The sequence below is a fragment of the Trabulsiella guamensis ATCC 49490 genome (assembly GCF_000734965.1).
GTDB lineage: Bacteria > Pseudomonadota > Gammaproteobacteria > Enterobacterales > Enterobacteriaceae > Trabulsiella > Trabulsiella guamensis.
Genome location: NZ_JMTB01000042.1, coordinates 1 through 57,671 on the forward strand (window position 1 = coordinate 1; position 57,671 = coordinate 57,671).

Below are 57,671 nucleotides of genomic sequence, written 5' to 3' on the forward strand. Positions count from 1 at the left end.
CACCGCCATATTTAAAGAAGAGCTCGCATGCAAATGCGGGCTTTTTTTCGCATGTAGCGCCGTACCAGGGGGATGAGAACGCCCGACCGGAGTACAACCGTCCCCCTCCGTCATTTTTTTGTCATAACTCACTCACCCTGTTGTCAGAACCCTCTCGCTACACTCACTCCCACATTCAGAGTCAATTCCTGTGAGGAGAAATGAGCATGAAACTGAAAAACAGCGCAGTTATGGGCATCATCGCCGCAGCCCTGATGATGACCGGTGTCAGTCACGCCGTCCAGGCTGCCCCGGTGAAGAATATCGTCCTGGTGCATGGTGCCTTTGTGGATGGATCAGGGTGGAAACCGGTCTATGATATTTTGCGTCGTGATGGCTATAAGGTCACGTTGGTGCAGGAGCCGTTAACCTCATTTGCTGACGATGTCACGGCAACCCGGAGGATCCTGAACCGCCAGGATGGCCCGGTTATTCTGGTCGGTCATAGCTATGGCGGCGCGATTATTACCCAGGCCGGTAATGATCCCAAAGTGACCGGGCTGGTTTATATCGCCGCCCACGCGCTGGATGCCGGGGAGAACCGGGCAGAAATCAGTAAAAAATATCCCAACACGGCCCATCCTTTTATTAAAACATCGGATGGCTACGTTATGCTTGATCCACAGTACTTCCCGGGTGATTTTGCTGCCGACCTGCCGAATGAGCTGGCGCAGTTCCAGGCGCAGGCGCAAATCCCCACGTCGCCCACTTCACTTGCGGCGGTGGTGACCGAAGCGGCATGGAGAACCAAACCCAGCTGGTATATGGTGGCCAGGTCGGACAAAATTATTAATCCCGATCTGCAGCGTATGTACGCTAAACGCGCTAAAAGCCATACCGTGGAAGTCGACGGCAGCCATTCCGTTTATCAGTCTCATCCTAAAGAAGTCGCCACGCTGATTGAGCAAGCGGCTAACATCGCGCAGAACTGAGTTACCGCTGCTGCGCTGGGAAGCACGTCCAGGAGCCATCGTGAAAATACTGGTGATAGAAGACGAACCCAAGGCGCGTGAATACATGCGCAGCGGCCTGACCGAATCCGGTTACGTGGTTGATGTCGCGGCAGATGGTCAGGAAGGGCTGTTTATGGCCCAGGAATACTATTACGACCTCATCCTGTTAGATGTGATGATGCCTCAGATGAATGGCTGGGAGGTGATGGCTCAGCTGGATAAGCAGCTGGATACGCCGGTCATTTTCCTTACGGCCAAAGGCACCTTAGAGGACAAAATCAAAGGGCTGGAGCTTGGCGCGGATGACTATCTGGTCAAACCCTTCTCCTTTGCGGAACTGCTGGCCCGTATCCGTACCGCGCTGCGCCGTGGTGGGCAGGCAAAGCGGGAAGAGCAACTGGAAGTGGGCGATCTGCGTCTGAATATTAGTACGCGCCGGGTGGAACGCGCAGGTGTCCGTCTGGATCTGACCAACAAAGAGTTCAACTTATTACAGCTGTTTATGCAGAACCCCGGTCAGGTGCTGACCCGGACGCTTATCGCCTCGCGCGTCTGGGATATGAATTTTGACAGCGATACAAACGTGGTGGATGTGGCCGTCCGCCGCCTGAGGCAAAAAGTGGATGCGCCCTTCGCCTTTCCGCTGATCCATACCGTGCACGGCGTGGGTTATTGCTGTGAGGAAAAGCGATGAGAAATCTGGCCATCAGTACCCGTTTATCGCTGATGATGGGGACCGCGGTTCTGGTGGTGCTGATTGGCGTGGGAACGGCCCTTTATCAGTCGCTTTGCCAGCAACTGAGCATTCGTGACGACACCGCGTTACTCAACCGCCTGGATCAAATCCGCACGCTGGTGCTTGATGAAGATGTCCAGCAGATGATCCGCAAAAAGCCACATCTGTTTACTAACATGCTGGGTAATACAGAATCGCTACTGGTGCTGCGTTTTCCCGGGCAACCGCCACTGATCGAGGTGAATCCCGGTCAGCGTCCATTGCCGGAGCATGTGCCGGTGGTTGCCAGCCGACCGCTCAACCTGGCCGATGTACATCATCAGCCAGCGCAAAATGGCGTGCCCTTTATTTCAGCCGCCGCGCTGGCGATAACCGGTAATCCTCCCCGTCAGCTCGAAATTATTACCGGCAGGCTGATGACCGAGCGCTCACAAATCCAGGCGAACTACCTGCGCCAGATTGCGCTAATCACGCTGTGCGCCGCACTGGTGGTGGTGATACTGAGCGCCTTATTAGCCCGACGCAGCCTGCGGCCATTGCAACGCCTGGCCAGGGAAACGTCGGCCATTGACGTGCGCCATCTGGGGCGTCGCATCGCCCTGCACAACACGCCCTCTGAACTGCAGCCACTGATCAAAGCCTTTAATCAAATGCTGGACAGGCTGGAAAACAGCTTTCAACAGCTCAGCCAGGTCAGTGCGGATATGGCCCACGATCTTCGCACGCCGATCGGCAATCTGATGGGGCAAACAGAGATCGCGCTGACGCAAAAACGTACCGAAGCCTATTACACCGCGCTGCTTGGCTCCAACTTTGAAGAGCTGGTGCGTCTGTCGACGATGATCGACAAAATGTTGTTTCTTGCCCGCGCAGAAAATGCCAGCCAGGCGATTAACAAAATCCCGCTGTCGCTGGCGGAGGTGCTGCATCCGCTGGCGGATTATTTTGAAGGTCTGGCAGAAGAGCGGCAGGTCACCCTGCGCTTTTCGCTCGCCGGAAACGTCATAGCCGATGCCGACCTGCTACAGCGAGCCGTCGCCAATCTGTTAGCTAACGCCATCCGCTATGCGGACAGCCATAGCGAAGTCCTCATTGAGGCGCGCCAGCAACCTGATGGCGTGCTGATTTGCGTGACCAACCACGGCGATGCAATTCCGGCGGAGCAACAGGAAAGGTTGTTTGATCGCTTCTGGCGAGCCGACAGCGCGCGACATGCCTCTAAAAACAGCAGCGGACTGGGGTTGTCTATTGTTCGCAGTATTATGCAATTGCATCAGGGAAGCTGTGGCGTGAAATGTGAACAGCGCCAGACGACATTCTGGCTGCGCTTTCCGCATTAGCGATTCAAAAACAAAGCCCGGTTTCCCGGGCCTTGAGTGCGTAACAGAACCGTCGTTTAGCTATAGGCATTCAGTGTACGCTGGCACAGTGCAGAGCGTACGCAATCGTCTTTCGTGAAACGAACAATGCCTATCATTTCATCTTCCTCGAAACGTGCGAGCGCATCGCTTAACCCTGACTGGACGCCAGAGGGCAAATCACACTGGGTGATGTCACCGTTCACGATAACCGTCACGTTCTCCCCGAGGCGCGTTAAAAACATCTTCATTTGCGCTGCGGTGACATTCTGGGCCTCATCAAGGATCACCACCGCATTTTCAAAGGTACGTCCACGCATATAGGCGAACGGCGCGATTTCCACCTTACCAATCTCTGGTCGCAGGCAGTATTGCATGAAGGATGCTCCCAGCCGTTTTACGAGCACGTCGTAAACCGGGCGGAAATAAGGGGCAAACTTCTCGGATATATCTCCGGGTAAGAAGCCGAGATCTTCGTCAGCTTGCAGGACCGGACGGGTAACAATGATCCTGTCCACATCCTTATGTATCAGGGCCTCCGCCGCTTTCGCCGCGCTGATCCAGGTTTTACCGCACCCGGCCTCACCGGTTGCGAAGATCAGCTGCTTATTCTCGATAGCATTCAGGTAGTGCACCTGAGCGTCATTGCGTGCTTCAACGGGAGAAGTATCACGGCCTTCCCGCGCCATGCCAATTGATTCCACGCCACTCATCTGCACAAGCGAGGTGACCGATTCTTCTTCACGTTGCTTATGGCTACGTGAATCTCGTCTCAGCACACGTTTTGCTTCACGACGAGCTTTGATCACTGCTTTTTGTCTTCCCATGGATAGCACCTTGCGTTGTTGGTATTCATCACACGCGCCTTGAACGGCACGACTATGCGTACGAACGATTGAGGTTTGGCTTCCTTGTAAGCCATTGCTTGCTGCTGGAAAAAGTGTAGACGCACGATGCCATGCACCCTGCGCCACACCGGTGAATGCGTTTGTTGTCGAAAATGGGGAAAATTCAGGGGTGAAGAAGTCGCTGCCGGAGGCTGGGGCTCCGTGCTGGGTATTGCGGGTTGTTTTTCTGCTTTGTCCAGTACAGGACGCTACCATTAGCGATCTCCATCGTGAGACTACATCACTGCCGGGAACTACCGCTTATGTCAATAAGTACACCATATATTATCAATAGTGCAACATATTTTTTACCTGAACATAACTTTCAACGTCCCGAACAGTTCGGGAAAGTATCTGGCATTTATATTACAGAAATATATCAATACTTTGGAATCAGAAAAAATATCGAATTATTGATAAGTGAATTATGCGCACAGAAAACAATAAGCGTCAAAAGGATTTGTTGTCGAGGTAAAAATGAGACCTGCCCTTGCGGGCAGGTTATTATTCAGGCACTTAGCAGTGTCTGCCCCAGATAGTGTTGCTTATCTTTCGCCGCTGGCAGTACAAAGAAAAAGCCACCGCCAATCGGTTTGATGTACTCTTCCAGCGCTTCGCCATTGAGTCTTTTCTGCACTGTCAGGAAACCTTTTTCCAAATCGTGCTGATAACAGACAAAAAGCAGTCCCATATCGAGCTGACCAGAAGGGGTTGCGCCAAGGGAATAACTGTAGCCCCGGCGCATCATCAGGCTGGACTGGGTTTCCGGCGTGCGCGGATTCGCCAGACGGATATGGCTGTCGAGGGCAATCACATCGCCGTTCGGATCACGGCTGTAATCCGGTACGTCATGCTCATGCTGCATTCCCAGCGGCGCCCCACTCTGCTTGTCGCGTCCGAAAATCGTCTGCTGCTCTTTCAGCGGCGTACGATCCCAGAACTCGACGTGGAACTGAATAATACGCACAGCCTGGTAAGAGCCGCCCACCGCCCATGCGGGCTCGTCCTGATCGGCTGTTACCCAGACAACGTTGTCCATCAACGGCGCATCGCTGCTGTCGGGATTCGCGGTACCATCCTTAAAGCCCAGCAGGTTCACCGGTGTCTCTTTGCCTTTGCTGCGTGCGGCATGGTCGGAGATAAACCCTTCCCGCTTCCATCGCACACTGAGCAGATCCGGCGTGTGCTTGATGATATCGCGCAGGGCGTGAATCACTGTATCCTGGGTGTTGGCACAGATCTGCAATAACAGGTCACCGTGGCACAGCGAGGCATCCAGTGAATCATTCGGAAAGCGCGTCATCTTTTGCAGTTTTTTCGGTGCTTTCCCGGCCAGGCCGAAACGCTCATCAAACAGGGAATGGCCCACGGAGACGGTCATCGTCAGGTTATCCGGGGCGATGTACGGCCCGAGGATGCCGGAGTCCATCGGCGGAAGGCGCGGGTTGGGCGTCTCCGGCGCCGGGCCGCCTGCGGTCAGGAAAGCAATGCGCTGCGTCAGCAGGCGAAACAGCCGCTCAAGTTCAGCCTTGTCACCTGCCAGCACATCAAACGCTACCAGCATCATCGATGCCTGCTGCGGCGTCAGAATGCCTGACTGGTGGAGGCCATAGAACGGCTGCGTTTCCATGCGCGCATCCGGCGATGCGGTGCCGGGCGCGCTCTGCGGTTTTGCCGCATGAGCGACCGGACATCCGCCGCTGAATGCCAGCGCGCCTCCCAGCACGCCGATACCTTTGAGTAAACGGCGACGTGACGGTTCGTTTACGTCGTCATGTTTTTGTTGTGCCATGATGCTTAGTCCAGCCCCAGGATCCCGCGCAGCTGTGCAAGGTCTTCCGCCAGGGTAGTGATCGGCCCTTTCAGCGCGTTGCGGTCAGCACTGGTCAGTTTGTCGTAAGTTTCGTAACCGTCTTTGGTGCGATACTTCGCCAGGATCGCATCCACTTTTTTGAAGTTGGCATCAACTTTCGCCAGCAGCGCGTTGTTCTCTTTCTGAAGTTGCGGACGCAGCAGGTCGACAATTTTCTGCGCGCCATCAATATTGGCCTGGAAGTCCCACAGGTCAGTGTGGCTGTAGCGATCTTCTTCGCCGCTGATTTTGCTGGCTGCCACTTCTTCAATCAGCCCGGCCGCGCCGCCCACCACTTTTGATGGCAGGAACGCCAGTTCGCTGATGCGTTTTTGCAGTTCAAGCACGTCAGTGTTCAACTGGGTCGCGTACTGCTCCATCCCTTTGGTGGTGTTGTCGCCAAACAGCGCTTTTTCGAGGCGGTGGAAGCCGGTGAATTTCGGGTCGTCCGCTTTCTGTTCATAGTCGTCTTCACGAGCATCGATGCTGCCGTCGAGGTCAGAGAACAGCTCGGCGATGGGTTCAATACGCTCGTAGTGCTGGCGAGTCGGTGCGTACAGTGCTTTCGCTTTTTCGATGTCGCCGGCTTTCACGGCATCGGTAAAGGCTTTAGTGCCTTTAACCAGTTCCGCGGTTTCAGCGGTGACGTAGGTTTTATAGTGGGTGATCGCTTCACCGAGGCTGAGCACAGCATTCGCTTTGGCCGCGTCCGCCGCTGTCGCTTCGCCTTTGACAATCAGCTTGCCTTTCGGGTTGGTCAGCAGGCCGCAGGTCATGTCATATTCACCCGGCTGCAGGTTGGCGGTCATCTTCTGGGTGAATCCCGGCGCGATGTTTTCACGCTCTTCCACCACCATCACGCCTTTGAGGATTTCCCACTCCAGCGCTTTCTGACTGTGGTTCTGGATGATGAACTGCGTTTTACCGGCATTGACGGTGATGCTCATCGGCTCACACTGTTTGTCATTGACGGTCACTTTTACCTGCGGAATATCCGCAGCCTGAGCAGCAAAAACAGAAGCGAACAGCGCAGCAATACCCACTTGCAGCGCACTACGGCGGAAGTTAGTTGTCATGACCTATCCCTTTCAATAAGTATGTTGTAACTAAATAGTGTAATGCGTCGAATGACATCAGGGTGCTGTACGGGACGCTGTCGTACCGGCACGCGGCGGCAGTGCGAACAGCACCAGCGCCGGAATCAGATAAATAAAGTAAACCGCCACTTCGCTGACACTCGGCGCTTCCTGGTAGCCGAAAATACCTTCCATCAGCGTTCCCGTCAGGGAATGCGTGGAGAGCACATTGCTGAAATCAAACGCCACTTGCTGGAAGTTGTTCCACAGCCCGGCTTCATGAAAAGCGCGGATCGCCCCTGCCGCCAGCCCTGCCGCTACCAGTAAGATAAACAGGCTGGTCCATTTGAAGAACGCGCCAAGGTTAAGCCGGATGCCGCCCCAATAAAGCAGAAAGCCGAGCACTACTGCCGTCGCCAGCCCAAGCACCGCGCCCAGCGGCGGCCAGATGCCGACATCCTGCTGAAACGCCGCCAGCAGGAAGAACACCGACTCCAGCCCTTCACGCGCAACGGCGAAGAAAACCATCAGGATCAACGCCCAGCCGTGGTGATTGCTGCGCTGGAGCGCGTTATCTACAGCCTGTTCCAGTTGTTGCTTTACGTTGCGTGAGACTTTACGCATCCAGAACACCATCCATGTCAGGATGACGACCGCGACCAGCGCCACCAGCCCTTCAAACAGTTCCTGCTCTTTTTGCGGGAACTCGCCGGTGGTTTCGTTAATAAAGACGCCTAAACCGAGACACAGCGCCGCGGCGAGAAACACGCCAATCCACATTACGCCAATCCAGCGACCGCGTTGGGTGCGCTTCAGATAACTGGCGATCAGGCTGACAATAAGCGCCGCCTCAAGTCCTTCACGTAACATAATGAGAAATGGAACAAACATGCCGACATCCTTAAATGTGAATCACGGTCAGTTGGTGCAAAGAAAAGTAAATCTTAGTGATTGCGATTATCATTACGGCGCAAATAAACACAAGCAAAATGTCACGAGAATAATGACAGGATGTAAAAATTGAGCGGGGAATGGATTCAGGGAGAGGCGTTCCTGAGTCCGAAAAGCGGACTCAGGAACGTTTTCAGCGGGTTATTCCGCCTGTAAACGTGACGGTGGCGCCGAGTGGTAATGCGCATCCGCTTCAGCAAAACGCTGTTGCATAGCGGCAGACGGTGCTTTACCCAGCAGGCTGAAAATCACGATGCCGAGGCTACCGAAGATGAAACCAGGGATAATCTCGTACAGATCCAGCCAGCCGAACTGTTTCCAGACGATGACGGTCACCGCACCGATGATCATCCCGGCCAGCGCCCCGTTGCGGGTCATGCGCGACCACATCACCGAGAACAGCACTACCGGGCCAAACGCGGCGCCGAAGCCCGCCCAGGCATAACTCACCAGCCCCAGCACGCGGTTTTCCGGGTTCGAGGCAAGCGCGATGGCCACCAGCGCAACCACCAGCACCATGATGCGCCCTACCCATACCAGTTCTGTCTGGCTCGCGCCTTTACGCAGGAATGCTTTGTAGAGATCTTCTGTGATGGCGCTGGAGCAGACCAGCAGCTGGCAGCTCAGGGTGGACATCACCGCCGCCAGAATCGCCGACAGCAGAATACCGGCAATCCACGGGTTGAACAGGATTTGCGCCAGCTCAATGAACACGCGCTCGGCGTTCTGATTTACCGCACCCGCCAGCGACGGGTTATTGTTGAAGTAGGCGATGCCGAAGAAACCGACGGCCACCGCCCCTGCCAGACACAAGATCATCCAGGTCATACTGATACGGCGGGCATGCACGATGCTGTGGTGTGAGTCAGCCGCCATGAAGCGCGCCAGAATGTGCGGCTGCCCGAAATAGCCCAGACCCCAGCCCATCAACGAGATGATGGCGACGAAGTTCAGCCCTTTCAGCATGTCGACGTTTTCAATGCTTTTTTGTTTGATCACTTCCAGCGAATCGCCGAAACCGCCGACGGTCAGAATAACGATGACCGGGGTCAGGATCAGCGCGAAAATCATCAGGCTGGCCTGCACGGTGTCGGTCCAGCTGACGGCGAGGAAGCCGCCGATGAAGGTATAAATAATGGTGGCTGCGGCACCAGCCCACAGTGCGGTTTCATAGCTCAGCCCGAAAGTACTTTCGAACAGACGCGCACCAGCGACAATCCCGGAAGCGCAGTAGATAGTGAAGAACAGCAAAATGACCAGCGCAGAAATAATACGCAGTATGCGGCTGGTATCTTCAAAGCGGCCAGTGAAGTAATCCGGCAACGTCAGGGCATTGTTGTTCACTTCGGTGTGGACGCGCAGGCGGCCAGCCACCAGTTTCCAGTTGATCCATGCCCCGACCGTAAGGCCGATGGCAATCCAGCTTTCGGAGATCCCGGAGATAAAAATCGCCCCCGGCAGGCCCATCAGCAGCCAGCCACTCATGTCAGACGCCCCGGCGGACAACGCCGTCACAAACGGACCCAGACTGCGGCCACCAAGAATATAGTCATCAAAGTTTTTCGTGGAGCGCCACGCAATAAACCCGATTAAGATCATGCCAAAGATATAGACGCAAAACGTCACCAGCATCGGTGTACTAATAGCCATGAAACCTCTCCAGAACTCTTTTTTATTCGCCGTTATATTCCATCACCGGAACGGGGTGATGATTCTGTGACTGCCAGGGGGACAGTATCCTGACCGAAGCTTTAAAATTTCACAAACGATTTAACACATCATTTACAACGAATGCACCCTGCTCCCTGAGCTAAATTCTCACAGGTTGCACTCGCTCACACTTCTGGCGGTTGCACCTTTTATTTTTGTTAAGCAACGCATAGAAACGTTTTGCGTTTTATTACTTCCATTTTTAATTTTACGTTTTCCATTAACAATTCATTCATTTTTAAGCTTGCTACTCAGGTCACAATTAACAAGGTTGCACAAAGTTGCAACATGATAGATATTTCTGCGTAACCAAATAAAAGTACACAAAGAACAAACACAGGAGTGAACGGCAATGGGCACCACCACCATGGGGGTTAAGCTTGACGACGCCACCCGCGAACGCATCAAAGCGGCCGCAACCCGAATTGATCGCACACCGCACTGGTTAATTAAGCAGGCGATTTTTAACTATCTCGAACGACTGGATAATGACGATGCGCTGCCGGAGCTGCCCGCACTGCTTTCCGGCGCCGCCAACGAAAGCGATGAAGCCACAGCACCCGTCGATGAAGCCCATCAGCCGTTCCTTGAATTTGCCGAACAAATTCTGCCGCAGTCTGTCACCAGGGCGAATATTACCGCCGCATACCGTCGTGCCGAAACCGATGCGGTACCGATGCTGCTTGAACAGGCGCGTCTGCCACAGAACGTGGCGGAACAGGCGCACAAGCTGGCGTATCAACTGGCAGAAAAACTGCGCAACCAGAAAACCGCCAGTGGTCGCGCCGGTATGGTGCAGAGTCTGTTGCAGGAATTTTCGCTTTCCTCTCAGGAAGGCGTGGCGCTGATGTGCCTTGCCGAAGCGCTGCTGCGAATTCCGGACAAAGCCACCCGCGATGCGTTAATCCGCGACAAAATCAGCAATGGCAACTGGCAGTCGCACATTGGCCGCAGCCCGTCACTGTTCGTTAACGCCGCCACCTGGGGGCTGCTGTTTACCGGTAAACTGGTGTCAACACATAACGAAGCCAGCCTGTCGCGCTCGCTGAACCGCATCATTGGTAAGAGCGGCGAACCGCTGATCCGTAAAGGTGTGGATATGGCGATGCGCCTGATGGGCGAGCAGTTCGTCACCGGGGAAACCATCGCCGAAGCGCTGGCCAATGCCCGTAAACTGGAAGAGAAGGGTTTCCGTTACTCTTACGATATGCTGGGTGAAGCGGCGCTGACCGCCGCAGACGCGCAGGCGTATATGGTCTCTTATCAGCAGGCCATTCATGCCATTGGCAAAGCGTCTAACGGGCGCGGCATTTATGAAGGTCCGGGCATTTCCATCAAACTGTCTGCCCTGCACCCGCGCTACAGTCGTGCGCAGTACAATCGCGTGATGGACGAACTCTATCCACGCCTGAAGTCATTAACCCTGCTCGCGCGCCAGTATGACATCGGCATTAACATTGATGCCGAAGAAGCCGACCGCCTGGAAATCTCCCTCGATCTGCTGGAAAAACTCTGCTTCGAGCCGGAACTGGCTGGCTGGAACGGCATTGGTTTCGTCATTCAGGCGTACCAGAAACGCTGCCCGTTCGTGATTGATTACCTGGTTGATCTCGCCACACGCAGCCGTCGCCGCCTGATGATCCGTCTGGTGAAAGGCGCTTACTGGGACAGCGAAATCAAACGCGCGCAGATGGAAGGGCTGGAAGGATATCCGGTCTACACCCGCAAGGTGTACACCGATGTTTCCTATATTGCCTGTGCGAAAAAACTGCTTAGCGTGCCAAATCTGATTTACCCGCAGTTCGCCACCCACAACGCCCATACGCTGGCGGCGATTTACCAGCTCGCAGGACAGAACTACTATCCGGGCCAGTATGAATTCCAGTGCCTGCATGGCATGGGGGAACCGCTGTACGAGCAGGTGGTCGGGAAAGTGGCGGAAGGCAAACTGAATCGTCCGTGCCGCATCTATGCCCCGGTGGGCACCCATGAGACGCTGCTGGCGTATCTGGTGCGCCGCTTGCTGGAAAATGGTGCCAACACCTCGTTTGTGAACCGCATCGCTGATAACACCCTGCCGCTGGATGAGCTGGTGGCCGATCCGGTAGAGGCCGTTGAAAAACTGGCGGCCCAGGAAGGCCAGCCAGGTCTGCCACATCCGAAAATTCCGCTGCCGCGCGATTTATACGGTAAAGGCCGCGCTAACTCGGCAGGGCTGGATCTGGCGAACGAACACCGTCTCGCCTCTCTTTCCTCGTCATTACTGAACAGCGCGTTGCAGAAGTGGCAGGCGCTGCCGATGCTGGAACAACCGGTTGACGAAGGTGAGCTTGTGCCAGTGATTAACCCGGCGGAGCCAAAAGACCTGGTGGGTTATGTGCGTGAAGCCAGTGAAAGCGAAGTGGAACAAGCGCTTAACAGCGCGGTGAGCAACGCGCCGATTTGGTTCGCAACGCCGCCGGAAGAACGTGCTGCCATCCTCGAACGTGCGGCGGTACTGATGGAAGGCCAGATGCAACAACTGATGGGCATTCTGGTACGCGAAGCCGGGAAAACCTTCAGCAACGCGATTGCCGAAGTGCGTGAAGCGGTGGATTTCCTTCACTATTATGCCGGACAGGTGCGACACGATTTTGATAATGAAACCCATCGCCCGTTAGGCCCGGTGGTGTGCATCAGTCCGTGGAACTTCCCGCTGGCGATCTTCACCGGTCAGATTGCGGCTGCCCTGGCGGCAGGCAACAGCGTGTTGGCGAAACCCGCGGAACAGACGCCGCTTATCGCCGCCCAGGGCGTGGCTATTCTGCGCGAAGCTGGCGTTCCGGCGGGTGTGATCCAGTTGCTGCCAGGTCGCGGTGAAACCGTCGGGGCACAACTGACTGCCGACAATCGCGTGCGCGGTGTGATGTTTACCGGATCCACTGAAGTCGCCACACTCTTGCAGCGCAATATCGCCAGCCGCCTCGACGCACAAGGTCGTCCGACGCCGCTTATCGCTGAAACCGGCGGCCTGAACGCGATGATTGTGGACTCGTCCGCCCTGACCGAACAGGTAGTGATCGACGTGCTGGCCTCAGCGTTCGACAGCGCCGGTCAGCGTTGCTCTGCCCTGCGCGTACTGTGTCTGCAGGAAGAAGTCGCCGACCACACGCTGACCATGCTACGTGGTGCGATGGCGGAGTGCCGGATGGGTAACCCTGGTCGCCTGACCACCGACATCGGACCGGTTATTGATGCGGAAGCCAAAGCCAACATCGAACAACATATTCAGACCCTGCGCGCCAAAGGCCGTAATGTCTTCCAGGCTGCCTTTGATAACAGCGAAGATGCCCGTGAATGGACCAGCGGCACTTTCGTGCCGCCTACGCTGATTGAACTCGACAGCTTTGATGAACTGAAAAAAGAGGTCTTTGGCCCGGTATTACACGTCGTGCGCTATCGCCGTAACGAGCTGGATCAGTTGCTGGCGCAAATCAACGCTGCGGGTTATGGCCTGACGCTTGGCGTACATACCCGTATTGACGAGACCATCGCGCAGGTCACCGGCAATGCGCACGTCGGCAACCTGTACGTCAACCGCAACATGGTTGGCGCGGTGGTTGGCGTACAGCCGTTTGGCGGCGAAGGGTTGTCAGGCACCGGGCCAAAAGCAGGCGGTCCGCTTTATCTGTACCGCCTGCTATCAAGCCGCCCGGAAACAGCGTTGGCGAAAACTCTCGCCCGTCAGGATGCGGAATATGCGGTCGATACCCAGCTGAAAACCCTGCTGGAAAAACCGCTGATGGTGCTGACGCAATGGGCAGAGAACCGTCCATCGCTGCATGCGCTCTGCCAGCAGTACGGCGAACTGGCGCAGGCCGGAACGCAGCGTCTGCTGCCGGGGCCGACGGGTGAACGCAACACCCTCACCTTCGTACCGCGGGAATGCGTGCTGTGCGTGGCGGATAACGATGATGATGCACTGGTACAGTTAGCCGCGGTGACAGCGGTCGGCAGCGAAGTACTGTGGCCGGACGCGCCGCTGCAACGTGCGCTGGTGAAACAGTTACCGAAAGCCGTTGCCGAGCGTATTCGTTTCGCAAAGCCTGACGTGCTGATGGCGCAGCGTTTTGACGCGGTGATTTATCACGGTGATTCTGACCAGTTGCGTGAACTGTGCGAACAGGTCGCGGCGCGTGATGGCGCGATTGTCTCGGTACAGGGGTTTGCTCGCGGTGAAACCAATCTCTTGCTGGAGCGTTTGTATCATGAACGTTCATTAAGTATTAATACCGCCGCCGCAGGCGGAAATGCCAGCCTGATGACTATTGGTTAAGCAATAATTTGCCCGGCAACGAATGTGTTGCCGGGTACCTTCCAGATGCGATATTCTCGTCATCCGCTTTCATTTGAATGGTTCTACCCCCGAAACGAGAATTTATCTTATATCAGGAAATGCTCAAGTTCTGATTTCGTATAATTTCTCGCATTTCAGCCATGTCGCATATCCCCTGTGAATACGGGCACTTTTAAGTATTTCCCTAGGAATTTATTTCTTAAATCACCTATTTAATACGATTTCCTTATATTACGTATTGAAAGTCGAAACATGTCTGAAGTAAATTTAAGCAATAACTGCCGGTAGTAATAAAAATGCAGAGAAATTAGCTTGTTACATTAAATGGACCTTTTTTAATCTATTGTTAATCGCCCGTCATGCTGAAACTGATAGTAATTCCTGGATTCGTTTCCACTGCGATTAGCATGAATTATTAATACACCAGTCTCCTGCTGGAAAAGGATGTTGCTTTCACTACTCATATTTTTGGGTTGCGCCCAAAATTCATTTTTCTGCCGGTAACGACGTATGCTTTGGATAATCGACGATAACATCGAGTTTATACCCGAAAAAAACAAACTGGCTTCGCTGTCAAGACCGGAACTGTCGGTGCTGTTAACCCGACCAGCCAGCCGTTGTCTTGTGTTGCTGCTGGAGGCGGCGCACAGCGTGGTATTGCACCAAACCTTTTTCGAAAAAGTGTGGCCTGACGAACTGGTGCAGGTGCCGACCAATACCCTCTACCAGAACATTTCTATTGTCCGTCGCGGACTGCGTACTGTTGGGGAAACCGATAAAACCATTCTCGCTACGGTGTCACGCCGGGGCTTTCAGATTGAGAGCAATGTGAAGGTGGTGCGCATCAGTGCAGAGGAATATCACAACACCTCGCAGGTGGAAGCGATTTATGAACCGTCGACGGGGGCGGCCTCACCGGCTTCAGATACGCAGCGCATTGTTAAATCATTAACGAAGCCCCGTCGTCGGATCTGCGTTCTGCGCGATAACAAATGGCCGGCATTGCATATGGCCGTGGCCTTTTTGCTTGGCGCACTGGTCGTCTACAGCGCCACTTTTGTGAATGCTGATGACTCACTGTTCGAGGATTACACCCTGTTCGAAACCAGTAATGGCTGTCACTTCTATTCCACGGAGGATGCAATCGACGACAACAGCCCATACCAGAAAGATAAAGCCACCATTATCAAAACGGGGCTGGACTGCCAGAAATACCCATGGGTGTATTTCCCTTCATCCAATGCATTGCCTGCGCTGACGGCGCTGATCTGCCAAAAACCATATGATGACGCAACCGACTCGGGTTGTGTTTCTCTCTATTTTCGAGGGGTAACTCGTGACTAGAACACAGACAACTGTGGGTTGTCTCATTCTTCTGGTATTAGGAGGGGCTCTCTCCTACCACTTCACATTTCAGGTCGATAAGATTTACAAGCCGGAGCGCTGTTCTGCGCCGGTGCGAGTCTATTCCGGCGACGTGCGCGCGAATCTGATGCTCGATTTTATGTATTCATCCAAAGCCCATTCGGGTGTGGTGTCGGTCAGCGGGACCTACAGCGAGAATAATAAAGTGGTGGGGACAGTACGTCGCGAAGTCGCCTATACCTGGACCGAAAATAAAAACGAGGTGCGCCTGCACTCAGTGAGCGTCAACAAAATGTCAAATGATGAGACGTTACCGGACTCAGTGATGGACGATATCCTGCCGGATTTTTACGTCTATCCTGATAAAAACATTACCTATTCTATCCTCCCGCAGGCGCAAAAAGGGTTCCTGTTCACGGTTGGGCAACGACCGATTTTCTTCTGCGCGCATTGATACACAGAACAGGTATACTACGTTTCATTATGCAATCGGGAGATGATAATGAAACGTATACTGATTATGTTTAGCGCGCTGGCCTTCAGCGCCAGTGCGCCGGCCGATGAATGCGCCAGCGCAGGCACGCAGGCAGAACTGAACAACTGCACCGCCGCGCAGTATCAGGCCGCCGATAAAAAACTCAACGAAACGTATCAGAATGCGCTTAAGCGTGCGGTACCGACGCAGCGCGAACTGCTGAAAAAGGCGCAAAACGCGTGGATTACCCTGCGCGATGCCGACTGTGCGTTTATGAGCTCCGGCTCCACCGGCGGCAGCGTCCAACCGATGGTCGAGAACCAGTGCATGGTGGACAAAACTGTTGAGCGTGAAGCGTTTCTCGCCTCGTTGTTACAGTGTGAAGAAGGTGACCTGAGCTGCCCGCTGCCGCCGGGGAATTAACGTACACGGATCCCTTCGATAATCATCCGTTGCACGTTTTCTACAGTACGCTGAAAGAACGCCTCGTCTTTCAGCGTACTGCCAGTGACCGCCTCCACCTGAGTGGCGAAATCAGCGTAGTGCTGGGTGGATGCCCAGATCATAAAAATCAGATGGTGCGGGTCGACGGGGGCCAGCTTGCCGTTCGCAATCCACCCGGCGATGATCGCCGACTTGTCATCTATTAACGTTTTCAGATCTCCAGTCAGTTCGCCCATCAACAGCGGCGCCCCCTGCAACATCTCCAGGCAGAATAATCTGGAGGCTTCCGGGTAATCACGGGAGACTTCGAGCTTGAGACGGATGTACTCTTTGATAGCCACCAGCGGCGTAAAATCTTCGTGAAACGCGCGCAGCGGCGCCAGCCAGATATCAAGAATTTGCCGCAGTACGGCAACATACAGGGCTTCTTTGGAAGGAAAATAGTAAAGAAGATTGGATTTGGAAACGCCGGCCTGTTCCGCCACCTGTTCCAGCCGGGTACCGTGTATGCCGTATTGCGAGAAGGTGTTCAGCGCCGCATTAAGAATGGCCTGTTTTTTTGCACTCACCGCCTGTGAACGCTTACCGTTTTTTTTTGCTGCGCGCTGCGCCATGCGCCCTCTCCTTTTGTTAAGCGCGGACAGGATAACAAAGGCAGGGCACAAATAAAAACCGCCGGGGAAATCCCGGCGGTTGAGGACTAACAGCAACTCAGCAATTATTTGCCGCCGTGGCTGTTTTTGCCCCCTTTTTTGCCTGCTTCAGAGGCACGCTGCGGGTCATTTTTAAAATTACCGCCGCTGTGCTGACCACCTTTACGACCTGCTTCTGATGCTCTGTCACGGTCTTCGGCAAAATTGCCTGATCCACCACGATGGTTTGCCATAACTAACCTCCGGTTATGTGAAAACATTAGACATCATACTGCATTCAGTAAAAGAGAATTCTTTCACCTGCGACGAAGAGAAGTATTCCCTCGCCGTGGAACTAATCTTAGTAAACCTGCCCCAGAGAGCCAGCCAACCGAAATATTCTGCAACAGGATCCACGACTTTCCGGTGAGTTTCCCGTCTCGTGATCGATAAGCGTTTCTTATCACTACCAAAAGCGGAATGGCGGAAAATGTATCAAATTACAACAAAGCTAAATTTCACATTTTTGTTATGAATCAAAGAAGTGGTTGTGATAGTTGCACTCTCAGCCACACGATTTATCTTTAAAGGAGGGCAGCCACAGGCTGTTAACTATGAAAATCGAGGAGTGAAGCAAATGGCAAAGATTTTGGTGCTTTATTATTCCATGTACGGACACATTGAGACCATGGCGAAAGCGGTGGCCGAAGGGGCAAACAAGGTTGATGGTGTAGAAGTAGTGGTAAAACGCGTCCCGGAAACCATGCCTGCCGAGGTTTTCGAAAAAGCCGGTGGTAAAGCGCAAAACGCACCCGTTGCCACGCCACAGGAACTGGCTGACTATGACGCCATCATCTTCGGCACGCCAACGCGCTTTGGCAACATGTCGGGGCAGATGCGCACCTTCCTCGACCAGACCGGCGGACTATGGGCTTCCGGCGCGCTGTACGGCAAACTCGCCAGTGTCTTTAGCTCAACGGGTACTGGCGGCGGCCAGGAGCAGACCATCACCTCCACCTGGACGACCCTCGCCCATCACGGCATGGTCATTGTGCCGATTGGCTACGCCGCACAGGAGCTGTTTGATATCTCCCAGGTACGCGGCGGCACACCTTACGGCGCGACTACCATTGCCGGTGGTGACGGCTCACGCCAGCCAAGTCAGGAAGAACTTTCCATTGCACGCTATCAGGGTGAGTACGTCGCCGGACTGGCGAAGAAACTGCACGGCTAACGCTAACCTTCAACCGAATTCAACAGGAGGAGAAATATGCCGAGTAATGAAGCAAAGGCACATCACGTAGGCGAATGGGCAAGTTTGCGAAACACTTCTCCCGAAATTGCCGAAGCCATTTTTGAAGCCGCGAAGTATGACGAAAAGCTGGCGGAGAAAATCTGGGAAGAAGGCAGCGATGAAGTATTGATCCGCGCGTTTGAGAAAACCGATAAAGACTCGCTCTTCTGGGGCGAACAAACCATCGAACGTAAAAACGTCTGATTACCACCCAACCACCCCCGCCACTGGCGGGGGTTTTTTATCACCTTTACTTACTAAAGCTCCTCACCGATGAAGGGCTCAATCGTTATTTAACGGCCTGCTCCATCACCTGCTGGAATTTATCCATCGGACAGAAACCGTTAGCATCAACCGGACAACCATTCAGTGCCAGCGTAACGCGCTGCGGCGGGTTTTCCAGGGTTAACGGCTCAGTATTACGCAGTTGTTCGGTGCTCTGATAAACATATTCGATTTTCATCAGGTCGCGGTTGGCTTTATCGTCATGCCAGCGCTGGAAAACGATTTTGCCGCCGATGGGTGTGCGCTCATACTGGTTCGGCAACTGATAAGGCTTGAAATCCAGCGCGCGGATGAGCGACGCAATGTTGGAGTCGTGCCCCGCCAGCAGGGTGATTTTCGGCGCGTTCGCCACGTCGCTCACCAGTATTTTATCTATATACTTCACCAGCGGCGCCGAGACATTACGCGCTACTTCCGGAGAGGTGAAGAGGCTGTCCTGATAGCCATTTTTCAGCTTCGACAGTACACGCCACTGTTGGTCGGTTTTGATTTTTCCCCAGGCCACTTGATCCAGCGGGAAACCTTCATAGTATTGCAGCGTGAAGGCATCCACTAACGAGTTGCCCACTTTCAGCGGACCGTCAACGCCGGGCTCTTTTTCATAACTGGCGCTGAAAGTATCTTTCGCATCAATGAGTGAACAGACCTTTTTTTCCTTACAGGAGGGTGAATTCTGGTAATCGGCTATCTGTGCCAGCAATTGATAGCTGTCATTAAGCTGCATTTTCTGGCGCTCGTTTTCCATTGCCTTCAACGCTTTCTCTTTAAATTCTGGCGAATCATCGGTAATCACCGGGTTAAAGGTCGGGTCCATGGTGCCCATTTTTTCCTGGTGATGCACCGACACATCGCACCCCGGGAACGCGCCGGAAATGAAGAACTGCGCAGTGGCGACTGTGCGTTGCAGACTGTTCGCATAGGCATAAACGGTTTGTGGCGCCGGGCATTCGCCGGTGGTTATCATCCCCTCTTGCGCCAGCCATTCGCGCATATAGTGCCCCATGTAAACTTCAAGCACACCGCCCTTTGTGGTCAACTGCCCGCCGGGGACATCCCATTGCGGCCATTTATCTGGCGTTGACTGCTCCAGTACACTACCGTTATTCGCCAGCGGCGCGCGCAGATTATGGCGGCTCATGATCAGTACTTGTTGCAGCTTGTATCCGTCCGTTCCGCTTTGCGCCTGGACACCTGTCGTCATTAACATCGCGCCGACAACCGCACTGGCAAGTATTGTTTTTTTCATCCCAACGTCCTCACTGTGGTAATAAGTGGGTTAAGTGTGACAGATTTATGACGGTTTTCCGGGGGATAGTTCGCAAAGCGAAAGAACAAACAACGCATTGGCCGCTATTTGACCGTTGAAAAAAACACCATAACCCCCGCGCAGAAAATAAATAATTTGTTAACTCGCTCGCAAATCCTGTTATTTTTTAGGAAAAATCTTAATCGTGTAAGTTATCCCCTCTTTAGACTGATAATAAACTCTGAAATGCGATTTTGGCGGACAAAATGACTCATTAATAAGGCTTTATTATCTCACAGTATGCCTGGAAAGGTTACAGACTACTGCCATAGACTAACTACCTGTTAATTCTAATTAATTATTTTTAGTATGATGTTATAAAGCTGTACTTTCTCTTTTCGATTATCCTTAGTTGGCCCAGGGTTTTTGCATTTTTAAAAATGAGTTTCATGGGGAAATGTGCGATACTTATACCCGGCTGTAAGTACACATTTTTTTGTCAAACAATGAGCTTAAACTTTCATTTCTGTTACAACTTTATATGCTGCATTTAAATACATGGTGACTGATGTATGTTATGGATTATTAACAATAACATTGAGTTCAGGCCAGAAAAGAACAGACTGGCGTCTGTGACTAATCCTGAACTAAGCGTAATACTTACCACGCCTGCCAGTCGCTGTCTGACCCTTTTACTGGAAGCTGCACCGGAGGTCGTGCCGCAGCAGGATTTCTTTAAAAAGGTCTGGGAAGACGATGGCATGCTGGTGCCTGCCAATACGCTGTATCAAAATATCTCTATTGTTCGCCGCGGTCTGCGTACTGTTGGTGAAACCGAGGGAACGCTGATTGCCACAGTTCCACGTAAGGGCTTTCAGATTGAGAGCAACATTAAAGTTGAACAAGTTGAGGAAATAGCGGGAACGGAAGCGCCCCAAAATAATAGTGATGACGTTGAAGTGGCTGGAGACAATGCTTTACTGGATGTTACTCCGCCACCTGCAGCAGAAACATCTGACAGCATACGTAATAGCAAACGCGCACGTAACCAGCGTGTGCTGCTGATGGTGTTATCATTTATTGTCGGCGCGCTGATATTCCAGTATCCCTGGTATCTGAAAAACGAGAAGAACTTCTTTGATAACTACAGACTGTACGAAACAGTGAATGGCTGTCAGTTTTTTTCCCGTAGCGATGATATCGACGGCAACGACAGTTTTCAGAAATACAAAAATGCGGTCATGAAAACAGGCGTCGATTGTAAAAAGTATCCGTGGATCTACTTCTCGTCTTCGAGCACAGCGCCAGCATTGTCGGCACTGCTTTGTCACCGGCCTTACGAGAGAAAATCGGATTCCGGTTGTATTACCCTCTACTTCCGGGGGCTGAATGATGACTAAGAAAAAGACAGCCGCGCTTTGCATGCTGCTGTTCGTACTCGGCGGCGCGTCGGGATACTATTATCACCGGCAGAGTGAGCGAATGCTCGATCCTGAAAAATGTACCGCCTCTGTGGTGGTTTATTACAAAGATGTGCGCGCGAATATGACGCTGGACTTTATGTATACTCTGGAAAAACGTACCGGGGTGGTCGCAGTCAGCGGCACGTACTACCATAACGATAAGCCGCTTGGCGTGATCCGCCAGGACGTTGCTTACACCTGGACAGAAAACAAAGACAACCTGCGTTTTCACTCCACGCGCGTGCATAAAGTGACCAACGATGCGGCAATATCGGACGATCTGCTCAATGATGTCTTGCCGGACTTTTACGTCTATCCGAACAAAACGATTAGCTATACCATTCTGACGCAGGGGCATCGGGGTTTTATATTTACGGTGGGTAAACGCCCAATATTCTTCTGCGCGCATTAATGTTTTGACGCCATGCCACGGGGTTTCCCGTGGCGAATCGTCATGTTATCTGTCTCCATGGCTGTTGGTTATACCACCCCGCAAATTTTCAGACTTCGATTATGATTAAATGAGGTTCGAACACGGAGTAAGCCACGATGCAAAGCTATGTCGCCAGGGTAAAAGAAGAATGGCTCGGCCTGATTCGGGAGACCGAGCCACATATTCATGAGATGGCTCGGGGACTGGGTGAAGATAATGCCCGGAATCTGAGCGAAATTTTTTACACCAATATCCTTACCGATCCACAAGCCGTCGATTTTCTCACTAATGAACAGGTTGAAACGCATTTGAAAAAATCACTGGTGATGTGGTTAAAGCGCGTTCTCTCTTGTTCAGAAAACGATGTCGATGAACTGATCGCCATCCAGCAACATGTGGGTGAAATCCACGCTCGCATTGGTATTCCGATACAATTGGTTGATATGGGCGCGCGGATCTTAAAGCGTAATCTTATTCCGCTGATCATTGAGCGCAGCGGCAGTGACAGTGACAAGATTAAACTCCTGAGCTTTTCGTTAAGCAGCATTGACCTTGCGCTGGAAATTATGGCGCGTACTTTCACCTTTGGTGAAAGTAGCAGCATGAAAGAAGATGAAAACTATCGCATCTTTTCTCTGCTTGAAAATGCCGAAGAAGAAAAAGAGCGACAGCTTGGCAGCCTGCTCAGCTGGGAAATGGATGTGATGTATAACGTGATGCTGGAGGCTGATCTCGACAGTATTCAGCTCATCAGTCGCGCCGATTTCGGCCTGTGGTTTAATCATAAAGGCCGCCATTATTTCAGCGGTATCGCTGAAGTCGGTTATATTGCGAAATTAATCCAGGAAACCGATCAAATATTGCTGAAAACGCGAGAAGCCTCCAGGACATTTCGGCAAAAAAATCTGCGTAATGATTTTATGCTGCAAATTAAAAATAATACAACGCAAATTGCCGCCCTGTTACGCGGGTTATTTGATGATGTCTCCAAGCATGAAGTGGGCATGGATGTCTTAACAAAGCTGCTGAACCGGCGTTTTCTGGCGGCGATTTTCAAACGTGAAATCACCCATGCTAACCGTTCCGGGACTAACCTTTCGGTTTTGCTTATCGACGTTGATAAGTTTAAGGAGATCAATGACGGTCATGGGCATGCGACCGGCGATGATATTCTGCGCAAAATTTCGCAAGTCTTTTATGACAATGTTCGCAGCAGCGATTATGTCTTCCGCTACGGCGGCGATGAATTTTTGATTGTGCTGACCGAAGCGACACCCGCCGAAACCATGCATATCGCAGAACGTATTCGTGCGAAAGCCACGAAACAGGCGGTGACGACGCCGGACGGCAAACAACTTACGACCACGCTGTCCATTGGCGCCGCCATGTTCCAGGGGCATCCGGACTACGAACGCCTGGTTCAGGCGGCAGATGAAGCGCTCTACATTGCGAAGCGCAACGGGCGAAACCGTGCAGAAATGTACAATCCCAACAACAAAGCGTAATGGCTGTCCCCTGGCGATGTTTGTCGCCAGGGGATGTTGCGCTTAGTTCGTTTGCACCGGCTCCAGGCCGCCAATCTGTTCCAGCGCCATCAGCGTTTCCTGCGCTTCCACTTCATCGATAACACTCATGGCAAACCCGACATGGACCAGAACCCACTGGCCGACCAGCCCCGCTGGATCACCTTCACATACCAGTGCAATATTAACGCCACGCTTCACGCCGCACACTTCGACTTCCGCCATCTGGTGGATATCTTCCCCTACCGACAGCACCTTTCCGGGAATGCCAATACACATCGTTAACTCCTGAATGACGACGTTATTCCACTTCAATACTCTTCACTACCAGCATCTCACCGTTCCCGATGCGCAGCCGCGTGCCCTGGCAAACGGGGCAGCGGGCGTCCTGACTGGCGACTTCCACGGGCTGGCTGCAATCCCAGCACCACGCCTGCGCGGGTTTAATGGCGATATGCAGTTCGCAGCCCTGCGCCACTGTGCCACGGCAGACACTGTCAAAACTGAAACGTACCGCGTTTTCTTCCACGCAGGACAGCGCGCCAATCTCCAGCCAGACACCGGTGACACGCGCCGCGTTATGCTGTGCAGCCTGCTGTTGAATCACCTCGACCGCGCTCTGGCAGAGAGAAAGTTCATGCATGCTCATTACTCCGGCGGCCAAACAACAGCGCGCGACGGCTGGCATGCACAGCATAAGGATCACTGACCGGAATAGAGAGCAGCATCCGCTGGCAGTCATCCGCCAGCCGCACGCCCTGCTCCGCCGTCAGGTCACGATCCAGCGGCGACATGAGTGAGCAGGTCAGATACTGGGAAACACCATCCAGCTCACCGACGGTAAAAGTCATGTTACCAAAAGGCAGTTTGAGGCCGATTTTTTCACTCACTTTACGCTGCGGCCAGAGCTGATCCGGCCCGGGGAAAATCAGCGCACTCAGCATCCATGGCGTCACTACGCAACCGACCCACTGGCCTTCGAACAAACTGAAGGGCGAAACATGCACCGGCATGTCGGGGTGCAAAAACGAGAGATTCTGCATCGCGTCACGCGAGATGGCTTCAAACGCCGCCTGTACCGCTTCTGCCGGGCTGGCAGAGAAACCTGCGATATCCTCACTCATAACACACCTCTCTGGACACCACCTCCACACCGGATTCACGCAGCGCTGCAATCACCTGTTGCAGTGCAGGTTCCAGTGCGGCTTCAGCTTCTGTCGTCATCCCGATCTTTGGCTCGAGTGACGCCGGAATGACGCCAACCAGCGTCAGCTTACGGGGGAATTCCCCCGTAAAACGTAATGCCGAGAGCACATCGGCAAGGCCTAGCTGATGCGGCGAAATCTTGTTGGTAAACAGCGTGGGGACTTCATCATCACGCAGGATTAAGACATCCCCCGGCACGCCTTTACGCGAGACCACCGCATCGGCGATGATCAGGTGATCCCTGTCCGCCATCTCGCTCAGCAACTCCATGCCCGCCGTTCCGCCATCAAGCACGTCAACGTAATCCGGCAGCACGTACCGTTGCTCAAGCGCTTCAACGATACGTACGCCGATGGCTTCGTCGGTCAGCAGAATGTTACCGACGCCTAATACTAATATCCGCATTACAGAACCTTCACCGAGACCACTTCATTTCCATCGGCGTCCACCACATGCACCGCGCAGGCCATGCACGGGTCAAAGGAATGGACAGTCCTTACCACTTCCAGCGGTTTTTCCGGATCAGCAATCGGTGTCCCCACCAGTGACTGCTCGTACGGTCCGACCTCATCGTTAAAGTTACGCGGCCCTGAGTTCCAGGTTGTCGGCACCACCGCCTGGTAGTTGCTGATCTTCCCGTCCCTGATAACCACCCAGTGCGAGAGCATTCCGCGCGGCGCTTCGAGGAAGCCGACGCCTTTGAACTCCGCGTTTGCCGGAATATCCGGTTTCACGAAGGTGACGTGATCACCTTTACCAATGTTAGCAATCAACGCGTTGTACTGATCCTGCAGGATATGTTGCAGTTCGCAGCAGTGGACGGTGCGACCGACGATACGGCCAAGCGTGGAATGTAATTGCGCCACTTCGATCGTTTTTCCGGTCAGCTTCTGGTAAATGGCGATGACTTCGCCGAGCTTGTTCCAGGTGGATTCCCGTTTCGCCGCCAGTTTGCACAGCATGTTGGCGAGCGGCCCGACTTCCACCGTTTTGCCGTAGAAGGTCGGCGATTTCACCCACGAGTATTTTTCATCTGCATTCCAGCCGGTGAAGTTCGGGATGGTGGTGCCTTCCCACGGCGCCTGCGGGGCTTCGTCTTTGTACCAGGCGTGTTTCGCGCTCTCCTGAATACCCTTGATCAGGTATTCATCAGAATGCGAGGCGATCGGACGATACGTCGACAGATCACTGTCAGTGATGTAACCACCCGGGAACAGGAAGCTGCCATTCTGACCGTCGGTCGGGAATTCCGGTGCCGCCAGGTAGTTTTTCGAGCCTTTGCCCAGATCCAGCCATTCCGGGTAGAACGCGGCGATAACCGCGGTGTCCACTTTGTAAACCTGCTCAACGAAATCGCTCAGCTTGTCGATGAACGACTTGATGTACATCAGGCGCTCAAGGTTCAGTACGCCGAGTCCGTCAAGGTTGATCGGGTTGGCGACGCCACCGACTGCAAGGTTCTGGATGTGCGGTGTTTTGCCGCCCAGCAACGCCACCACGCGGTTGGCATCACGCTGGCACTCCAGCGCCTGCAGATAGTGGGCAACCGCAATCAGGTTGACCTCCGGCGGCAGTTTCATTGCCGGGTGTCCCCAGTAGCCGTTGGCGAAAATCCCCAACTGGCCGCTGGCAACCAGCGCTTTGATCTTGTTCTGTACCTTCGCGAACTCTTCGGTACTGTTCAGGTGCCAGGTTGACACCCCATTCAGCAGCGCTGAGGCTTTCGCCGGGTCAGCATTCAGTGCGGAGGTGATATCCACCCAGTCCAGCGCCGACAACTGGTAGAAATGCACGATATGGTCGTGAGTGGTATGCGCCGCCAGAATGATATTGCGAATGTACTGCGCATTGAGTGGAACGTTGATTTTCAGCGCGCTCTCAACGGCGCGAACGGATGCCATCGCATGGGTGGTCGTACACACGCCGCAGATACGCTGCACAATCATCCACGCGTCACGCGGATCACGATTCTTGACGATTTCTTCCATGCCGCGCCACATGGTTCCCGATGCCCACGCTTTTGACACGACGCCGTTTTCAATTTCGCAATCGATGCGTAAATGCCCTTCAATACGGGTTACCGGATCAATAGTTATACGTTGGCTCATGCTTTGCTCGCCTCATGACGATGATCTTGTTGCTTTAAAGGAGGAATTATCGGCAGTAAACGAATGAGTAAGATGTATGCACATACCTCAATTGCCACAAAACCAATAGAAATTAAAATCTCTTCCCAGGCCGGGAAGTACTCATAACCGCCGCCCGGATTGTAGGCGACCAGCGAGTAGGACAAACGCCACAGCGCGCAACCCAGCAGCATGCTCAGCGCCCCGAGGAACAGTATCCGCGAATCATGCAGCAGTTTCGGCACACGCAGCACCACCAGCGGGAAGGCCAGCAGCAGGATTTCCAGCCAGAACATCACCGAATAGAAGTCACCCGCAAAGGCCAGTCCGAGCTTGTTGCGGTAGATGAGTTCACCGAAACGCAGCACCAGGAACAGCACAAGAAAGATGCTGATGGTACCCATCAGTTTTCTGAACAGTGGTTGTTCGTCCGCCCCGTTGCCACGCAGGCCGCTCTGTACCAGCGATCCCTCGAAAATGACAATCGAGAAACCCATGATGAACGCGGTCAGTAGCGAAAACAGCGGCAGCATTTCATAGCTTTGCCACAGCGGATGCACTTTATGCCCGGCGACAATCATCAGTGAGCCCATTGACGACTGGTGCATGCTCGGCAGCAGCGCGCCAAAAGCGATGATAAAGAACATGACTTTGTTGATGCGCTTGAGGGAAACTTTCCACCCCAGACGCTCAAACAAGGCCGGGGCAAATTCCAGCGCCATCACGCCGATGTAGATGGTCATACAGACCGCCGTCTCAAACAGCACCGAGTTAACGTTGAAGAATCCCGGAATGTAGAAGTACGGCAGGTTCCAGTAACGACCCACGTCGATGGTGATCGACAGACCGCCCAGTGAATAGCCAAACAGGCTCGCCAGCAGCGCAGGACGCACCAGCGGGTGATATTCGCCTTTGTTAAAGACGTACACCGCCCAGGCCAGCGCCCAGCCTCCACACGCGAAACCGGTGCCGATCAGCAGGTCAAAGGCGATCCAGATCCCCCACGGAAAACCGCCGTTCAGATCAGAGACCGAGCCCAAACCGAACACCAGACGCTTACCGATAAACAGAACACAAAGCAGGATCAGCGGGCCGAAAAACAGGATCGGTTTGCTGATAAGCTTACCGCCCAGCGGTTTAGGATCATGACTCATGGTCGTCCCCTCCGTCGTGATGGTCGTTTTTGGTGTTGCGACGCACCAGGGCGGTCAACCCCGCAAGCACGGCCAGTGGTAACACCATGCCCTTATACAGCGTGTGCTGAACATTTTCCGAGCGCGCGCCGGTGGAGAGTTCGTCCAGTTCAGGCAGCCCTAATTTCTCATACGGAACACCGGTCAGTACCAGTACCTGCGTACCACCGCCCTCTTTCTCACCGTACAGGTGCTGCTCGTAATGCGGCACTGTGTGTTGATAACGGTCCGTGGAATCGACTGTCTGACGAGGGTAGTGGTATTCGTCACCAGGCTTCATCTGCAGACGTTTTTTCGCTTCCGCCATCAGATCTTCACGGGTACCGAAAATCACCGCCCCGGCAGGACAGGCTTCGACACAGCCCGGTAAGCCACCCTTATCAAGACGCTCAACGCCCTTCTGGTTACACAGTTCACACTTATGAATGGCACCGAACGGGTTGTTGTAATCGTATTTCGGCACGTTATACGGGCAACCGACCATGCAGTATCGGCAGCCAGTACAGACATCAGGGTCGTACTGAACGATGCCGGTTTTCGGATGTTTGGTCAGCGCCTGCACCGGACATACGGAAACGCAGTTCGGGTCAACGCAGTGCATACACTGTTTTTTGATGTAGGCGTAGCCATCGACGAGTTGATCTTTATGCTCGCCTTTACCGCTGTGCCACACCTGAATGATGTTGTTGGTATAGGGCGACAGCTTGTCGTTGTTTGACCAGGTTTGCGGACCTTCCGGGTTACGGGAGGGAAAGTTGATATCCTGACACTTCGTCACACACGCCTGACACCCCACGCAGAGCGTAGAGTCGTACAGCATGCCGAGCGAGCCAGGGATTGGCGGGCGGTTTTCCGCCGCCGCATGTCCGGGAGAGGTGCTGCCGATCAGCAGCGCCCCGCCGGAAGCTATTTTCAGGAAATTACGTCTATCCACGGCTATTCTCCCCGTGAATCAGCATCGTCTTTCTTCTGCTGACGTCCCAGTTCGCGCACCGTCATCACGCTGACGCCGGCTACCAGCCCCACTACGCCGCCCAACAGACCGACCGCTGTGGCCGAGACATTGCCGCCTTCCCGATTATCAACGTCGGGTTTTTCTGAACGTGGCGTCTGATTCTCGACGTGAGCCAGTTGATGAATGCCTTTGTGAAAGCCTATCCCTTGTTCATTACAGCCATAGCACGGATGGCCTATCGATACCGGCCACACGCCGCCTACGTCGCAGAACTGCAGCGTCGAGCAGTTACCCCAGGTCTCCGGCCCTTTGCAACCGAGATGGTAGAGACACCATCCTTCGCGATGCCCATCGTCACCGTACTCTCTGGCGAAACGACCGGCATCGAAATGCGCGCGACGCTCACAGTGTTCGTGAATCAAACGTCCATAGGCAAACGTCGGACGGTTTTTCGCATCCAGTTTTGGCGGTTTACCGAAGGTAATGATATGCGCGACTGTCGCGAGGAAGTTCTGCGGGTTCGGCGGACAACCCGGAATGTTGATCACGGTTTTACCCGGCAACACCTCCTGAAGACCGACCGCGCCCGTCGGGTTAACCCCTGCCGCTGCAACGCCGCCCCATGCCGAGCAGGAGCCGATGGCAATGATCGCCGCCGCATTCTCAGCCGCCTTACGGATATGATCAATAATCGGTTCACCGGCCACCATGCAATAGATACCATCGTCCTTTAACGGGATGGAACCATCGACGACCAGAACATACTGCCCTTTATACTTCTCAAGCGCGTTATGTTTGTTCTCTTCGACCTGATGGCCGAAGGCCGCAGAAAGCACCTCGTGATATTCCAGAGAGATAGTCTCCAGCACCAGGTTTTCTACTGTCGGGTGCGTTGCACGGAGCAACGATTCTGTACAACCGGTACACTCCTGCGCACCAATCCAGATTACTGGCGGGCGCTGTGGGCTACTGACAGATTCGGCGATAGCGGCCGCGGCTTCGCTGCTCAACCCCATGGTTGCAGCCAGCGCGGTACAAAGCTTCATAAAATCACGGCGACTAACACCATGAGATGTGATTAACGCATTTACTCCTTCCATTTTTTGTCATTCCTTTATGACAAGAAAGCAATAATATAAGTTTATTGCTTGTTAAATGATGAGATCTTACCGACATTCATAAACAAAAATATAATAATGCGGCCCTAAAGGGCTATTTTTTTCAATATTGTGAGATCTAAATCAAACAACTCCAGCTTTCAGCCACGCTCCACTTCAGCGATCGTTTGTATATTTTTCCATTGCAGTATAATCCCACGCCTTCAATTTCATTTTATTTAAAACGCCATAAAATAACTAACAAAATCAGTTATGTAACTTTTGAAACCAACTCTCAATACCCCTTTGTGGGTATATTATGAGTTATTATTCATTTTACTGATTTGCATCAAAGCGCACTAAGTAAAATCTATTTTATGCGTCTCTTATTTTTGTAATATAATCCTTAGCACACTAAAAGCAAGGTCTTTTTTTGCGAGGGAAATAAACATTTGGAGAGTGAAATCTTAATAAATTCCTGGATTTTATTTACTGAGCTTTGTCATTTTTCAGGCGAGATATTTGCTGAAACGTTACTAATTGCGAAGAACTTCACATTAAACCGGTAATGAAAATAATAATAATTCCAGCTTGCAACCGATCTCACCACCCGTCCGCCCGGTGTCAGGGAGAGCAAACGGATGGTGAGCAACCAGGAACTTATCTCAGCGCAGCAGGATCAACCACTGGCTTATCGACCATAAAGAAGTAAACCAGCGATGCCATAAAGGCGATGACTGAGGAAGCTACCAGCGCAAGGGTAAATGAACCCGTGCTGTCCAGAATCATCCCGGTGATAATCGGCGCGAAAGAACCGCCGATAAACCCGCCAAAGTTCTGAATGCCGCTGACGGATGTCACCAGTCGCGACGGCACGGAAACCAGGATAAGCCCCCAGGCAGACGTACCAGCAAAGTGAATGGAGAACAGCGCCATACTGATACAGGCCACCGCCATGAATGTGCTCTCGGTGTAGGCCGCCGGTAAGGTGAAACCCGCTGCACACAGCAGCCCTAAGCAGATCATCCATTTGCGGCTTTTCATTTTGTCTGCGCCACGCTTCATGACCCAGTCCGCAACTACGCCGTTGACCAGCATCCCGGCAGCGCCAAACAGAAACGGAATCGCCGCCACCCAGCCTGTTTTTTGCAGGCTTAACCCGCGAGACATCTCCAGGTATGAGGGCAGCCAGGTCAGGAACAGCCAGACCATGTACCCCACGCCGTTAAACCCGATGATCATCCCCCACATCGATTTTTGCTTAAACAGCCCGGCCCAGTCTTTCAGGGTCACTTTCTGTTTGCTGGATGGCGGGTTCTCCTCTTCCAGATGGGCGATATCCGCGTCTGAAAGACCGGCATCTTCACGGTTGCGGTAAAAAATGGCCCATAACAGTGAAATGATAATCCCTAAAACACCGATGATGATGAACATCGTCCGCCAGCCGAATGCCAGCATCAGGGCGATCAACAGCGGCGGTGCCAGGGCCTGTGCCAGCGTGGATGACATGTTGACAATCCCCATCGGCACGCCACGCTTGCGGATGTTGTACCAGTCGTTGACTACCTTGACGCAGGTCGGCAGATGGGGGGCTTCACCGATCCCAAGCACCACGCGGGCGACAATCATCTGGCTGTACGATCCGACCAGCCCCAGCGCGGTCTGGGCTGCAGACCACAGGAAGATGCCGAACCCATACACTTTCTTCACACCGAAGCGCTCCATAACCATGCCAATCGGCAACTGACAAAGCGCATAACCGAAGGAGAAAACTGACAGCAGCAACCCCATTTCCGTTGCGGTCAGCCCCATTTCTTCCCGAATAGTGGTGTTGGCAATCGAAAGCGACGTTCTGTCGAGAAAATTAATAATACCCGCCACGAGCAAAAACAATAATGCCATAATTTGCAAACGCTTCAGGCGAGGGCTTGCTTGAGTGGACATATATTATCCTTTTGTAATGTTAATGACGCCATTAGTGAAGGAATAATGGCGCTTCAGGGGCCAGGATATTTCCCGGAGGTATTACCGCGTAGCGAATTACGCGTTTATTTCAAAAATTAATTCAATTTCTACCGGTGTATCAAACGGCAGTGTATTCGTACCAATCGCAGAGCGCGCATGTTTCCCGGCATCGCCAAATACTGCAATCAGCAAATCTGACGCACTGTTCATCACCAACGGTTGCGCTTTGAAATCATCCGTGCTCTGGACAAACCCCAGCATCTTCACGCAACCAGAGATGCGATTCAGGTCGCCAAGATAGCCTTTCAGGGATGAGAGAATATTAATAATGCATTGCCGCGCCGCCTGCTGGCCTTGCTCTATCGATAACTCTTTTCCCAGCGAACCATGATAAATAAGCTCACCGTTTATCCGGCAGTCATTTCCTGAGGTATATAATAAGTTTCCGGTCTGCTTAACCGGGACATACGAAAATTTAGGTGCAGCGGGTTCGCTGAGTGTAATACCCAGTTCCGCTAAACGATCTTCAATATTCATTATGTTTTCCCTGATGTTTTATCTCAATAAATCCAACGCCAGTGAGGCGTAGATTTTTGCTGCCTGGTGTAATTCCTCAATACAAACAAATTCATCTTTCACATGCGCCTGTGACAAATCCCCCGGTCCGACAATCAGCGTGGGGATCTGGCAGCCAACGGAGAAAAATGGCGCTTCACAGGTGGCTTCGAATACTGTCTTTTTCGCCGAGCCGGTAACGGCAGTGACCGCCCGTTCGGCGGCGTCCACCAGCGGATGTGTTGCATCAATGGCGGAGGCCGGAATAAACAGGTAATTCTCCAGCGAATAATCTTTCTTTGACGTCAGTCCGGCCGGTTGCAGCGCCGTCAGCAGACTGGCGTTGATGTCGTTGCGCGTTTCACCCGGCAACACCCGACGGTCTATCTCAATAAAACAGGACTGCGGCACGATGTTCGGCGCACTACCGCCGGTAATGGTGGTCACCAGCATTGAGGCGTTGCCCAACAATGCGTGCGTCTTTTGCTTCACCTGCTGGCACTCCTCCAGTATGCCGGGCAGCAGACGCGCCATTTTGTCGATCGCACTGTCAGGATCACGGACTTTCGCTGCATGACCCGCGGTGCCATACGTGGTCAACCGGGTACGGCTGACACCCTTATGGGCAATACAGATTTCAAGCGAGGTCGGCTCGCCAATAATGGCGTAATCGGCCGACACACCCTGCGCCACAAAATGCTCCATGCCGAGATTAACGCGCTCTTCATCGACGTTGAATAACAGCACGATTTCGCCATTAAAGGCATACCGGCGACGGTGAATGAGCATTGCCGCGTACATCATCGCCGCCACGCCGGATTTCATGTCTGCCGCGCCGCGTCCGATAACGCGATCGCCGTCAATCACCGCCGCAAATGGCTCTACCGACCAGCCATCGCCGCAGGGTACGACGTCCGAATGGCCATTCAGGATCAGCCGCTTACCGGGCTTCTGCCCTTTCAGAATGGCGACGACATTCGGGCGCCCGGGCACCACGTCGTGAATATGCGTCTCAATACCTTCAGTCTGCAATAGACTGGCAATATAGTGCGCCACAGCATTTTCATTTCCCGGTGGATTTTCCGACGGATGCTGTATCAGGCTGCACAGGAGCGTAAGAAGCTCCTGCCGTTCATCGGCAGTTAATTCAATGTCTGTCATGAAAATAACCCCAGTTAATTAATAACTTTTTCCGCGCGCATCAATAGAAATGGTTTCACTGAATTCGCCATTACGAAATGCGTATATTTCATCGACCAGATTCGCAACCACGCAACAATGGTTGGGAATCACGTGCAGTTGTTCGCCAATGGCCAGCGACACGTTCTCCGGGTCATAGCGCAAATAGCCGTGTTCTTCATTGAGTTTTACCAGCGCAATATCCGGGTGCTCCTGAATCAGTCCGTAAGACCCTGGTGTGGCTGACAGATCTGAAGTGAGCGATTTTGTTCCGGCATCGATAGTGGCGTAACCCGGCAGCGGAATACTGACCACCGTCGCGCAAATAGTTAGCGCGCAGTTTTCTGGGGTATAGATTCCACCATTAATGGCGTTCATATCACCAAAAATAAAGTTCCCGGCACGTGATTCGGTAATGCCGTTCAGTTCGTCTGCATAAAAAGAAGAGAGTGTCGAGCCGCCGGAAAGATTTTCAACTGCAAACCCATTGGCGTTGAGCAGATCCCGACTTTTTAATAGCAAAGCCGCTTCTTCACGCGCGGCACGGCGAATATCCGCTTCGTTGTGATACTGATAAATGGTTCCGGCGTAGGTAAATACACCTTTAATGTTTAGCCCCGGCAAAGCGGCGATATCACGGGCAAAGGCCAGCAGATGTTCCGGTTGGATCCCTTCGCGATGCGCGCCAAAATCAATGGCAATATCGATAGCAAATTCAAGCCCGTTTTTTACCGCCGCCCGCGACAGTCCCTGCGCGCCAGCCACGCTGTCAACAATGGTACGAATATTCACTTTCCGCGCCAGTTCAGCGTAACGCTGACATTTGTCCTCGCCGATCAGAGGATACGCCAGCAAAATCGACGTAATACCGCCATCGGCCATGACTTCGGCTTCCGACAGTTTGGCGCAGGTAATCCCGCTCGCGCCCAGTTGCTGCTCCAGTTTCGCCAGCCGCACCGATTTATGGGTTTTAATGTGCGGCCAGTGCTGAATATTATTGCGGCGTAATCCTGCAACCATACCGCGAATATTCTTTTCCATGATCTCCATATCTAATGCGACATAAGGTGTTGTTAACATTTCTCCTCCGACGTTTATTCGTCAATAACGGGGTTTTCCCCTCTGATTTCTCCCAGATAGGCATAAAGGGTGTATTTGGATATATTCAGGAACTCGCAAATCTTTTCACCAGATTTCTTGATAAGAAACACGCCTTTGTCATCAAAAAACTTTATGGCATTGAGTTTGTCCTGACGGGTCATATTTATGACGGCGACGTTAATCAGTGACATGCATTCCGCGATCAGGTAATCCAGCAATTCATTAACGTCTTTGACAAAGACCTCATTAACTTCTTCCTGGCGCGCGGGCGTGGTTTCAGGTCGTCCGGCCATCTTGTTGAGCGTTTTTTCAGCCTGCAGAATATCGCTGATATCCAGGTTGATGCAGAGCGCGCCAATCACTTGCTTCTGGTTGTCACGAATATAAATGGAGGTGGAACGCAGCGTTTTTCCTTCACGCGTCTGGGTAAAGTAGTTGTGCCGGTCACCATTCACATCAGTGCCGCGCAGCACTTCCAGCCCCAGATTGCTGCTGGGATCGCCCACCTTGCGTCCCGTGACGTGACCATTAATGATTGCAATAATGCTGCTCTCCAGCCCCTGAGAGTGGTCGTGTAGCACGACTTCGCAATTCTCGCCAAACTGGTTGGCAATCCCCTCCATCATTGGGATGAAGAAGTACAAGTTCTCTTTGATGCTTTCCATATCAACCTAAAATTAAGTTAGACAAACAAACTTTTTGTAATATATGGCGGAAAAGCTGGACAGTTAGCAACCAGAAAGTGATCAAAAAACGATCGCGATCACGTAATCCTGCTCATTTTTTGTCTGGTCACAAACTTTTTGTCAGGTGAGATATTTTGCGGAAGAATGAAAAATGCCGTGCATCGGGTGATGCACGGCAGGGAAGCAATACAATTACTGCGCGGCTTTATAGGGGGTATAAACGCCGGTCAGACTTTCAAGGAAGGCAACGATGTCATCAACGTCCTGCTGCGGTAATTCAGTGCCGACCTGATAACGAAGCATCAGTTTAACGGCGCTGTCCAGTGACGTGACGTCACCACGGTGGAAGTAAGGCCCGGTCAACGCAACGTTACGTAAGCCAGGCACTTTCTGCCGAAGTTTGTCACGGATTTCTTTGGTGACATTCATGCGACCAATATCTGCAGCGGTCACTTCGCCAAAGTTAAAGTCCTGCTTCAGCCCTAACGGTTCAAACGAACGACCACCAAGAATAACACCGCCATGGCAGGTCGCACATTTGTTCTCTTTGAACAGCTGATAACCGTGCAACTGCTGCGCCGTTAACGCTTTGTCATCGCCACGCAGCCACTTATCAAACGGCGAATCAGGCGTGATGAGCGTTTTTTCAAATTCAGCGATGGCATCAGTAATGGTGTCACCGCTAAAGCCGTCAGGATAGACCGCCAGGAAATCCCGTTTCAGCACCGGGTCTTTATCCAGTTTCGCGACGATATCATCCCAGGATTTAGAGGCCATTTCGATCGGGTTCAGCGGCGGACCGCCCGCCTGCGCCTGCAGCGATGGCGCCCGGCCATCCCAGAACTGCTCAACGTTGAAGGCAGAGTTAAAGACCGTCGGTGCGTTGATTGGCCCGACTGCGCCACCCACACCGATTGAGGTTGCTCTGCCATCCACCCCACCCGCATTCAACGCATGGCAATGGGCACAGGAGATAGTGCTGTCACCGGACAAACGCGGATCATGGTAAAGACGGAAGCCCAGGTCGACTTTACGATCATCGACAGGAACGCTTCTGGGAATCGGTTGCACGGGTTCGTTACGATGCTGCGCCGCCACATCAGCACTGGCATAGTGTTTTTCGCGCTGACCGGCAATCCAGCTCAGAATATCTGCCTGCTCTTCCGGGCTGACCGTGGCGCCCCAATGCAGAGACAGATAACGCCCTGGCGGCATCGTCTGATTTTGCATGACCCACTCAATTTTATTCAGTTCGCTTTGCGAAACGGGAGTATCGGCGATGAGTGCCTTGCGCACCTCCTCCAGGTTAAAAGATTTATATCCGAGTTGAACGTCGTATTCCATCAACTGCTTCGCAACAGGAAATGATGCATAAAAAGGCAATTCAGCAGACGGCGTGTGGCAATAGTCACACCCTTTATCACTGAAAAACCCAAGTATTTTATTATTTTCTGCAACTGCGGAAGTCTTAATGGGATTATTTTTACTTCTTTGACTGTCGTAATGCGAGATATATCCTGCCAATCCTAAATAACACACCAAAAAAACAACAACGATGGCGGCTATTATATATTTAACCTTTTTCATGTCGCTATCCTATGAGGTATTGCAGCCGGGTTGAATACATTCCCTATATTTACCGTTACGGCATCTTCATAATAATCTTGCAAATTAAAAGGTTATTGACGGGTATCAATAATTTTTATTGGTCCTGCCTATAGATGTAATAGGTTCCGACTATCATAATTATCGGTAATTATTTATTGGATTTTATTGGAATTATTACGAAGCCAGCTATTAATATTCCACTTGCTTTTGGAAAGGCAACGACGCATTGTACGGCATCGAGTTTGGCTTAATCTGGAATTCAAAACTTGGAAAGTTTACGGTTTTCTCGCTACATTTCGTCTTTAGCGATAGTTAAAAAACCCGGTATGCTTATTACTGCGGCGCTGCTATTAACAAGTTGCACCTCAACGCCGCCAACGTCACTCGTTACACCACTTCCCACGACCGGACAACGGTCGCAACCTCTGTCGCCGTCGTCCCCGACCACTGTACGCGGTATCTGGCTGACCACCGTTTCCCGGCTCGACTGGCCGCCAGTGTCATCCATTGAGGTCAGCAGCAGTGCGTTGCGCATCCGCCAGCAACAGGACGCACTGAAAACCAAGCTGGATAACCTGCAACAGCTCGGTATCAATACCGTATTCTTCCAGGTAAAACCAGACGGCACCGCGCTCTGGCCCTCGAAGATTTTGCCCTGGTCTGATGTCCTGACCGGCACTATTGGTGCCGATCCTGGCTATGATCCGCTGCAGTTCATGCTGGATGAAGCACACCAGCGCGGTATGAAAGTGCATGCCTGGTTTAACCCTTACCGTGTCTCCACAAATATCAGTGCGTCGACCATTGCCAAACTAAACCGGACGTCGTCACTGCGCCCGGCCAGCGTTTTTGTGGAGCACCGTGACTGGATCCGCACCGCAGGCAACCGCTTTGTTCTCGATCCTGGCATTCCTGAGGTCAGAGACTGGATCACCGCTATTGTTTCCGAAGTGATTACCCGCTATCCGGTTGATGGCGTGCAGTTCGATGATTATTTCTATGCCGAGTCTTCCGACTCCCGTCTTAACGACCAGAACACCTTTACCCGGTACGGACAGCATTTTGCCAGCAAGGCCGACTGGCGACGAAACAATACACAACAGTTGATTGAGCAGGTTTCACGGACTATCCGCCAGCAACGGCCTGGTGTTGAGTTTGGCATCAGCCCGGTGGGGGTATGGCGTAACCGCTCGTTTGATCCGGCAGGCTCTGACACTCGTGGCGCTGCCGCTTATGATGAGTCTTACGCTGATACCCGCCGCTGGGTGCAACAGGGTTTACTGGACTATATTGCACCGCAATTGTACTGGCCATTTTCACGCAGCGCCGCCCGCTACGATGTACTGGCAAACTGGTGGGCGAATGTAGTGAAACCCACGCGCACCCGGTTGTACATTGGCGTCGCGCTATACAAAGTGGGCGAGCCGTCAAAAAACGAACCGGACTGGGCAATCGAAGGCGGCGTGCCGGAGTTGAAAAAACAGCTCGATCTGAACGACAGCAACCCTAATATCAACGGCACGATTTTGTTCCGGGAAGGTTATCTCAGCCAGCCGCAGACGGGTTCTGCAGTCAGCTACCTCCGAAACCGTTGGGGCAAATAACATAAAACCGGCATGATGATGGCACCATGCCGGTTTTTTATACCTGCTTATGACGTCGGTCAGAACGTTTCCCAGTTATCCGTTTCCGACGCTAGCTTTTTGAATCGCCCTGAACCAGAGAAATCCTTGCTCTGCGGTTCCGGTTTGGTCGTCACCGCCCGGGTGGTTCGCTTCGCATGCTCGCTAAGACGGAAGGTACTGACCATTGCCTGAAGTACCTGGGATTGCTCCTGCATTGATGCGGCGGCAGCCGCAGACTCTTCCACCAGCGCCGCGTTCTGCTGCGTGGTGGTGTCAATCTGCCCCATCGCGCTGTTGATCTGGGCGATACCATCGCTCTGCTCACGGCTCGCCTGGGCTATCTCTTCAATCAACTGGCTCATGTTCTGCACATTGGTGACAATTTCCACCATGCCGCCATCGGCTTTTTCAACCAGCGTGCGGCCAGTAGCAATGCGGGAGACGGAGTCATCAATCAGTTCTTTGATTTCACGTGCGGCTGATGCGCTGCGTTGCGCCAGCGTACGCACTTCCCCCGCCACCACGGCGAAACCGCGACCAGACTCGCCTGCCCGCGCCGCTTCCACCGCCGCGTTCAATGCAAGGATGTTGGTCTGGAAAGCGATACCGTCAATCACCTGAATGATGTCAGACATTTTGGACGAGGAATCGTAAATCTCCTGCATCTGCGAAGAGACTTCGCCCATCACCACGCCGTTTTGTTTCACCACCGTTGCCGTCTCGTTGACGTAACGGTACGCCTGCGCGGTGTTCGAGGCCGTATTGTTGATGGTGGAGGTCAGCTCTTCCAGCGTCGCAGCGGTCTCTTCCACGCCTGCCGCCTGCTCTTCGGTACGAGCGGCAAGATCAGTGTTGCCGTTGCTGATTTCAGACGCAGCCATCGCGATATTATCGGCACCTTCTCGTACTTTACGCACCGTATTGCTGAGGCTATCCGTCATCTCCTGCAGGGAGAGCATTAGTTGCCCCAACTGGTCGCGTGATTCAACTTTCACCTCAATGCCCAGATTGCCCGAAGCCACTTCTTTCGCCACATGCACTGCAGCCTGCAACGGACGAGTGATACTGCGGGTAATGAACAATGCGACCAGGATGCCTGATATAATGGCAATCGCGCCAAGAATAAGCAGAAGTTCAATGGCTTCCGATCCGTTGCTCTTGATGGAGACGTCAGCTTTGTTGATCTGCGTTTTCTCGTGATCCCCCAGCGCCTTCACGGCGCGGGAGTAGACTTCCATCTCGGGAATGAGTTTTTCACGAATAAACGTATTGGTGGCCGTACTGTCGCCCTGCTGACTGAGGCGAATCGCATCCGCCCGGACAGCGATATACTGCTTTCTTTGCGCTCCCACCGCGTCCAGGAGCGCTTTCCCCTCATCGGAGGCAACCATCTCTGTCACCTGTTTCTGAATGACCGTGACTCGCCGTGTCACTTCATCCATTCTGGTCTGAGCAAAGGTCTTGATTTCAGGATCGGCGGTAGTCAGCAGGGTGAGACCCATCGCGCCGTTGTAATCGATTGCCGCGCCCCATTCGGTAGTGAGGCGTTCAAGCACCAGCAACCGGCCAGTAATCGTATCTGCATCTTTAAGGATGCCGCTTAGTTTAACAACCCCGGTAACGGCCATCATAATCATAAGGGCCAGAACGATGCTAAAACCGGCACCCATTCGGGTGCCCACACCAAAGTTATTTATTTTCATCTATTATCTCACGGTAAAGGTCGCTTTCTCTCTGCCCTCCCGTTGGAAAAATTTGAACAAGAACGGGTGCGCTCCCTCACGAACAGAGTTTTGTCTAACACATTGAATTTGATCATGTTTTAACGTGTCTATGTGATCTATCGGCGGAAATTGGTTTTACTTTACGTGCGTTTTTAACCACCTGGGGGTTGCATTTCACCGCTTAATGTTGAACAAAATCGCCGTATATGCCTGTTTTTTATGCAAAAAAAAGGGCCAGCGAACTCATTCATTTTTCTTGCTGTACCTTCCGGATAACAAAAAAAGAGTTAATGTTACGTCGCGCCTGTTGGACAAAATAATATCAATTCTTATATCAGATTATTAGCACTGAACTCCGGCATGTGTTGTTATACGGAAAGCTTAATGAAAAAAGGAGGATTCATGTTTTCATATATCATGCTCGGTACGAATGATCTGCCTCGTGCGCTCCGGTTTTACGATCCGCTCATGGAGCTGCTGGGCTACCCTCAGGGTGGTCGTGGCGAGGAAGGCGCCTCATGGGGAACATTCAATGGCAACACGACCACCGGACTCTGCGTCGGCAGACCGTTTGACAAGCAAAACGCGACAGTGGGAAATGGGGTGATGGTGGCGCTGAATGCCCGATCTCCTGAGCACATCGAAGAACTGTATGCGCTGGCGATGCGGCTGGGGGGAACAGATGAAGGCGCGCCGGGGCACCGGGCGCATTACGGCAACGGCTTTCACAGTGCCTATGTGAGAGATCCCGACGGCAACAAACTGGCGTTTGTCTATTACGCCGCCGCGTCCTGATGGTACGTTGAAGTCCCAGGAAAAGACCCCTTCTCGCGGGAAGCGGTCTTTTCTTTTACTGGGGGCAGTCACGTTACCTGTCAGGACAAATCATGCAGTGCCTTATCAAATGCCGGTGCGAGCAGGAAATCGTCAAACCGCACAGAAAGCCCGCCGCGTTCCGGTGTGCAGCACATCACACCTACCGTACATTTGCCGGAAACGGGAAAGTGAGACAGTCGCAACAGCGGCCAGTGCTTGCCATCCGTGGAATACTGCAAACGCAGGCTCTCCCCTTTACGGGTCAGGCGCATCCAGAACAGCGCCGCATTACCGGGGAACACCCCCGTTGCCCAGTCTGAATGCCCTAGCGTTAACACGCTGCCGATGGCAGGAGCGCCGTCGTTATACTCGATACCGGCTTTTAACCAATGATCGTTATCCTGGAGAAGCATGATTCCGGCCTGATCATAGAGCGTGTTGAAATCCCCGCGGACCTTCACCTGAAAGGTGAAATCACCCGTGACATCACAGCCATAGAAATGACCGGAAAAACGCTCAAATCCGTACCAGGTTTTGTGCCAGAAGTCGGTTCTTTCATCTGTCGTCACCCATAACGAATCGTTTTCACGTCGCCATGAGCGGGGTTCATTGACCCAGTTGAACGCTGCGTCCATCAGGCTTCCTTTGTTTTAAGGTACTGGTAAATGCTCGCCAGATCCTGTTCACCATAACCGGCCTCCGCCGCCTGCTGCCACAGCGCAATGATATTCTCAAGGGCGGGCAGTCTGGCGTCGCCGGCGGCGTCCTTCGCCAGACGTGCGTCTTTCAGCGCCCAGATAAGGTGCATTTGCGGTGTGAAATCACCACCAGAAATCATATCGAGTTTCGCTTTGGCATACGGCGCTGCCAGCGGCCCGCCTTCCAGCACGCTCCACAGTTCGCTGGCCGTAAAACCCAGTTTCTCCGCCAGGATCACGGTTTCACTCAGGCTCTGCATCATCCCGATCAGCCAGCTGTTAACCACCAGTTTCATCCGCGAACTTGCGCCAGCGTCGCCCAGCCATACCTGACCTTTGCTGATCGCAGAGAATACCTGTTCCGCCTCCTGTGCCCGCGAACGTTCGCCGCTGGCGAGGATCAGGATTTGCGCATTTTCAGCGGGTGCCTTCGTGCCGGATACCGGCGCATCAATAAACACAACATCAGGACGCACCTGTGTCAGTTGCGCCAGCAACGCATCGGTCGCTTCTGTGCCGATGGTGCCCATCTGGCAGAACGTCGCGCCCGGCTTAAGCGCTGACTGTACATCAGACAGTATCTGGTGCGTCGTCTCGCCATCTGACAGCATGGCAATCACGACGTCAGCGCCCTCTACCGCCTGCGCTGCACGCTCTGACAACGTTAAACCCAGCGGTATTAAATCTTCGCCACGCGCCCGCGTACGGTTCCAGCCACGTACGGTAAACCCTTTTTTGAGCAGGTTAGCAGCAAAGGCATGCCCCATTGCGCCCAGGCCTAATACCGCGACTACAGGTTGCTGATTCATTGTTCTCTCTCCTTGTTTGTCCGTTCGTTAATGTCCCGAGGCCGCAGGTGCCCCAGGCGCACCGGAGCGGACAAACGGCGGTCGGGCAAACCAAATCACCACCGTCAGCACCATAAAGCCCCAGCCGAGGATCCAGAAATAATCGATGGTAGACATCATATACGCCTGCTGCTCAATGGTTTTATCCACCACCGCCAGATGCTGCTGCGTCACGCCCCCCATTTTTTGCAGATAATCCGCCGCCGCTGGATTGTAGACGGAAACACTCTCCGTCAGGTTCGCATGGTGAAACACCTCGCGCCGCGACCAGATCCAGGTGGTCAGCGAGGAAGCAAACGAGCCGCCCAGTACACGGAAGAAGGTCGCCAGACCGGAACCTTCCGCCACTTCAGCACCATGTAAATTCGACAACACGATAGTGGTGATGGGCATAAAGAAAAACGCCACGCCGATCCCCATGAACATCTGCACCTGGGCAATGGTACGAAAATCAACGTCAGTATTGAATTGCGCGCGGATAAGACAGGACGCGGCCATGGTCATGAACGACAGCGTCGCCAGGATCCGCAAATCGAATTTACTGGCGTAGCGGCCAATAATCGGCGTCAACAGCAACGGCAGGAAACCCATTGGCGCAGCGGCAAGTCCCGCCCAGATCGCGGTGTACCCCATCTGGGTCTGCAGCCACTGCGGCAGGATAATGTTGATGGCGAAAAATGCCGCGTAGCCCAGCGTCAGAGACGTCGTTCCGATGGCGAAATTGCGATCAGTAAACAGCCGCAGGTTAACAATCGGATGTTTTTCCCCCAGTTCCCAGATGACAAACGACACCAGCGCAATCGCGGAAATGACAGACATCACGATAATGGTCTGTGAAGAAAACCAGTCGAGATCGTTGCCTTTATCCAGCACTACCTGCAACAACCCGACACCGAGTACCAGCAGCGCAATGCCGATATAATCAATGGGGGCTGTCGTCGTGGTTTCTTCACGCGCACGCAACTGCGTCCAGACGGTAATCGCCGCGAAGATACCGATAGGGACGTTGATGTAGAAAATCCACGGCCATGAGTAGTTATCTGTGATCCAGCCGCCCGTTATCGGCCCAACGATGGGCGCTACCACCGTGACCATGGAGAGCAGCGCCAGCGCCATACTCCGTTTGCTGGTCGGGAAAATGACCAGCAGCAGCGTCTGACACATGGGAAACATGGGGCCGGCGAAAAAGCCCTGTAGCGCGCGAAAGACAATCAGTTCGCCCATGCTGTGGGCGAAACCGCACAGGAACGAGGTCAGGGTGAACAACGCGACTGAACCAATAAACAGCCTGAGTTGCCCGATACGCCGGGTAAACCAGCCCGTCAGCGGCAGCGCAATCGCGTTGCACACCGCAAACGAGGTAATAACCCAGGTTCCCTGATCGGAACTGACGCCAAGGTTACCGGCAATCGTCGGCAACGCCACGTTGGCAATCGTCGTGTCCAGCACTTGCATGAATGTCGCAAGCGAGAGCGCGATGGTGGCAAGCAGCAGGCTGGGCGGCGCAAATGCTGACTTATCTTGCATAACATCTCTCTTAGCGGGCGCTGGACGCTACCACTTTACTGTTGTCATGAAGGATTCTGGTCACCAGTTGATCAGCCTGTTCCAGCGCGTTCTGATAAACGTCCGTCCTGAAACGCGGTGCATCCACGGTTTTCTGCGGCAGCAAATTGCCGTCCGCGTTGCGGATATCCACTCTGGCGAACATCGACAACCCCACACGCAACGGATGTTCCTGCATATCATGCGGATCGAGGGTGATTCGCACCGGTAGTCGCTGGACGATTTTGATCCAGTTACCACTGGCGTTTTGCGCCGGTAACAGAGAGAACGCGCTACCGGTGCCGATACCAAGACTCTCAATCGTGCCGTGATATTTCACATCATCACCGTACAGATCCGCCGTGAGCGTGACTTTTTGCCCCAGACGCATAGTGTTCATCTGGCTCTCTTTAAAGTTGGCATCCACCCAGACCTGATCCAACGGCACAATGGACATTAGCGTCGTGCCGGAATCCACCCGCATGCCTAACTGCACAGCGCGTTTAGCAACAAAACCGCTGACTGGCGCAAGGATGGTGCTGCGCGCGTTATCCAGGAAACGCTGACGCAGTGTGGCGACGGCGCTTTTGATTTCCGGATGGCTGTCGATAACCGTGTCATCGACCATCGCAAGGTTGGTTTTCAGCGCCTGCTGCGCAGCGGCCAAATCACTTTTTGCACTGGTCACAGCATCGCGATAGTGAGAGAGATCTTCTGCGGCAATCGCGCCGGTGGCGAAGATCTTCTGGCGACGCGCGTAGTCACTCTGCGCGGTTTGCAGCGCGACCTGTTTCGCCGCGACCTGCGCACGGTAGTTATCGGCCGTGCTGTAAAGCCCGCGGACCTGGCGCACCGTATTCGCCAGATCGGCCTCTGCCTGTTGCAGGGCGATTTCGGTATCGCTCGGATCGAGCAGTACCAGCGGTTGCCCCTTCTCAACGTAATCGCCTTCATCGACGGTAACCTGCGTGACCGTACCGGCGATTTGCGGCGTCAGTGTCACCAGGTTGGCGTTAACATACGCATCGTCAGTCGTTTCATAATAGCGGGCATAAAGCAGATACCATGCCAGAGTTCCCGCCGCGATCAGCAGCAGGATAACGAACAAAATAGCGAAGTTACGTTTACGCTTACTGGGGGTTTGTTCCGGTTGTGCAGATGAAGTTTGCATCTTTGTCTTAACCTTTTTCAGGACAGCTTAGCGATGTGGCTGGATAGCCTCGTCCGGCAACATTTTTATCAGTAATGCTTCAAGTTGCCGGGACTCCCCGGCTGTCAGACGTGCCGTCAGCAGACCAATAATCGAGGCCAGCGCCTCATTCTGAAAGCGGTCACAAATGACCCGCCCTTTGTCAGTTAATGCCAGTATGACCTGCCGTTTATCATCCGGATTGGGGTTTCGCACGATCAGTTCCCGCTTCACCATTCGCTCAATCATGCGACTCATCGCCCCGGCATCCATAAGCAGATTCTTACTGATCTCTACCGGACTGGTGAAACCTTTATAGATACTAATCAAAACCTTGAACTGAGCGGCGGTGATGTCCGTGGCGGAAAAATACTGGTTAATCAACTGATCTTTAAACTGGTTTGCCAGATGAATCAGCAAGCCGAGGTGAAGTTTGATATTGGGATTATCCGTGGTGTTTGTCATGATACTTGCCTGATCAGTAATTGCATTTGAAATTACTGACCAGGCATTTAATTGTCAATACAAAAGCAGGAAAAGCGCAAGTTTTGTCACTTGTCAGCATGAGTCGCGAAAATACGCCCGGGCTTACGCCTCCTTGTCCGCACTCAGGGCCACCGCGCGGGTTGCCTCCAGAACCTGTAACCGGCCATTCAGCGCCTCGCGAACAGAGTGATATGCCTTACTCCCCAGCGCCAGGCGGAACGGAGGGTTTTCTGCATCCGCAGCGGCGACAATCGCTGCAACGGTTTTAACCGCGTCGCCATTGATGGCGATACTGCCGTCAGCCAGCCCGCGGCGCACCTCACCGGCGGGGGTGTTCTCATAGCAGGCCATGGGCGGAGCGATATCCAGACCGCTGGCGAAATTCGTCGCCGTCGGGCCAGGTTCAGCAATGAGAAAATCGATACCAAAGGGAGCCACTTCCTGCGCGACGGATTCAATAAATCCTTCAATATCCCATTTAGTGGCGTGATAGAGACTGAAATTCGGCCACGCCATTTGCCCCCCTTCTGACGACACCTGAATAATGCGTCCGCCTCCTTGCTGACGCAGACATGGCAAAACCGTGCGAATAAGCTGAATTGATCCAGTGAGATTGGTGGCAATCTGACGCGCAATCTGGCCGTCAGTGACCTCTTCCGCCGCGCCGAAAAGCCCGTATCCCGCATTACTGACCAGCACATCGATATGCCCGGCATGATCGAATGCCTGCTGCACGACACGACGTATGGCCGCGGTATCCGTAATGTCCAGCAGCAGAACATGGAGCTGCTTGCTGTATCGCTCCAGCAGATCATCCAGCGCGCCGGGCTTGCGCAGGGTGGCAATCACGTTATCGCCTCTCGCTAACAGTTGTTCTGTCATCAGGCGTCCAAGACCGGTTGAGGTACCGGTAATAAACCAGGTTTTAGTATTCATCGTACGCTCTCCATAAAATGGTTAACTCACCGGTACAGGTTATGGCACGATGATTAGCATGATAAGACTCAACAAATCGCATGAAGAGGTGAAATGAAATCACCAATGAAAACCCCAACGTTTTCCGACCTGAAAGCCTTTATGGCGGTAGCAGAGCAACGTAGTTTTCGTCGCGCGGCGGATTTTTCCGGTGTCACCCGCTCAACGTTAAGCCATGCTATTCGCGGGCTGGAAGCGCGGCTGGGCGTTCGCCTGCTGCACCGCACTACGCGCAGTGTGGCGTTGACCGAAGCCGGAGAAGAATTGCTGCGGCGCATTTCGCCGCATCTGACGGGTCTGGAGCAGGCGCTGGAAGACGTGGCGGATACCCGGGGGCAGGTGCTGGGTACGTTGCGTATCAATGGTGGGCAGGAAGCCATTCAGTTGCTGCTGCAGACGATTGTGCCGGAGTATCTGGCACGTTATCCCGGCGTGTCGCTGGATCTGGTGGTGGATGGCAGGCTGGTGGATATTGTCGCCGAAGGGTTTGATGCGGGGATCCGGCTGGCGGAAGATGTTCCTGCCGATATGGTGGCGGTGCGTTTTGGTGGCGATGTCCATTTTCTGGCTGTCGCATCACCGTCCTATCTGGCGCAGCACCCTGCCCCCACGGTACCGGACGATCTGACGCAACATCAGTGTATTCGCCAGCGATTACCCAGCGGCAAACGCTACCGCTGGGAGTTTTCCCGCCACGGGCAGAGTATTTCGGTGGATGTCCCCGGTACGCTGACCCTGAACAGTTCACCGCTCATGGTGTGTGCGGCCATTCAGGGACTGGGGATCGCCTATGTCCCGGAGGTTCATGCCCGGTCTGCGCTGGAGGATGGCAGGCTGGTCACGGTACTCGAACCGTGGTGCCCGCCAATCCCCGGTTTATGCCTTTGGTTCCCGGCCAACCGGCATATGCCAGCCAGCCTGCGGGCGCTGATTGATATCATTAAACAGGGCTGATGCCATCATGCAGGCTGCTGCTGGAGCTGATATCCACCGTGATCCAGGGGTTTCAGGATCGGCAGGCAGCGCAGTAGCCGCTGGGTGTAGGGGTGACGCGGGTTATCCAGCACATCGTCACTCCAGCCGCTCTCTACCAGTACGCCTTTTTCCATTACCAGAATACGATCGGCAACCTGTTCAACTGCCCCGAGATCATGAGTGATGAAAAGACAGGCGAATCCATAATGGTTCTGTAGTCGTTTTAATAACTGCAGGATCTGTTTTTGTACCGTCATATCGAGGGCCGAGGTCGGTTCATCAGCAATGATAAACGCAGGATGGCGAATAATCGCCCTGGCGATAGCCACTCGCTGGCGCTGCCCTCCTGAGAGTTGATGCGGATATCGGGTTAAAAACATTTCCCCCAGCCCCACCTCATCAAGCACTTCGCGGACTCGCTGTTCACGGGCGCGCCGGTTCATGGTGTCCACCAGCAGGAGCGGCTCTTCGAGGATTTGTGCAATAAACATCCGCGGATCCAGAGAGGAAAAAGGATCCTGCTGAATCATCTGGCATTCACGACGCCAGGTCGCGAGCAGTTTCTTATCTGCATTGCTGACCAGATGTCCACGAAACGCCAGCGTTCCACTGCTGGCCTTTAACATGCCGGCAATCAGTTTACCGATGGTGGTTTTACCCGAGCCACTCGCCCCTACCAGGGCGACTGTCTCTCCCGCACGCACATTAAAGCTGACGCCCTGCACCGCCTTCGTCACGGATGCCGGACGAAACCATCGTTTATGACCGCTATAGTTGATTTCAACATCCGTCAGGGCAATCACGCTTTCCGCCGTCAGTAATCGCTGCCGGTCCGGGGCAGTCTGGCGTACCGGTAATGCTTCCAGCAGCCGTCGCGTATAGGGATGCTGTGGCGCGGCCAGCAGACGCTGACTGCTGTTCTGTTCAACCAGTTCACCCTGCTCCATCACCATAATGCGCGAGGCATAGCGCGCCACCATCGATAAATCGTGGCTGATGAGGATCACCGCGCTGCCCTTCTCCGCCGTCAGCGACAGCATCAGCTCCATCACTTCATGTTGCACAAGCACATCGAGCGCTGTAGTTGGCTCATCGGCGATGATCAGTTTCGGCTCCAGCAGCATCACGGCGGCAATCATGACCCGCTGACGCATGCCTCCAGAAAACTCATGAGGAAAACGTCCAAGCAAACTGGCGGCGTCTGTTAAGCCAACGCGCTCCAGCATGGCGATAATTTTTCCTCGCCGCTCGCGCTCAGTCAGTTGAGTATGGAGAACCAACCCTTCATCCAGTTGACGACCAATGGTCATCGCCGGATTCAGTGATGTCATCGGCTCCTGGAAGACCATGCCGATGCCTGCGCCGCGCAAACTCCGCAACTGTTCCTGGTCAAGCTGCTGCAAATCCTGACCGTCGAAGATCAGCGAATCTGCGAGGCTGGTGATGCCGGTAGGTAATAATTTGATCAGCGAACGCATCGCCAGCGTTTTTCCACTGCCTGACTCCCCCACAACGGCCAGTACTTCGCGTGGTGCCAGCGAAAAAGAGATGCCTTTCACGACCTCACGTTCTGCCGCATTCACCCGCAAGTTAGTCACCTGCAACAAGGGTGTCGGATTGTTCATCATTGCATCCTCGGGTCGAGATAGTCGCGTAACGCATCACCAAGCATATTGACGCCCAGTAATGCCAGAGAGATACAGATCCCGGGCAGCAGCGCCAGCCAGGGCGCCTGCGCCAGATAGTTGCGGCTGGCCGCGAGCATATTGCCCCAGGTCGGTTCCGGTGGTGGCACGCCAAGCCCCAAAAAGGAGAGCGCGCTTTCAGAAATCAACACCCAACCGAGCATGGACGTTGCCAGTACCGTCAGCGGCGCAAGGCAGTTCGGCAGCACGTGCTTGCGAAGAATGGTCAGTTCGTTATGCCCCATGATTCGTGCCGCGGCGACAAAGTCCGCTTCACGCAGCCCCATGACGGTTCCGCGCACAATGCGCACCACTGACGGCGTATAAGCCAGCCCCAGCGCAAGAATAATGCCGTAGCGGTTATTACCGAGGATGCTGAGGAGCCCCAGCGCCAGAAGGATGCCGGGGAACGCCAGCAGTGTATCGGTTATCATCATAATGACCCGGTCCACTACACCCCGCAGATAGCCGCTAATCAGTCCGAGGACAATACCGGCCAGCAGCGCGAAGCAGACCGTCACCAGAGAGATGGTCATGCTGGCGCTGGCCCCAGCCAGCAGGCGGCTGAGTACGTCACGGCCATATTCATCCGTGCCGAGCAGGTACTGCGTGCCAGGTGCCTGCAGGCGTGCCAGGATGTTAATCCGGCCAGGATCAAACGGCGTCCAGAAAAAGCCCACCAGCCCCGCCAGCACGATGACGCCAATTAACGTCATACCTACCAGGGCATTGGGCGCGAGCGCTATTCGTCTTTTCATCAGGCGGAAACCCTCGGGTTAAATAGCGGATAAAGAGCGTCAATCAATAGATTGGTTAGTACGTAGAGCGTGGCGATAAACAGCATACAGCCCTGAATCACCGGGTAATCGCGGGCGTAGATGGCATCAACCAGCAGTCGCCCCAGCCCGGGAAGGCTGAAAACCGTCTCCGTTACCGCGACGCCGCTGAGCAAATTACCGAGCGTTAAGCCAATCAGTGTCAACGTCGGACCGAACGCATTAGGGAATACATGACGCGACAGCACGGTACGCTCGCGCAACCCCTTGGCACGGGCGTGGGAAACGTAATCCAGCCGCAGCACTTCCAGTGTACTGGCACGCATCATGCGCACCAGCGCCCCTATCTCGACCAGCACCAGCGTCATTACTGGCATCAGCAGATACAGGACTCCCGCTTTCAGGTTATCGCTTAACGAGACGTACCCGACCACCGGCAACCACCCCAGTTGCAGTCCGAACAGCAGCAGGATGAGTAACCCCATCCAGAAGCTTGGGATTGACAGCAAAAAGGTAGAGAACATGACCAGGCCGGTGTCCAGCGATGAGTTCTGTTTCCATGCCGCCAGCATGCCGGCGGGCACGGCGAGCAGCGAGGCGATCGCAATCGCCGCCAGCACTACGCTCAGCGTCACGCTGAAGCGTTGCAGGATAAGCGGCAATACGTCCTGGCCGCTTTGAATTGAGTGACCAAAATTGCCCTGCAACACATTTCCGAACCAGATGATGAACTGTTGGATCATCCCCTGATCCAGCCCCATGCTATGGCGCAGATCTGCGAGGCTCTTTTCCGTCGCCATATCGCCCAGCATCAGTAGCGCCGGATCTCCCGGCACCATGCGGGTGAGCAAAAAGACCAGCACTGTCACCAGCAGTAATGTGGGAATGGCGGTCATAACTCGGGTAAGCAGGAACTGCAGCATGTGCGTCTCCTTATCTCATCAGGCTTTGCTGACGTTCCACAGCCGCGCTGCAGCCGCCAGCCAGGCTTTATAGCCGCTGATAACCTTGCGGTGAGCAACAATATCCAGCCCCGGATAGAAGATAATCAGCGGGACATCAGCAATCATCTGCTGATGGAGTTTGTCGGTCAGCGCCTGAATTTGCGCCTGATCGTCGAGGGTGGCCAGTTTGTCGGTCATGGCGATGGCCTGTGGTTCGCCCCAGACTTTGCGTTTTTGTTGGGTTTTGTCGCCAGTAATCTGCTCAAACGCCAGCGCGGGGTTGAAGCGCGCCGAATAGGTGAATGTCATCATTTGATAGCGGCCGGACTGATAACGTTCCAGTTGTGTCGCCCACTCCATGGTGGTGACACGGGCATTGATACCTGCCCCCTGCAACATCGCCTGGATGATAATCGCCATGTCAAAACTCGGTACCGTGGCACGCTTATTGGCGATAATCTCCAGCGGTTGCCCCTTGTAACCTGCCTCTTTCAGCAACTGCGCGGTGCGCGCCGGATCGTATTTGTACCCCTGCTTCTGAACATTGCTGTAAAACGCCGAGGCGACGGAAATATTGGAATTAGAGGCGTGAGCCATATTCTGACTTGTGCCGAGTGCTATCTGTTCACTGTCCAGCGCGGAGGCAATCGCCTGGCGCAGTTTGACGTTTTTCAGCAGCGGATCGTCCGTCTGAATCAACATCACATGACGCTGGGCATTCGGGGCCACTTCGAGCGTGATATTCGGGTCTTTTTTCAGATCACTGCCATCAATCGGGCTGACCTGCGCCAGATCCACCGCACCGGATTGCAGACCTGCTTTTACCGTCGCCGCATCCGGCACGGCCATAAAGCGAACCTCATCAACCAGCGCTTTTTTCCCGCCGACAAAACCATCAGGTTTACCCGGTAAGGCGCTGTAATCAGCAAACCTTTTCAGGGAGACGTATTCGCCGTGTTTCCAGTCGCCAAAAACGAAGGGGCCAGTGCCAATCGGCGCAACCCAAGTGCCATCCGCCGCGACGGATTTCGGACTGATCACCGCCGTGGCACCACAATCGGTTCGCGCCAGCGTATCAAGGAACAGCGCCACCGGTTTTTCCAGCGTCATGACTACCGTGCGGTTATCCGGCGCGCTGACGTCAGTCACATGAATCAGGCTACTGCCGTCAAATTCACGTAAACATCGCCACTGGGTTTTCGGATCGTTCCAGTGCTTCCAGCTCCATATCACATCCTGCGCCGTCATGGTGTCACCGTTGTGAAATTTCACCCCGTCGCGCAGATGAAAGGTGTAGGTTTTCCCCTCATCGCTGACGTCCCATGAAGAGGCAAGCATCGGTCCGACAGTACCGTCTTCGCGATACCCGACCAGACCTTCCACAACGTGCATCAGGACATCGTCGGTGTTACCGTCACGGTTCACGCCTGGCTGGCTACTCCGGATATCCTGATTGAGGGCGAAACGGATCACAGTATTGTCAGCCGCCTGCGCCATCAGCCCCGGCATGAGTAGTGCCACCGCAGATAAAAACTTTTTCATACCAGCCTCTCTGTTAGTCGAGCGTGTAACGTGTAAAGGTGCGGTTCAGCGCCGGAAGTGGCGCCACATCCATCACTCCATCAGCAGGTGTCATCACAATCATCGCCACGGTGGCAGACAAATCACTGCTGAATCCGGGACGTGGCGGGCGGCACACCGAATAAGGGGTTCCGAAATCATCAAAAAAAGCATTTTTCATTTCTTCTTCACCGGGTTTTTCGCAGCCTTTCAGCAGTTCGCTGACACGCCATCCCCGGTACAGCGAATCGGGCGATGCCTCAATACCCTCCTCACGGACTTTGCAGCGGGCAGGCAGACTTTCCCAGTGGTTGGCATGCACCAGCAGGCCGTTTTGCGGGTACAGGGTGAAGCTCTCGTCCGGCGCACATTCAAAGTCGATGGCGAATCCCTCTCGGGTGCTGAGGATCATGTTGTTGGAACAGGACTTCGGCGTGGTGGCGACCACCTTCATCGCCAGCGCCATATGCTGCTGCTCCAGCGCTTTACGCCGAATCAGTGACAACGGGACGCCCTGCTGTTGATAGTCGCGCTCGCAGCGCAAGTAGTTGGCAGTAATCGCGATGCCTGCGCTGTTCATGCCACTGCGCCCAAGGCCACCTGCCTCAACAAACGTCAGCACATCCGGCCCCTGCTCCCGTTTGATTTTCACCACCACGGAACTCTCCGCGCATTCGGCTCGCCAGTCCCAGTTCTGCCCGTGAATAAGCTTTCCGTGATGGCTGCGTTCAGGCAGGATCACCGCGCCGGTACAGCCGTCTTTTATCGCGTCATCATGCGGCGTCGCACAGCACTGCAGGTTTCGTGCCTGGGCTATGACTTCAGTCCGGGCGTTGATCATCACAATCGCTTCCAGCGGCACGCCTGATGCCGCGGCAATGCCCCGCATCTCGTTAAGATAATCCGCGTCAAAATCGTGGATAATCGCGCTGAAACGGGTGATCAGTTTTTCGCGATGTTCGCGGGAGATCTGCAGGGCATCAAGCTGGTCGCCATAAATGGCCACACTGGCGTGAATTCGGGCTTTTGCCTGTTCGCCATACTGGCAGCCGCGCGCATAGGGCGTGCCGGAAATTTCAATGAGCGGAAATGGTTGCGTCACGTTATTTGCTCCTCAGCGATGTGCCAGCAAAACCCGCAGGAAGAAATCTTTGACCTGCTCCAGAACTTTCATCCCGTCATGGCCGACATTCGGGACAATGTCCTGGACGGCGTCAATGCCGTGTTCGCGCAGGCTGTTCAACAGTGCCGTGTTGCGCTCAATACGAGTAACGCCAGCATCATTACAGCCAGGCATGTAGTAGCGGCCACCGGGTTTATGGGTAATTTCCCAGGTTTCCAGATCCACTTTCCCCACCACCAGCTGTACCGCCACCTCGCGTAATGCGCTGTAATTGAGGGGCTTGCCAAAAATCTGCTCAAAGTTCTGCACGCCGGGCCACCAGGCCTTGCTGTCGTCCAGCAGCGTGACCGACCCCGGTGCACCGACGGAAACGCCAAGCAATTTTTCCGGATGGATGTAGAGAAAGCGGTGAGCGAAATGTCCTCCGCCTGAATAGCCAAAGAGCAAAAAGCGGCCAAAGTCATATTCCAGCAAGGCGCTGACTTCATCGATCATTGCCAGCAGCAGCTGGTCGTAGCGAAGATCCTGCTCGATGATGTACTTAAATCCGTGGGCGTTGCCATCGCCCAGCGGCCCGACCGCAAACAACGGCGCCAGCACGACGCAACGGTTGTAGCGTGCAAACTCGGCAAAAGCGTCGCGATACTGCACCATCGAGCGCCCGGTGCCATGCATCGCCACGATCAGGCGATATCCGCTTTTGTCATCGTCAAAGCCAGGGGGAACATACAGGCAATACTGAAAGCGCGGATCGTGCTGGCAGGAGAAGATGGTGGTGCTTCCTCGGTAGTAAAGCGCCAGACCACGCACCGCGGCATTTTCTGAATTACTTTTAATATCAGTTTGTTGCATAAATTGTTTGCTCATTCAGTCGCTGTTCAAATTCGATTCAAACACAAAACCAAAATTGGCGCCAATTTAAAAAACAATTTATTAACAAAAGATCTGGCTCGTGTCACAATTCGCCACAGTGTCAGATAAAAAAACGATAGTGCCGGGGTTTACGCTGGCGAAAAAACAAGGAGCCCGTCATTATCAGTGGGTCGGGCAGCAGCATAAGATCGCAGAAACAGCAGAAGGAACAGAAGATATGGCGCACCGTAAAAGTGCTCTGGTGCATGTCGCCAATCGCCTCGCGATGGACATCAACACAGGAGAATTTCAGCCGGGCTCCTGGCTGAAACAGGTGGAACTGGCTGAACGTTATCAGTGCACCCGTAGCGAGGTGCGCCGGGCGCTGGATCAACTGGTGATTGAACGACTGGTGCAGCATGTACCTAACCGCGGCTACCACGTTTATACGCCTGATGAGCAGCAACGCCGTAACATTTCTGCTATCCGGGCGATACTGGAAAGCGCCTCGGCGGCGGACATCGTGGAGCATATTCAACCACAGCAACTGGATACCCTGCGCCAGTGCGCGGAATTGTTCGATCACTACACCCAGTACGGTACGCTGTTAGAGCAGTACGAATCTAACCTCGCCTTTCACCGTGCGCTGCTCGCCCCCTGCTCCAACCTGGATATGATTGAGCTTATTTTTGAATTACGTGGCCGGGTGCCTTCCGCGGCGCTGGGGCAATGGAACTCGCATGCCAGAATTGTTCAGTCATCGGAGGAACATTTCGCGATGGTGGCCGCTATTGAGCGCAAAGATGCGGCGGCGCTTGCACAACTTCTGCGACTGCATATCCTGCAGGAAGACAACCCGAGACGGCACGGATAGTGATTATTTCAGCGTATGGACACGCTGACGACGCAGCGGCAGGCAGAGTTTATGTACCAGCTTCAGGAAGAAAAAAACATCACTCAGGCTGTTCACTCCTGGCAGTAACTGGCACAGCGAAATCCGCTGTCTGAACTGCATTCTCAGTACCTGCGGGTTATCCACTTTGCGCCGGTACAGCCCCAGAAAATGCCTGCTCTCTACCAGCGCATGCCTGACCAGAGAACACCTTATCGCGCGGTGCTGTGGTTGTGCGCTGAGCGCCAGGATCTCTGCAATCAGATCAATATAGCTGACCGCCCGGATATCATAATAATCCCGCCGGTGCGTGATTGATGCCGGGTTACTGACATAGAAGTAATCCTTCCTGTCAGCGAAATAGAAACGGCCATTTCCGGTAGCAAGTTGGACTGTCCATAAAATATCTTTGTGACTTTTGCCGGGCTGGAATCGCTGGTTATTTTCGCGAATATACGCCGAACGTACCATCTGCAGCCAGAGATAATGTGGCCATTCTCGCTGACGGACACAATGGCGTATCCATTCATACCCGGTGAGTATCTGCCCGTAAAGTTGTTTGCGGTGAACGGTGTGACGACGCTCCCCGGTGCTGCTGACATGCCAGCCATTAAAGACAACAACATCCACCTGTGTTTCACGGGCCGTGCGCAGCCGCTCCTGCAGAAAATCCCCGGTAATCTGGTCATCGGCATCAAGGAACACCACCCATTCACCGCGGTGAATGGCCAGCGCAGCGTTACGTGCAGCGTATACGCCCTGATTCTCCTGGCGAAGCGTAATAAGCCGTTCATCGGTAATAGCACAGAGCTCTGCCCATGTCTCATCGGTTGAGCCATCATCCACGACGATCACTTCCATGTTAACCGCCTGCTCATTGAGCAATGAATGAATAAGACCACCAAGCGTGGCGGCTGCATTGTAGACCGGGATAATAACGCTGATATCTTTTTGTTGTTCGTGTTTCATGTTTATGTATGAGGGGTCGCGGAATTAAGAGATCAGACGATAAAGCGGTTCCCGATCGCACCAGCGGGCTTTATAGTCAGCGGTCGGACGGCCAAAACTAAATCGCATCTGCTTCCCTGCCGTCTGGCAATAATCATGCGCCGCCTGAATATTTGCCCATGCCGCCAGTGTGCCGACAGACAATGATGACAACGAGAGATCCATACCGGCGTTAATGTAATCCAGATAAACGCGTTGGTTGTCTTCTGACTTCGTGAGCCATTGCATGGCGCAGGGCTCACCGTTAAAGAGGAGTATTTTCCCGAACATAAGATCGGGTATTTCTTTCAGTAATTCAGCGACCGGCTCTGTGGCAATCTGTTTCTTTCTTCGCAGAAAATACAGATGTGCATAAATACTAATGAGTTCATCATGTGAATAATCAGTCACACAGCGGACTTCGCCGCCACTGTTCAGAAATCGTTTTAATTCACGATTACGGGACTGGCGTGTTTTCTGACTTACCGGTCTGACAATACTGATTTCTCGTCCTGCATTGAGCCAGTGGCTGCAATTCATGAATGAGGCATGATTAAGCCCGGACAGAAATTTTGTTCTGAAAGGTAATAACGTTCTGATCTCCGCAGAGACAGGCAATACCAGCTCGTCAAAATTAAGAGGATAGCGGGATAACTGATGTGCTTTCACAGGCCTCTGGTCACCCGCAATATATTTACCTTCCCAGACGCATACGCCGCCCGTTAGCTTTCCCGTCCTGTTCCGTTGAATAAAGAACGTTTCGTTAAGACGATATCGGGTATGAAAGAAATGAAGAATGCGGGGATCAGCGAGTGTGCTTCCACCAAACAGCTGCCAGGCCTGAATATAATCCTCGAAAGAGGCTTCCTGCCAGCCAAAGCGACGGGATAAAAAGTACATGAACGTTCCTTGTCGTTACTTTCTGTTTTCGGATGTATTAACGGGAACTTCACGTTTTGCCCTTATCTCCTGATTGACGAGCATCAGGCAGCGATCGCAGTACTCATTGTCCAGCCCGAAAAGGCGATCCCACAGGCTCCTCTTCTTATTGCATCGCATACATCTTTTCATTCCATTACCTGATTACATTCCACTGTCGCGCACTCAGGACAACGGGCTGCCACCCCATAAGAAGACAGGAAATGAATTAATAAACAACAAGTTAATTTTTTCAGAAATCTAACATAAGCGAAGCGGTGCTGGATAATTCATTTTGCAGATCGATTATCACCGATCGATCGT

Annotated in this window: 53 protein-coding genes; 16 read left to right on the plus strand and 37 right to left on the minus strand. The window is 53.4% G+C overall.

The window, feature by feature from the left end; all coding sequences use genetic code 11:
- The first annotated feature begins 200 nt into the window (after positions 1-200).
- The 3 genes from GTGU_RS04665 to GTGU_RS04675 are packed head-to-tail and all read left to right on the plus strand — an operon-like array spanning position 201 to position 3,068.
- The gene (locus tag GTGU_RS04665; RefSeq protein WP_425427399.1) at positions 201-971 is read left to right on the plus strand and encodes an alpha/beta hydrolase; all 771 of its coding nucleotides are present in this window, start codon (positions 201-203) and stop codon (positions 969-971) included.
- Between the two features lie 40 nt (positions 972-1,011).
- Complete coding sequence (locus GTGU_RS04670; RefSeq protein WP_038154543.1) at positions 1,012-1,686, plus strand: heavy metal response regulator transcription factor; 675 nt, start codon at positions 1,012-1,014, stop codon at positions 1,684-1,686.
- Positions 1,683-3,068 (plus strand): heavy metal sensor histidine kinase, encoded by a 1,386-nt coding sequence (locus GTGU_RS04675; protein WP_038154544.1) that lies wholly within the window; start codon positions 1,683-1,685, stop codon positions 3,066-3,068. The genes GTGU_RS04670 and GTGU_RS04675 overlap by 4 nt, the downstream gene beginning before the upstream one ends.
- Before the next feature lie 56 nt (positions 3,069-3,124).
- Here the strand turns inward: GTGU_RS04675 and phoH are convergent, their stop codons facing one another.
- The 5 genes from phoH to putP all read right to left on the minus strand — a co-directional run bounded on the left by phoH (position 3,125) and on the right by putP (position 9,502).
- Entirely contained in the window at positions 3,125-3,913 is a 789-nt protein-coding gene (gene phoH, locus GTGU_RS04680; RefSeq protein ID WP_038154545.1) for a phosphate starvation-inducible protein PhoH, read from the minus strand.
- A 568-nt stretch (positions 3,914-4,481) separates the two neighbouring features.
- Entirely contained in the window at positions 4,482-5,765 is a 1,284-nt protein-coding gene (gene efeB, locus GTGU_RS04685; protein ID WP_038154546.1) for an iron uptake transporter deferrochelatase/peroxidase subunit, read from the minus strand.
- A gap of 5 nt (positions 5,766-5,770) precedes the next feature.
- A complete protein-coding gene (gene efeO / locus GTGU_RS04690) occupies positions 5,771-6,901 on the minus strand; it encodes an iron uptake system protein EfeO (RefSeq protein ID WP_038154547.1) in 1,131 nt (376 codons plus the stop codon).
- 57 nt (positions 6,902-6,958) lie between these two features.
- Positions 6,959-7,792, minus strand: a complete 834-nt coding sequence (gene efeU, locus GTGU_RS04695; protein WP_038154548.1) for an iron uptake transporter permease EfeU — start codon at positions 7,790-7,792, stop codon at positions 6,959-6,961.
- A 201-nt stretch (positions 7,793-7,993) separates the two neighbouring features.
- A complete protein-coding gene (putP, locus tag GTGU_RS04700; RefSeq protein ID WP_038154549.1) occupies positions 7,994-9,502 on the minus strand; it encodes a sodium/proline symporter PutP in 1,509 nt (502 codons plus the stop codon).
- Between the two features lie 412 nt (positions 9,503-9,914).
- On the opposite strand from putP, the gene putA reads away from it, so the two are divergent.
- The 4 genes from putA (at position 9,915) to GTGU_RS04720 (ending at position 16,161) form a co-directional block, all read left to right on the plus strand.
- Positions 9,915-13,877 (plus strand): trifunctional transcriptional regulator/proline dehydrogenase/L-glutamate gamma-semialdehyde dehydrogenase, encoded by a 3,963-nt coding sequence (gene putA, locus GTGU_RS04705; protein WP_038154550.1) that lies wholly within the window; start codon positions 9,915-9,917, stop codon positions 13,875-13,877.
- Positions 13,878-14,408: 531 nt separating this feature from the next.
- Positions 14,409-15,242, plus strand: a complete 834-nt coding sequence (locus GTGU_RS04710; protein WP_038154551.1) for a winged helix-turn-helix domain-containing protein — start codon at positions 14,409-14,411, stop codon at positions 15,240-15,242.
- Positions 15,235-15,717 (plus strand): hypothetical protein, encoded by a 483-nt coding sequence (locus GTGU_RS04715; protein WP_038154552.1) that lies wholly within the window; start codon positions 15,235-15,237, stop codon positions 15,715-15,717. The genes GTGU_RS04710 and GTGU_RS04715 overlap by 8 nt, the downstream gene beginning before the upstream one ends.
- 48 nt (positions 15,718-15,765) lie before the next feature.
- On the plus strand, positions 15,766-16,161 hold the full coding sequence (locus tag GTGU_RS04720; RefSeq protein ID WP_038154553.1) for a lysozyme inhibitor LprI family protein: 396 nt from the start codon (positions 15,766-15,768) through the stop codon (positions 16,159-16,161).
- Here GTGU_RS04720 and rutR read toward each other — a convergent pair.
- Together rutR and GTGU_RS04730 are read right to left on the minus strand one after the other, a co-directional pair.
- On the minus strand, positions 16,158-16,796 hold the full coding sequence (rutR, locus tag GTGU_RS04725; RefSeq protein WP_038154554.1) for an HTH-type transcriptional regulator RutR: 639 nt from the start codon (positions 16,794-16,796) through the stop codon (positions 16,158-16,160). The two genes, GTGU_RS04720 and rutR, sit on opposite strands and share 4 nt — an antisense overlap.
- Positions 16,797-16,900: 104 nt before the next feature.
- Positions 16,901-17,068 (minus strand): con-10 family general stress protein, encoded by a 168-nt coding sequence (locus tag GTGU_RS04730; RefSeq protein ID WP_038154555.1) that lies wholly within the window; start codon positions 17,066-17,068, stop codon positions 16,901-16,903.
- Positions 17,069-17,451: 383 nt separating this feature from the next.
- Between GTGU_RS04730 and wrbA the strand changes: the two genes are divergently transcribed.
- Together wrbA and GTGU_RS04740 are read left to right on the plus strand one after the other, a co-directional pair.
- Complete coding sequence (gene wrbA, locus GTGU_RS04735) at positions 17,452-18,048, plus strand: NAD(P)H:quinone oxidoreductase (RefSeq protein WP_038154556.1); 597 nt, start codon at positions 17,452-17,454, stop codon at positions 18,046-18,048.
- A 36-nt stretch (positions 18,049-18,084) separates the two neighbouring features.
- On the plus strand, positions 18,085-18,312 hold the full coding sequence (locus GTGU_RS04740; protein ID WP_038154557.1) for a YccJ family protein: 228 nt from the start codon (positions 18,085-18,087) through the stop codon (positions 18,310-18,312).
- 85 nt (positions 18,313-18,397) lie between these two features.
- Here GTGU_RS04740 and agp read toward each other — a convergent pair whose 3' ends face one another.
- A complete protein-coding gene (gene agp, locus GTGU_RS04745) occupies positions 18,398-19,639 on the minus strand; it encodes a bifunctional glucose-1-phosphatase/inositol phosphatase (RefSeq protein WP_038154558.1) in 1,242 nt (413 codons plus the stop codon).
- A gap of 572 nt (positions 19,640-20,211) precedes the next feature.
- On the opposite strand from agp, the gene GTGU_RS04750 reads away from it, so the two are divergent.
- From GTGU_RS04750 to GTGU_RS04760, 3 genes are all read left to right on the plus strand, one after another.
- Positions 20,212-21,039: a winged helix-turn-helix domain-containing protein gene (locus tag GTGU_RS04750; protein WP_038154559.1), complete on the plus strand. Its 828-nt coding sequence runs from the start codon at positions 20,212-20,214 to the stop codon at positions 21,037-21,039.
- Entirely contained in the window at positions 21,032-21,514 is a 483-nt protein-coding gene (locus GTGU_RS04755; RefSeq protein WP_038154613.1) for a hypothetical protein, read from the plus strand. Before GTGU_RS04750 ends, GTGU_RS04755 begins: the two co-directional genes overlap by 8 nt.
- 137 nt (positions 21,515-21,651) lie before the next feature.
- Positions 21,652-23,040: a diguanylate cyclase gene (locus tag GTGU_RS04760; RefSeq protein ID WP_038154560.1), complete on the plus strand. Its 1,389-nt coding sequence runs from the start codon at positions 21,652-21,654 to the stop codon at positions 23,038-23,040.
- 42 nt (positions 23,041-23,082) lie between these two features.
- On the opposite strand, the gene hybG is transcribed toward GTGU_RS04760, so the two are convergent.
- From hybG to GTGU_RS04830, 14 genes are all read right to left on the minus strand, one after another.
- The gene (hybG, locus tag GTGU_RS04765; protein ID WP_038154561.1) at positions 23,083-23,337 is read right to left on the minus strand and encodes a hydrogenase maturation factor HybG; all 255 of its coding nucleotides are present in this window, start codon (positions 23,335-23,337) and stop codon (positions 23,083-23,085) included.
- A gap of 22 nt (positions 23,338-23,359) precedes the next feature.
- Complete coding sequence (gene hypA / locus GTGU_RS04770) at positions 23,360-23,701, minus strand: hydrogenase maturation nickel metallochaperone HypA (RefSeq protein WP_038154562.1); 342 nt, start codon at positions 23,699-23,701, stop codon at positions 23,360-23,362.
- A complete protein-coding gene (gene hybE, locus GTGU_RS04775) occupies positions 23,694-24,182 on the minus strand; it encodes a hydrogenase-2 assembly chaperone (protein WP_038154563.1) in 489 nt (162 codons plus the stop codon). The genes hypA and hybE overlap by 8 nt, the downstream gene beginning before the upstream one ends.
- Positions 24,175-24,669, minus strand: coding sequence for a HyaD/HybD family hydrogenase maturation endopeptidase (locus tag GTGU_RS04780; RefSeq protein ID WP_038154564.1), 495 nt, complete (start codon positions 24,667-24,669; stop codon positions 24,175-24,177). Before GTGU_RS04780 ends, hybE begins: the two co-directional genes overlap by 8 nt.
- The gene (gene hybC / locus GTGU_RS04785) at positions 24,669-26,372 is read right to left on the minus strand and encodes a hydrogenase 2 large subunit (protein WP_038154565.1); all 1,704 of its coding nucleotides are present in this window, start codon (positions 26,370-26,372) and stop codon (positions 24,669-24,671) included. The genes GTGU_RS04780 and hybC overlap by 1 nt, the downstream gene beginning before the upstream one ends.
- Positions 26,369-27,544 carry a Ni/Fe-hydrogenase cytochrome b subunit gene (gene hybB, locus GTGU_RS04790; RefSeq protein WP_038154566.1) on the minus strand — a complete coding sequence of 392 codons (1,176 nt, stop codon included), beginning with the start codon at positions 27,542-27,544 and terminating at the stop codon, positions 26,369-26,371. Before hybB ends, hybC begins: the two co-directional genes overlap by 4 nt.
- Entirely contained in the window at positions 27,534-28,517 is a 984-nt protein-coding gene (gene hybA / locus GTGU_RS04795; RefSeq protein WP_038154567.1) for a hydrogenase 2 operon protein HybA, read from the minus strand. Before hybA ends, hybB begins: the two co-directional genes overlap by 11 nt.
- Before the next feature lie 2 nt (positions 28,518-28,519).
- Positions 28,520-29,638, minus strand: a complete 1,119-nt coding sequence (gene hybO / locus GTGU_RS04800; RefSeq protein WP_038154568.1) for a hydrogenase 2 small subunit — start codon at positions 29,636-29,638, stop codon at positions 28,520-28,522.
- Positions 29,639-30,295: 657 nt separating this feature from the next.
- On the minus strand, positions 30,296-31,579 hold the full coding sequence (locus tag GTGU_RS04805) for an MFS transporter (protein ID WP_038154569.1): 1,284 nt from the start codon (positions 31,577-31,579) through the stop codon (positions 30,296-30,298).
- Between the two features lie 96 nt (positions 31,580-31,675).
- The gene (locus GTGU_RS04810; RefSeq protein ID WP_038154570.1) at positions 31,676-32,137 is read right to left on the minus strand and encodes a RidA family protein; all 462 of its coding nucleotides are present in this window, start codon (positions 32,135-32,137) and stop codon (positions 31,676-31,678) included.
- An 18-nt stretch (positions 32,138-32,155) separates the two neighbouring features.
- Positions 32,156-33,316 (minus strand): M20 family metallopeptidase, encoded by a 1,161-nt coding sequence (locus GTGU_RS04815; RefSeq protein WP_038154571.1) that lies wholly within the window; start codon positions 33,314-33,316, stop codon positions 32,156-32,158.
- A gap of 18 nt (positions 33,317-33,334) precedes the next feature.
- Positions 33,335-34,375 (minus strand): alanine racemase, encoded by a 1,041-nt coding sequence (locus tag GTGU_RS04820; RefSeq protein WP_245609585.1) that lies wholly within the window; start codon positions 34,373-34,375, stop codon positions 33,335-33,337.
- 53 nt (positions 34,376-34,428) lie between these two features.
- Entirely contained in the window at positions 34,429-35,100 is a 672-nt protein-coding gene (locus tag GTGU_RS04825; RefSeq protein WP_038154573.1) for a helix-turn-helix transcriptional regulator, read from the minus strand.
- Between the two features lie 213 nt (positions 35,101-35,313).
- A complete protein-coding gene (locus GTGU_RS04830) occupies positions 35,314-36,708 on the minus strand; it encodes a cytochrome-c peroxidase (protein WP_038154574.1) in 1,395 nt (464 codons plus the stop codon).
- Positions 36,709-37,055: 347 nt separating this feature from the next.
- Between GTGU_RS04830 and GTGU_RS04835 the strand changes: the two genes are divergently transcribed.
- Positions 37,056-38,333 (plus strand): glycoside hydrolase family 10-like protein, encoded by a 1,278-nt coding sequence (locus GTGU_RS04835; protein WP_038154575.1) that lies wholly within the window; start codon positions 37,056-37,058, stop codon positions 38,331-38,333.
- Positions 38,334-38,392: 59 nt separating this feature from the next.
- Here the strand turns inward: GTGU_RS04835 and GTGU_RS04840 are convergent, their stop codons facing one another.
- Positions 38,393-40,057, minus strand: a complete 1,665-nt coding sequence (locus tag GTGU_RS04840; protein ID WP_038154576.1) for a methyl-accepting chemotaxis protein — start codon at positions 40,055-40,057, stop codon at positions 38,393-38,395.
- Between the two features lie 423 nt (positions 40,058-40,480).
- Between GTGU_RS04840 and GTGU_RS04845 the strand changes: the two genes are divergently transcribed.
- A complete protein-coding gene (locus tag GTGU_RS04845) occupies positions 40,481-40,873 on the plus strand; it encodes a VOC family protein (protein ID WP_038154577.1) in 393 nt (130 codons plus the stop codon).
- An 80-nt stretch (positions 40,874-40,953) separates the two neighbouring features.
- Here GTGU_RS04845 and GTGU_RS04850 read toward each other — a convergent pair whose 3' ends face one another.
- From GTGU_RS04850 to GTGU_RS04875, 6 genes are all read right to left on the minus strand, one after another.
- Positions 40,954-41,529 carry a DUF1349 domain-containing protein gene (locus tag GTGU_RS04850; protein ID WP_038154578.1) on the minus strand — a complete coding sequence of 192 codons (576 nt, stop codon included), beginning with the start codon at positions 41,527-41,529 and terminating at the stop codon, positions 40,954-40,956.
- The gene (locus GTGU_RS04855) at positions 41,529-42,401 is read right to left on the minus strand and encodes an NAD(P)-dependent oxidoreductase (protein ID WP_038154579.1); all 873 of its coding nucleotides are present in this window, start codon (positions 42,399-42,401) and stop codon (positions 41,529-41,531) included. The genes GTGU_RS04850 and GTGU_RS04855 overlap by 1 nt, the downstream gene beginning before the upstream one ends.
- 27 nt (positions 42,402-42,428) lie before the next feature.
- Entirely contained in the window at positions 42,429-43,967 is a 1,539-nt protein-coding gene (locus GTGU_RS04860; protein WP_038154580.1) for a DHA2 family efflux MFS transporter permease subunit, read from the minus strand.
- 10 nt (positions 43,968-43,977) lie between these two features.
- The gene (locus tag GTGU_RS04865; protein WP_038154581.1) at positions 43,978-45,156 is read right to left on the minus strand and encodes an HlyD/EmrA/EmrK family protein; all 1,179 of its coding nucleotides are present in this window, start codon (positions 45,154-45,156) and stop codon (positions 43,978-43,980) included.
- A 27-nt stretch (positions 45,157-45,183) separates the two neighbouring features.
- Positions 45,184-45,639, minus strand: coding sequence for a MarR family transcriptional regulator (locus GTGU_RS04870; protein ID WP_038154582.1), 456 nt, complete (start codon positions 45,637-45,639; stop codon positions 45,184-45,186).
- Positions 45,640-45,762: 123 nt separating this feature from the next.
- Entirely contained in the window at positions 45,763-46,596 is an 834-nt protein-coding gene (locus GTGU_RS04875; RefSeq protein ID WP_038154583.1) for an SDR family oxidoreductase, read from the minus strand.
- 105 nt (positions 46,597-46,701) lie between these two features.
- Between GTGU_RS04875 and GTGU_RS04880 the strand changes: the two genes are divergently transcribed.
- Positions 46,702-47,589, plus strand: coding sequence for a LysR family transcriptional regulator (locus GTGU_RS04880; protein WP_245609586.1), 888 nt, complete (start codon positions 46,702-46,704; stop codon positions 47,587-47,589).
- A 5-nt stretch (positions 47,590-47,594) separates the two neighbouring features.
- On the opposite strand, the gene GTGU_RS04885 is transcribed toward GTGU_RS04880, so the two are convergent.
- The 6 genes from GTGU_RS04885 to GTGU_RS04910 are packed head-to-tail and all read right to left on the minus strand — an operon-like array spanning position 47,595 to position 54,550.
- Positions 47,595-49,235 carry a dipeptide ABC transporter ATP-binding protein gene (locus GTGU_RS04885; protein WP_245609587.1) on the minus strand — a complete coding sequence of 547 codons (1,641 nt, stop codon included), beginning with the start codon at positions 49,233-49,235 and terminating at the stop codon, positions 47,595-47,597.
- Positions 49,235-50,053: an ABC transporter permease gene (locus GTGU_RS04890; RefSeq protein ID WP_038154586.1), complete on the minus strand. Its 819-nt coding sequence runs from the start codon at positions 50,051-50,053 to the stop codon at positions 49,235-49,237. Before GTGU_RS04890 ends, GTGU_RS04885 begins: the two co-directional genes overlap by 1 nt.
- A complete protein-coding gene (locus tag GTGU_RS04895) occupies positions 50,053-50,994 on the minus strand; it encodes an ABC transporter permease (protein ID WP_038154588.1) in 942 nt (313 codons plus the stop codon). Before GTGU_RS04895 ends, GTGU_RS04890 begins: the two co-directional genes overlap by 1 nt.
- A gap of 18 nt (positions 50,995-51,012) precedes the next feature.
- Entirely contained in the window at positions 51,013-52,557 is a 1,545-nt protein-coding gene (locus GTGU_RS04900; RefSeq protein ID WP_038154589.1) for an ABC transporter substrate-binding protein, read from the minus strand.
- A 13-nt stretch (positions 52,558-52,570) separates the two neighbouring features.
- A complete protein-coding gene (locus tag GTGU_RS04905; protein ID WP_038154591.1) occupies positions 52,571-53,677 on the minus strand; it encodes a C45 family autoproteolytic acyltransferase/hydrolase in 1,107 nt (368 codons plus the stop codon).
- Between the two features lie 12 nt (positions 53,678-53,689).
- Complete coding sequence (locus GTGU_RS04910; protein WP_038154592.1) at positions 53,690-54,550, minus strand: hydrolase; 861 nt, start codon at positions 54,548-54,550, stop codon at positions 53,690-53,692.
- Between the two features lie 118 nt (positions 54,551-54,668).
- Between GTGU_RS04910 and GTGU_RS04915 the strand changes: the two genes are divergently transcribed.
- On the plus strand, positions 54,669-55,424 hold the full coding sequence (locus GTGU_RS04915; RefSeq protein WP_245609588.1) for a GntR family transcriptional regulator: 756 nt from the start codon (positions 54,669-54,671) through the stop codon (positions 55,422-55,424).
- A 3-nt stretch (positions 55,425-55,427) separates the two neighbouring features.
- On the opposite strand, the gene GTGU_RS04920 is transcribed toward GTGU_RS04915, so the two are convergent.
- Positions 55,428-56,411 carry a glycosyltransferase gene (locus GTGU_RS04920; RefSeq protein WP_038154594.1) on the minus strand — a complete coding sequence of 328 codons (984 nt, stop codon included), beginning with the start codon at positions 56,409-56,411 and terminating at the stop codon, positions 55,428-55,430.
- 24 nt (positions 56,412-56,435) lie between these two features.
- Entirely contained in the window at positions 56,436-57,329 is an 894-nt protein-coding gene (locus GTGU_RS04925; protein WP_038154595.1) for a GNAT family protein, read from the minus strand.
- Between the last annotated feature and the right edge of the window lie 342 nt (positions 57,330-57,671).

Bases quoted from the DNA above. Each gene is read 5' to 3' on its own strand.
- putP (WP_038154549.1), bottom strand. From the start codon at position 9,502: ATGGCTATTAGTACACCGATGCTGGTGACGTTTTGCGTCTATATCTTT.
- GTGU_RS04880 (WP_245609586.1), top strand. From the start codon at position 46,702: ATGAAAACCCCAACGTTTTCCGACCTGAAAGCCTTTATGGCGGTAGCA.
- GTGU_RS04810 (WP_038154570.1), bottom strand. From the start codon at position 32,137: ATGAATATTGAAGATCGTTTAGCGGAACTGGGTATTACACTCAGCGAA.
- GTGU_RS04920 (WP_038154594.1), bottom strand. From the start codon at position 56,411: ATGAAACACGAACAACAAAAAGATATCAGCGTTATTATCCCGGTCTAC.
- GTGU_RS04740 (WP_038154557.1), top strand. From the start codon at position 18,085: ATGCCGAGTAATGAAGCAAAGGCACATCACGTAGGCGAATGGGCAAGT.
- putA (WP_038154550.1), top strand. From the start codon at position 9,915: ATGGGCACCACCACCATGGGGGTTAAGCTTGACGACGCCACCCGCGAA.
- GTGU_RS04890 (WP_038154586.1), bottom strand. From the start codon at position 50,053: ATGAAAAGACGAATAGCGCTCGCGCCCAATGCCCTGGTAGGTATGACG.
- GTGU_RS04845 (WP_038154577.1), top strand. From the start codon at position 40,481: ATGTTTTCATATATCATGCTCGGTACGAATGATCTGCCTCGTGCGCTC.
- GTGU_RS04720 (WP_038154553.1), top strand. From the start codon at position 15,766: ATGAAACGTATACTGATTATGTTTAGCGCGCTGGCCTTCAGCGCCAGT.
- GTGU_RS04755 (WP_038154613.1), top strand. From the start codon at position 21,032: ATGACTAAGAAAAAGACAGCCGCGCTTTGCATGCTGCTGTTCGTACTC.
- efeO (WP_038154547.1), bottom strand. From the start codon at position 6,901: ATGACAACTAACTTCCGCCGTAGTGCGCTGCAAGTGGGTATTGCTGCG.
- GTGU_RS04820 (WP_245609585.1), bottom strand. From the start codon at position 34,375: ATGGAAAAGAATATTCGCGGTATGGTTGCAGGATTACGCCGCAATAAT.
- GTGU_RS04730 (WP_038154555.1), bottom strand. From the start codon at position 17,068: ATGGCAAACCATCGTGGTGGATCAGGCAATTTTGCCGAAGACCGTGAC.
- GTGU_RS04840 (WP_038154576.1), bottom strand. From the start codon at position 40,057: ATGAAAATAAATAACTTTGGTGTGGGCACCCGAATGGGTGCCGGTTTT.
- GTGU_RS04870 (WP_038154582.1), bottom strand. From the start codon at position 45,639: ATGACAAACACCACGGATAATCCCAATATCAAACTTCACCTCGGCTTG.
- GTGU_RS04760 (WP_038154560.1), top strand. From the start codon at position 21,652: ATGCAAAGCTATGTCGCCAGGGTAAAAGAAGAATGGCTCGGCCTGATT.
- hybC (WP_038154565.1), bottom strand. From the start codon at position 26,372: ATGAGCCAACGTATAACTATTGATCCGGTAACCCGTATTGAAGGGCAT.
- GTGU_RS04815 (WP_038154571.1), bottom strand. From the start codon at position 33,316: ATGACAGACATTGAATTAACTGCCGATGAACGGCAGGAGCTTCTTACG.
- hybE (WP_038154563.1), bottom strand. From the start codon at position 24,182: ATGAGTGAGGATATCGCAGGTTTCTCTGCCAGCCCGGCAGAAGCGGTA.
- GTGU_RS04865 (WP_038154581.1), bottom strand. From the start codon at position 45,156: ATGCAAACTTCATCTGCACAACCGGAACAAACCCCCAGTAAGCGTAAA.
- GTGU_RS04805 (WP_038154569.1), bottom strand. From the start codon at position 31,579: ATGTCCACTCAAGCAAGCCCTCGCCTGAAGCGTTTGCAAATTATGGCA.
- hybB (WP_038154566.1), bottom strand. From the start codon at position 27,544: ATGAGTCATGATCCTAAACCGCTGGGCGGTAAGCTTATCAGCAAACCG.
- efeB (WP_038154546.1), bottom strand. From the start codon at position 5,765: ATGGCACAACAAAAACATGACGACGTAAACGAACCGTCACGTCGCCGT.
- hypA (WP_038154562.1), bottom strand. From the start codon at position 23,701: ATGCATGAACTTTCTCTCTGCCAGAGCGCGGTCGAGGTGATTCAACAG.
- GTGU_RS04675 (WP_038154544.1), top strand. From the start codon at position 1,683: ATGAGAAATCTGGCCATCAGTACCCGTTTATCGCTGATGATGGGGACC.
- GTGU_RS04850 (WP_038154578.1), bottom strand. From the start codon at position 41,529: ATGGACGCAGCGTTCAACTGGGTCAATGAACCCCGCTCATGGCGACGT.
- GTGU_RS04780 (WP_038154564.1), bottom strand. From the start codon at position 24,669: ATGCGGATATTAGTATTAGGCGTCGGTAACATTCTGCTGACCGACGAA.
- efeU (WP_038154548.1), bottom strand. From the start codon at position 7,792: ATGTTTGTTCCATTTCTCATTATGTTACGTGAAGGACTTGAGGCGGCG.
- hybO (WP_038154568.1), bottom strand. From the start codon at position 29,638: ATGGAAGGAGTAAATGCGTTAATCACATCTCATGGTGTTAGTCGCCGT.
- agp (WP_038154558.1), bottom strand. From the start codon at position 19,639: ATGAAAAAAACAATACTTGCCAGTGCGGTTGTCGGCGCGATGTTAATG.
- hybG (WP_038154561.1), bottom strand. From the start codon at position 23,337: ATGTGTATTGGCATTCCCGGAAAGGTGCTGTCGGTAGGGGAAGATATC.
- GTGU_RS04710 (WP_038154551.1), top strand. From the start codon at position 14,409: ATGCTTTGGATAATCGACGATAACATCGAGTTTATACCCGAAAAAAAC.
- GTGU_RS04860 (WP_038154580.1), bottom strand. From the start codon at position 43,967: ATGCAAGATAAGTCAGCATTTGCGCCGCCCAGCCTGCTGCTTGCCACC.
- GTGU_RS04900 (WP_038154589.1), bottom strand. From the start codon at position 52,557: ATGAAAAAGTTTTTATCTGCGGTGGCACTACTCATGCCGGGGCTGATG.
- GTGU_RS04875 (WP_038154583.1), bottom strand. From the start codon at position 46,596: ATGAATACTAAAACCTGGTTTATTACCGGTACCTCAACCGGTCTTGGA.
- GTGU_RS04885 (WP_245609587.1), bottom strand. From the start codon at position 49,235: ATGAACAATCCGACACCCTTGTTGCAGGTGACTAACTTGCGGGTGAAT.
- rutR (WP_038154554.1), bottom strand. From the start codon at position 16,796: ATGGCGCAGCGCGCAGCAAAAAAAAACGGTAAGCGTTCACAGGCGGTG.
- GTGU_RS04925 (WP_038154595.1), bottom strand. From the start codon at position 57,329: ATGTACTTTTTATCCCGTCGCTTTGGCTGGCAGGAAGCCTCTTTCGAG.
- wrbA (WP_038154556.1), top strand. From the start codon at position 17,452: ATGGCAAAGATTTTGGTGCTTTATTATTCCATGTACGGACACATTGAG.
- GTGU_RS04895 (WP_038154588.1), bottom strand. From the start codon at position 50,994: ATGCTGCAGTTCCTGCTTACCCGAGTTATGACCGCCATTCCCACATTA.
- GTGU_RS04910 (WP_038154592.1), bottom strand. From the start codon at position 54,550: ATGCAACAAACTGATATTAAAAGTAATTCAGAAAATGCCGCGGTGCGT.
- GTGU_RS04750 (WP_038154559.1), top strand. From the start codon at position 20,212: ATGTTATGGATTATTAACAATAACATTGAGTTCAGGCCAGAAAAGAAC.
- GTGU_RS04665 (WP_425427399.1), top strand. From the start codon at position 201: ATGAGCATGAAACTGAAAAACAGCGCAGTTATGGGCATCATCGCCGCA.
- phoH (WP_038154545.1), bottom strand. From the start codon at position 3,913: ATGGGAAGACAAAAAGCAGTGATCAAAGCTCGTCGTGAAGCAAAACGT.
- GTGU_RS04835 (WP_038154575.1), top strand. From the start codon at position 37,056: ATGCTTATTACTGCGGCGCTGCTATTAACAAGTTGCACCTCAACGCCG.
- GTGU_RS04830 (WP_038154574.1), bottom strand. From the start codon at position 36,708: ATGAAAAAGGTTAAATATATAATAGCCGCCATCGTTGTTGTTTTTTTG.
- GTGU_RS04855 (WP_038154579.1), bottom strand. From the start codon at position 42,401: ATGAATCAGCAACCTGTAGTCGCGGTATTAGGCCTGGGCGCAATGGGG.
- GTGU_RS04825 (WP_038154573.1), bottom strand. From the start codon at position 35,100: ATGGAAAGCATCAAAGAGAACTTGTACTTCTTCATCCCAATGATGGAG.